The sequence below is a fragment of the Tenericutes bacterium MZ-XQ genome, from assembly GCA_002838205.1.
Classification (GTDB): Bacteria; Bacillota_I; Bacilli_A; order Acholeplasmatales; family Acholeplasmataceae; genus Mariniplasma.
The window spans coordinates 1,441,783-1,499,453 of sequence record CP017950.1 but is presented as its reverse complement, the minus strand read 5'-3'; the positions used below and the strand labels follow the sequence as shown (position 1 = coordinate 1,499,453).

The following is a 57,671-nucleotide window of genomic DNA, read 5'->3' as shown; positions in this document are numbered from 1 at the left end:
ATTATTAGTATATGCTGGTGATGATGCAACTAAGAAAACTGGCGATGTTACATTAACTAGTGCATTATCAGATACACCTGCTTTAGGTGACACTGGCGTAGCTTATGTATTGAGTAAAGGTGATGCATATACAGCTGGAGATAATGTTTATTATAATGATCCTGCTACATTTGCTTTAGAAGCATTCTCATTTACTTTAATGGCTTATGATGCTGAAGATAAAGAAGGTACTTATGCTGTTGATCCAACGACGATCATCGTTAAGACAAGTGCATTAGTAACTAACCCTTATCCATTGGCAGCAAACGATGCTGAAAAAGAAGCTGCAATTGCAACTGTTGAAAGTTGGTTTACTGTACGTGAAATCACAGGTACAGAAACATATGGCGATCCATTAAGTATTGAACGAGTTGACTTTGCGGTTAATAATGCTACGATTAATTCATTTGTTATTATTTTAGCTGAAGAGTTAGATAACACTAAAGATTATGAAGTATTCTTCAACTTAAATTTACCAGAAGAAACATTAGCTGTTGCTAAAGATGTTGCTGTAACTTTAAATCTTACAGTACCGGCAAATACACCTGTTGATGCAGTGATGAGTGTTGCTGGATCATTTAATGGATGGACTCCTGGTACAGTTGATTATGTTGCAACTCAAGTTGGTGATACTTTAGAATATACGCTAATGTTTAATGTAAGTGTTACTGAACCATATACTACATTTGAATACAAATGGACTCGTGGTGAATGGGCAAATGAAGAATTTATTGCAAACAATCGTAAATTAGTAGTACCTAATAATGTTGATTCAATTTCATTTGATGATGAAGTATTAGCTTGGGCTGATATCGATGCTCCAGCTGAAAAATATGCTGAGCCAACAAGAGAAGCAAAAGAAAATCTTAAAGCTTCTATCGTATTAGATTTAGATAGAGAAGCTCCTGTTATCGTATTTATTTCTCCATCAAGTGTTGTTGGAGTTGATCCACAAGATAGAATCATTGAAGTTGCTTGGGGACAACCGTTTAATCAAAACTTATTCCCAAGATTTAGAGCTACTGATGACCGTGATGGTGACTTAACACCATTCATATTCGTTCCAAAAGGTGATTACTCAGTATTAGATACTAGAACTGAAGGCGATTATGAAATTATGTTACGTGTTGTTGATGAATGGGGTAATGTTACAGAAGAAACATTCATCTTCAGAGTAGTTAAAGGGTAAGGGAGGCTATATCATGAAAAAAATTCTATTAATTTTATTTGTTTTATTAGGGGGCTTAACTCTTGCTGCATGTAATAATGACGATCCAGATGATCCAGTAGATCCAACAGATCCTGAGAATAATGGTGAGTTAATCGATTTTGCTGACAGATTCACTCAAAAATCTAAAATCCGTGTATGGATTGATGATGAAAATGGTGAATATATGGAAGCAGTAATTGCTGAGTTTAACAAATTATATCCAAATATCGTTGTTGAACATGAACATATGGGTAGCGTTGACGCTCGTGAATTATTAAAGACATTTGGTCCTTCAGGAAATGGTGCTGACGTATTCCAATTCCCACATGACCACTTAGCACAAGCTGTTTTAGAAGATTTGGTTTATCCACTTCCAGAAGCAACTCGTACTGCACTTGAAGCACGTTCAGCAGAACTAGGTCTTCAAATTGCGACTTTAACTTATGACGAATCAGCAAACTCATTTGATCCATCAAGTCCAAATGCTGTTGAAAGATTATATGCAGTACCAATGTCATTAGAATCAATTGGTTTATATTACAACACTGATTTAATTGATACACCTGCTACTACATTTGAAGAGATCTTTGCTGCAGCTGACATTTGGAATGCTGCACCATCAGCTGGTGATGCAACAAGAACTAATGCTGAAGCTGGTTTATATTATTTAGGAACATCAAACCACTGGGCTGATAGTTACTTCAATCAAGCGATTTATTCAGCATTTGGATTCTATCCATTTGGTGCAAACTTAGATGACCCATCTGCTGTAGGATTTGCTAATGCAGTTCCTGCATTGACATGGATGAAATCTGAACTTCAACCTCGTACAACTGGTACAGGTGGTTCTCATAACTCAATTAGTGCTGGCGGTAACTTTGAATTAGGTAAGATTCCTTATATTATTGCAGGTCCATGGAATATTGAAGCATATAATAAAGCGGGCGTGAATTTTGCAATTGCTCCAATGCCAACAATTGAAGTTAATGGCGTTGACAAAGCAACTCAAACATTTGCTGGCGCACAAATGGCTGCAGTTTATAAATATTCAGAAAATAGAGAAGATGCAATTAAATTTGTAGAATTCTTAGCTTCTGATATCGCTATGGAATTAATGTATGAATATAAAGGTAAATTACCAGCACTTAAGACTGAACTCTTAGGAGACATCGAAGGTGTAAGTACTGATACATTATTATTAGCTATGGCTGATCAATTACAAACTTCAGTTCCAATGCCAACAATCCCACAAGTAACTTATTACTGGGGACCAGGTGAAACTATGGTTATTGAAGTATGGAATAACGGAGTTGCTCCTGCAACAGCAGCTGCTACAGCTGAACAATCATATAGAACTCGTGTAGGTCTAGCTGGTTAATAATTTCAAAATAATTTATTTAAAAACTATGATGAGGCGGCATAATCTTGCCGTCCTCATTTAGTTTATATAACGGAGGGCTCAATGAAAATATTAAGCATAATTAAAGCGATTGCTTCTGGGATTATTTGGGGCCTAGGACAATTACTCAATGGGCAATTTTTTAAGTTTCTATTCTTTTTTGTCGTTTTTGCATTATTTGTTGGTATTGAATTTGGAACAAGTCATTATCAAGATGATATTAATGCGTATGATAAAGTTGCAGGCAACAATTTAGGTGATGAGTGGTACATCAATGGGTTTATGGCGGAGTATAATTATAATAAACTTGTAGATGGTGCATCTTATGAAGACTTCGAACTATTTTTAGAAGAAATAGGCGGAGAAGAAAATCTAACTGAAGAGTTGTTTATAGAATTTTTTGCTCAAGATCTCAAAAAAAATAGTCCGATCAAATACACAAATTTAGTATCAAGTGAAGATATTTTACTTGACGATTTTAAAGAGAATTATAACGAAGAAAATTTAGTACATTTGATTAGAAAGCAAACTTTATATAAAGATGTTGATGGCAAATACTACGTTGAAAGAAATGTAGAACAAGAAGACGGAAGCAACAAAAAAGAATTTGTAGAAACTAGTATACTAACGGGAGAATTAGTAGAAAGTAATGTAAAAACAAATCTCGATGATTTAACTTTATTTGTTAAGTCAGGAGACATTTTTCGTGCAAATAATAAGTTTTATGTTAAAGCTACAGATGATGTAGCTACAGTTTATATTGATTTACAAACAAGTGAAGTCGTAAGTTTAACTAATCCAACTGAGATTTCAGTTGAAGGACCTATTTATTTACTTGATGGAAATATCTTTGAATATTACGAGCCTAATTTGATATATAACTCACGACGCATTCAGTACAAAGAAACTTCTTTTTCAGTCACATTTAGACAAGCAATGTCATATACATTCTCATATGCTTGGAACGAGTATACAGGTGTAGATATTACTAAACTTATGATTAAAGTTTATCATGAACTTAATCCTGAACTAAAAGATAGTTTTGAAGAACAGTTTAATAATTTCTTTTATGATCGAGGCGGATTATTCGTTCGAGGTTATTGGGCTGTAGTTACATTAGGGACTGCACAAAAAGTTAATATTAGCGGTCACATGGGATTAATGGATGCAATGGTTGGAAATAGCGATAGTGACTTTTCACTATTAACATCGTTTAATGTTTCTGAAACAGTGCCAGTAAGAGGCCATGTTTCAACCATGTTATTACTTGAAGGACTTATTGGTGTTATATTATCGTTCTTTTTCTTCATCTTTATGGGTTGGAGTATTAGAGATGCTTATGTAACAAGTGAAAAGAAGAGAAAAAAAGAAAAAGTGTTAAAAGATGGAGCTTACTTCAAAAATGTATATGAAGAAAGTTTTGAATATATCGTTTTATCACCAGCTATATTTGTTTTAGGTTTCATTTCTATTATGCCAATTGCATTTGGTTTTGTCATTGCCTTTACAAACATTGCAGGTAATGAATCAATGCTGGATACATTTAACTGGGTTGGACTTACGAATTTCATAGCGTTATTTAATTTCACAAGTGGATTAGGTGCATCATTTGGTGTAGCATTCTGGAGAGTTTTATCTTGGACAGTCGTTTGGGCTGTGCTTTCAACGGCTACAGTTTTCTTTGGTGGATTTTTCCAAGCACTTATTTTAAATAGTGAAAAAGTCGTATTTAGAAAATTTTGGAGAACTGTGTTAATTCTTCCATGGGCGATACCAGCATTATTATCACAAATGGTATTCTCAGTTATGTTTAATGAAGTTGGTTTCATTAATACATTCATGCAAGATATTGGTATCTATGAGGTTTTAAGAAATTTAAATATGTTAGGTGTAAGTTATGATAGCTTAACAGGGTTCTCTAAGTTACTTTATTTAGGTGAATCTAATATTCAATGGTTTAGTAATCCATTTAATCCAACGTTCGTACGGGCAACACTTATTCTTGTAAATATTTGGTTAGGATTCCCTTACTTTATGGCACTTATGACTGGTGTTATGACAGCCATTGATAAAACATTATATGAAGCAGCAGATATTGATGGTGCATCTGGCATACAAAAAATTACAAAGATCACTATGCCACTTGTTTTATACTCTACAGCACCTATCCTAATCATGACTTTCTCAGGGAACTTTAATAACTTCGGGGTCATCTACTTTATTACAGGTGGTGGTCCGAACTCTGGTATAGCCAGCAGGGGATTTGCTGGAGACACGGATATTCTGATCTCATGGATGTATACGTTAACGGTTGATTACTCAATCTTTAATATGGCATCTGTGTTCTCAGTACTCATCTTCTTGTTTGTTGGTTCACTAACTGCATGGAACTTATCAAAAACAAGAGCATTCCAGGAGGACTAAATCATGACATTTATATATATAATTTTAATTTATCTTATGTTCGTTTTTGTTGGTGTCAGTTTTGGAACTGCTTATGATCATGCAGTTAAAAAAGGATATGAAGGTAGAAAATATCTTTTAATGAGCTTGATTCCAATTTTTGGATATTATTATGCAAAAAAACTACCAGCAAAGACTAATGTAGATGACATTGAACTTAACCATTTATTAAGTTTTGAAGTGTTATTTAAACGCACTCTAGTTACCATGCTTATTGTTTTTATTGGACTGCTTATTATTATACCTGCAGCAGTACTCATTTATTTATCACTACAAAACAACTTATTACAAACCTTATTCTCGATATTCATAGTTATCTTGATTCTGTTCATTCATCAAGGTACAGTTGTGGATTATGCACGTAAAAAGGGATATGAAGGTACACAAGTTGGATTAATTGGTTTGATTCCCGTATATGGTTTTTATTACTATTATGCGAAGGAAAAGCGAAGAAATGTATCTAGACAAGGATTGAAGGAAGTCTTTAGTCTATCTAATTTCATTCAGCGTATATTGATATATGGTGAAATCACTTTGGTTGCGATCATTGTTATTGTTCCAGTAGTTTACATATTCGGTATGGCATTTTCAAATCTTAGAACAGATATACCTAGTGCTATTTGGCCAGAAAATCCAACATTTGCTGCCTTCCAGTATTTATTTGAAGAAACAAATTTCACAAGATGGTATTGGAATACATTAAAGATAGCGCTCATCAACATGCTAGTTGGTACATTATTAATTACAGGCGCATCTTATGTATTTGCTAGATTCAGCTTTAAAGGTAAAAAAGCAGGACTTCTTACCATATTAGTACTTCAAGCATTTCCTTCATTTATGGGTCTTATTGCGATGTATGTACTATTCTGGAAGTTTGGTTTATTAGGTAAGCCAACTGCACTATCAATATTATATATAGGTGGTAGTATTCCAGGTAACTTATGGCTAATTAAAGGATTTTTATCACAAATACCAAAAGACTTAGATGAATCGGCAATGATTGATGGGGCAAACAAATTGCAAATCTTTATTCGAATCATCTTACCACTTGCAGTACCGATTCTAACGTTTGTTGCGGTATCTATGTTTATGGGACCATGGATGGATTATATGCTTCCAGGATATCTTCTTAGATTTAAGCCCGAAGGTGCTGGTCCAGATTATGATATTACACAGCAATGGACACTTGCTGTTGGTTTATTTAGATTTATTAACGATCTTAATTATCAACATTATAGTGCGTTTGCTGCTGGTGCAATCTTCGTTGGTGTACCAATTACAGCTCTTTATATGGCTTTCCAAAAATATCTTATCGAAGGTATTATGGCTGGTGCTACAAAGGGATAAAAAAAGTATCTATTTTAAGGGTGATCATTTCACCCTTTTTTTGTATTCATTTACATTTGTGTAAACGGTACCAATGAGCACATTGATAGCATTCGTGGTAAAATATAATTGATAAACTATGTAAGGAGACATAATAATATGAATAAAGTATTTAGTACCAAAGATGATTTTAAGAATGCATTTTTATCAAAATTAAATGATACATACAAAGTTGAGTTAAAAGAATCGACTGTATACCAAAGATATAGCGTACTTGCTCATCTTTTGAATGAGAGTTTAGAAGAAGCATTTAACAAAGCAAATACATACGTTAAAGAAAACCAATTAAAGAAAACCATTTATTTTTCAATGGAATTTTTAATGGGAAGACTCATAACAAACAATCTTCAAAATAGTGGTTATTATGACATCGTTAAAGAAGGTTTTGATGAGTTGGGCATCGATTTAAATGAAGTTGAACATGCAGAAGTTGATGCAGGTTTAGGTAATGGAGGACTTGGACGTTTAGCAGCATGTTTCTTGGATTCTGCTGCATCTTTAGCGCTTCCTTTATATGGGAATAGTTTAAGATACAAGCATGGATTTTTTGTCCAAGAGATCAAAGATCATAAGCAAGTTGAACATAAGGATCCATGGTTAGATCATGAGTTTGTGTGGGAATCAAAAGATGAAGAGAATGCAATTGAAATTCCACTTTTTGGTTATGTTGAACATACAAAACTAATCAACCCTATGTGGATTAAAGCCGTTCCTTATGATGTCAAAGTTGTTGGTGACCAAAATGGTGTCGTGACTTCACTTCGATTATGGTCAACTGAACCATCAGATAAACAAGAGCATCAAGATGAAGAATATATGAGAATTGTTGATGGTGTTGATGATCAATTATATCCTGACGATTCAACTGAAGAAGGCAAAACAATAAGATTACTACAATCCTATGTTTTTAGTGCTGCTGGAGTCAAACATGCAATTAAAGAGCACAAAGCACTTGGACGCAGCATGCATGATTTTCATAAATATTATACTTTCCAAATCAATGACACACATCCAACACTAGTCATTCCTGAACTTATGAGAATATTTATGGATGAAGAAGGCATTGGATATGATGAAGCATGGAACATAACAACAAATACTTGTGCATTCACAAATCATACAATATTAGCAGAAGCATTAGAAAAATGGGACAAAGGTATTTTTAGAAACTTACTACCAAGAATCTATGAAATCTTACAAGAAATGAATCGTAGATTTAAAAAAGTACTTGAAGATGATGGTAGATTCAATCATGAACAAATCTATTTAATGTCTTTGATTGGAAATAATCATGTGCGTATGGCTCATATTTGTATCTACGGTTCATTTAGTGTTAATGGGGTTGCAGCGCTTCACACGGATATTTTGAAAAATATTGAAATGAAAAACTTTTACACATTATACCCAAATAAATTTAATAATAAAACCAATGGTATTACACATCGTCGATGGTTAATTCATACAAATAAAGAATTAGTGCAAATTTTAGATGAAAAAATTGGTACATCATGGAGAGAAGACTTAACTAAGTTAGAGTTGTTAGATCCATTTAAAGACGATGAGCACACACAAAAGCAAATTGATGATATGAAACGTGCGAAAAAGCAAGCTTTAGCTGACCGCATCTTAGAACTAGAAGGCGTGAAGTTAGATGTAAATTCGATTTTTGATATTCAAGTGAAACGTCTACACGAATATAAAAGACAACTTATGAATATTCTTCATATCATTTATGTGTATCAAAGATTGAAATCTGATGAAGCTTTCAAGAAAAACTATCATCCACATTCGTTTATCTTTGGAGCAAAGGCTGCACCAAGCTATCATATGGCAAAAGCTGTGATCGAGCTTATTGATACAGTTTCTGAAGTGATAAATAATGATGAAGATACAAATCATTTATTAAAAGTGGTATTTGTTGAAAATTACAACGTCACTTATGCAGAATACATCATGCCTGCAGCTGATTTATCAGAACAAATATCTACTGCGACCAAAGAAGCTAGTGGTACAGGAAATATGAAGTTCATGATGAATGGGGCAATCACGATTGGAACGATGGATGGTGCAAACGTTGAAATTGTAAAAGAAGCAGGTATAGAGAATAATATTATTTTCGGACTATCTGCTGAAGAAGTATCTAAGATTTATGAAAAAAATGGCTACAAGCCAAGAGAAATCTATGACAAAGATGTAAGATTACAAAATGTATTTAAATATATCCGCACACTTCACAAAAATCCATCACATTTTGATTATATTTTAAATAACTTATTAAATAGCGATTATTTCCTAGTCATGAAAGATTTTGATGGTTATGTAAAAGCTCACGAAATAGCAAATGAAGCATATAAAGATCGCAAAGGTTGGTTACACAAATCAATCATGAATATCGCGCATTCAGGATTCTTCACTTCAGATCGCACGATTGCAAACTACAATAAAGATATTTGGCATTTAGAAACAATGAACTTAAACAAATAAAAGGAATGATACATATGGCAAAGCAAACAAACTTAAATTTAAGAAGTGCTACTATATATCAAGTTTTTCCTAGACAACATTCGAAAAAGCAAAATTTCGAAGGTGTCATCGATGATTTAGACAGAATTCATAATATGGGAGTAGATATCATCTATTTACTCCCTTTTCATCCAATTGGTGAAAAAGCTAGAAAAGGGGCTCAAGGAAGCCCTTATTCTATTGTTGATTTCTATCAAATTCATCCAGATTTAGGCACTTTAGATGATCTAAGAAAACTTGTTGATGAAGCACATAAAAGAGATATGAAAGTCATGATGGATATTGTTATTAATCATACCTCCAGAGATTCTATTTTGACTCAAGAACATCCAGAGTGGTTTTATAAAAAAGCCGATGGAACTTTTGCGAATCGTGTTGGTGATTGGAGTGACATCACTGATTTAGATTACAGCAATAAAGAGGTCTGGAACTACTTTATAGAGGTGTTAAAGTATTGGGCACATATCGTTGATGGATATCGCTGTGATGTGGCACCACTTCTACCTATTGATTTTTGGATAGAAGCTAGAAAACAAGTGGATAAAATCAATCCAGAACTTATTTGGCTTACAGAATCTGTTCATCCTGGATTCATCAAATATATTAGAGATTTAGGGTATGACTGTTCATCAGATAGTCAAATGTATGAAGCGTTTGATATTTGTTACGATTACGATATTTTTGATCATATGGATGATTACTTGCTCAAAGATAAAAAGCACTTATCAAGATGGTTGGAAGAAATTTATCATCAAGAGATGATCTATCCAAAAAACTATATCAAGCTTAGAAACTTTGAGAATCATGATCAAAAAAGACTAAGATCAAAAGTCAGGGATCATCATCATTTTATGCAAATGTTAACGATGATGTTTTTTATCAAAGGAACAGCATTTGTTTATGCCGGAATGGAACATGAAATTGATCATTACCCTGATTTGTTTGAAAATGATTTAGTTCCATGGAATAAAGAAAACTCACTTGAAGGATACATTAAGCGATTAACTCATATGAAAAAAGATCCTATTTTTATAGAGGGTAACTTCCATCTAGAAAATAATGAAGATATAGCTGTCTTCTCTTATGATTATAAAGATACTTACTTGTTAGGTATCTTCAATTTAGAAAACAAAAACGAGGTTGCAGTCGCTTTAATGGATGGTATCTATAAAAACGAACTTAGCAATGAAGATATTATCGTTAAACATGGTAAAATAAAGTTGAATCAAGAACCAATAATCATTAGAACACACAGAGGTCAAAAACGATGAATGTTTTTATTGATGATTTTAGATTATTACGTGTAGAAAGTAATGAGTATATTCATGAGATTCATTTAGAAGGTTACGAAGTCAAATGGCTAAGAAATGGATCTCATCAATATTTTAGTACAGATAAAGATATGGAACTTCATAAAGTTGATCATATCACAATCAATGGTGGAAATTATCCGCTTCAAATCGGTTTAGTAACGCTAACACCTGCATTTGAAAAACAATTTAGATATGATGGTCCATTAGGATGTGTTTACTCGAAAGAAGAGACATCTTTTTATCTTTTTTCACCGGTTGCTAAAGAAGTCAATTTGGTCCTTGATAACCAAAGATATCAGATGACATATGAAGAACCCATTTGGAAAATCACTGTAAGTGGTGATCATCATCTTAAACCATATCATTATGATATTCGTTTGGTAGATACATTTAAGTCAGTTAAAGATCCATATACAACAGCTGCATCTGCTAAATATGCCCATGTTGTTGATTTTGATCAAACATTAAAACTTGAAAAAACACCAATTAAGTTAAAAAATCACGTGGATGCTGTGATTTATGAAGGTCATGTTAGGGACATGTCTATTAATTTGGATGTTGAGCATAAAGGTCTTTATGAAGGTCTTGTTGAACACAGCAAGTTTTTAGGTGGAAATGTTTTAAATTATATCAAGAAACTTGGGATAACACACTTACAACTACTACCAGTATTTGATTTTGATGATGTTTTTGATGAAGATAAAAAACTCAAATATAACTGGGGATATAATCCAAGTTTATTTTTTGCAGTTGAGGGATGGTATTCAAAAGAACCAAGTAATCCACTTGATCGCATTAACGGCTTAAAGAAGGTAGTAAAAACTGCACATGATATGAAATTAGGTATAAATATGGATGTTGTTTATAATCATGTGTTTAACCATAAAACATTCCCATATGATGATATTGTACCCGGCTATTTTTATAGACACGATCACAACTTTAAGATGACTGATGGATCATACTGTGGTAATGATGTTGAGTCAAGAAACTATATGGTTCGTAGACTCATTGTTGATAGTTTGATTCATTTCGTAAAAACCTATCAAATTGATGGTTTCAGATTTGATCTCATGGGACTTTTAGACCTTGAGACCATGCTAACCATTGAAAAAGAGCTTAAGAAGATAAATCCTCATATCATGTTATATGGTGAAGGATGGAATATGCAAACAGAAGTTAAACCAAAGGATCGTTCAAATATGCATAATCATGCATCATTTCCGAACTATGCCCACTTTAATGACTTTTATCGTAACACGATGAAAGGAGAACTTCACGGTGATGGCTTAGGTTTTACTATGGGTAATCACCATCTAACACAAAAAGCAATGAAAGCAATCATTGGTTCACCAGATATGTTTTTAACACCTAATCAGTCAATCAATTATGTTGAGTGTCATGACAATTTAACTTTTTATGACAAAATGGTTTTAGCTCATGGTGTCGCACTCCCTGATTTTAAAATTGCTCAAGATTTTGCAAATCATTTGATTGCAATTTCACAAGGGATACCTTTTTATCATGCTGGACAAGAGTTTTATCGTTCTAAAAAAGGTGTAGAAAATTCTTATAATCATCCAGATGAAATTAACCAAATCCACTGGAGAATTAAAGAAGAATCTGTTAAAAAGCTAAGAGCTTTATTAAAGCTTAGAAAAAAATATAAACTATATAGACAAACAAGCTATAACAACCAAGTTACAATCGTTAAAGATAAGAAATTGATTATTTATAGACTTGAAGATGATAAAAACATACTGATTCATTATATTAAAAATTATTATGACTTAGAAAAATTACCATTAAGTGATGGAGAATTAATTTTCCCTTCACAAAAAGCAATTTCAGAAGATGATGCAATCTATGTTGATCAACCAGGTATATATATTGTTCATATCAAAAAATAAAGGAGACTTTTATGCGCCTTATTTCAGATCATGATGTAAACTTGTTTTTAAATGGATTACATGACCAAGCTTATAAAATCTTTGGATCTCACCTGTTAAGAAATGATAAGGGTGAGATTTTCGCAACTGAGTACACTGTTTATGCACCGAACGCAAAAGAAGTACGCTTGATTGCAAGTTTTAACAACTATGAAGGTTGGCAACATGTACTAACAAAAATCCATTACCAAGGCATTTATCGGATTGAAATCCCTGGAAATTATGAATGGGAGATTTATAAATATGAGATTCATACGCATGATGGCCGTATCTTACACAAAACTGATCCTTTTGGTTATTTTACAGAAGTAAGACCACAAACAGGATCCAAAGTATATGATATCGATCATTATGAGTGGCATGATCAAAAATGGATGTATGAGAAAAAGAAACCTTATCAAGAACCTGTACTCATCTATGAAGTACATCTAGGTTCTTGGCAAAGAAAATTTGGAGCTTTTAAGCAATATAACGAAGTTGTCGATGATTTAATCAACTATGTCAAAGAGTATGGGTATACACATATAGAATTTTTACCTTTATATGAACACCCTCTAGATGATTCATGGGGTTATCAGGGAACTGGATATTTTGCTGCTACATCAAGATATGGTTCACCAAAAGATTACATGTATTTAATCGATAGACTTCATCAAGAAGGCATTGGCGTAATTATGGACTGGGTTCTAGGTCATATTTGCAAAGATGCACATGGGTTGAGCTTTTTTGATGGCACACCATTATTTGAGTTCGATGACAAACATCGCAGAGAAAACGTCACATGGGGCACAGACAACTTAGATTTTTCTAAAGGTATTACTAGAAGTTTTATGCTATCAGCACTTACTTTTTGGATGGATTACTTTCATATTGATGGATATAGAATTGATGCAGTCTCTAATCTTATATATTATTTAGGCGATAAGAATGTAGGAGTTAATCAAGATGCGATCAACTTCTTAAGGCAACTTTCTTACCATCTATTTGGTAAAGATGACCGATTCTTATTTATGGCAGAAGATTCCACCGATTATCCACAAGTAACTCATCCTGTGGATGTAGGTGGTATTGGGTTTAACTATAAATGGAATATGGGATTTATGAACGATGTCTTAAGATATTTTAAACAAGATCCTATTCATAGAAAATATCATCATGATAAAATAACATTTGGCTTAGTATACGCATTTAATGAACAATTTGTCTTACCTTTTTCACACGATGAAGTTGTTCATATGAAAGGCAGTTTATCCAATAAAATGCCTGGTGATATGTGGCAAAAACTTGCGAATTGGCGTTTATTACTAACACTTTGGATAACACACCCAGGAAAAAAATTATTATTTATGGGGCAAGAGTTTGCAGGGTTTAGTGAGTGGGATGTGCATAAAGAACTCGATTGGCATATTTTAAGTCAAGCACCCTTTCAAAAACAACATCGATTCTTTAAGGATCTAGCGCAAGTTTATCGTCATCATCCTGCACTTTTTCAGTATGACCATCACCCGAAAGGATTTAAATGGTCCGTTGTGGATGATCAAGATCAGTCTGTTTTTTCTTACATTAGATATAGTGATGATGAGATGCTTGTTGTGGTGTTAAATATGACACCTAATGTACATCAAACATATCATATTGGAGTTCCAAGAGCTGGTAGATATCAAGAGATTTTGAATAGTGATAAAGATATTTATGATGGATCAAATCAATATAATGGTACACAGCTTTATACGGTTAAAGGTGACTTAAACGGATTTAAATACTTTATAAAACCTAAGCTTGGACCTTTAGCAGGTATGATCTTTCAATTTAAAAAATAAAAAAAGGGAAAATCGTTGATTTTCCTTTTTCTTATGGTCTATTTGGTTGATTGACGTTCAATCAATTTTACATCGATAATTTCATGTAAACTCTCAAGTTCTACACCTCTAATTAACCTTGTTAGGTTTATGAAAGATTGCTTACCCATAAAGTTTACGGATTGATGTATGGTTGATATGGATGGTGTACTCCATTTACTATAAGGTGTATCATCGTAACCAATTAATGCAACATCTTCAGGTACCTTCTTGCCAATTTTTTGTAAAATATTTAAAGTTGCTATCGCAAGTGTATCACTAAATGTAAATATACCATCTACATGTGGATTATTTTTGATGATTTCTTCTATTAACTTAATATCTGGACTGACTAGGTCAAAATCAAAGATATCTGCATAAATCTTTGTTGGTTTTAGTTCATTTAAAAAACCTATTGTACGTTCCATAGTGGTCAATAAGAATGATGGTCCTCTAAAAACCAAAATATTTTTTGCTTCCATCTCAATCAACTTCTTAGCAGCTAAAGCACCGCCTTTAACATTATCAGAAGTAATAGATGGAATGTTTTCATCTAAAATATGGTCAACTGTAACTACAGGTATTTTTAACTCAGCTAATTTATCTTTATTAGAAAAGTTTGCGGCAATAATTAAACCTTCGATATTATATTGTTCAAAGAACTTCAAATACTCAAGTTCACGATCTGGATCATCTTGTGTATTACAAAACATAATTTTATATCCATAAGCAGACGCTTGAGATTCAATACCCTCTAGAAGCTCTCCATAAAAACTCGGACCAATATGAGGAACAATGACACCAATAATTTTTGAACTTCTTGATGTTAGAGATCGAGCGAGCTGATTGGGAATAAATCCTAATTCCTCAATAGTTTTTTCAACAATAATTTTTGTGTCTTCGTGAACATAACCCTTTTGGTTAATGACTCTGGATACAGTTGATACACTAACATTCGCTTTTTTTGCGACATCTCTAATGGTAGGTTTCATCATTACACTTCCTTTGAAAGAATTAAAAACTCATAAGTTTCTAAAACCATTTTATCATGAATATCAATAGTTTTAGAAGTTAAAAGATTTTTATACGCTCCTTTATATATAGATGGAAGTGAAACTTCTGTTTTTTCTCCATTGTTGATTAGGACTAAAATCTCGTCATTAGAAGTAGATTTAGTAAATGCTAAAATATTTGAATCGATGAAATGATAATCGTATGTTTTAAATGATTCGTGTGTATGTCTTAAGGCAATGAGTTTTTTTGTGAATGCCTTAAAATCAAGATCTTGGTCTTGTTCATCCCATAGCATACAACGTCTATTATCTGGATCATGCTCACCAGTCATCCCAACTTCATCACCATAATAAATATTAGGAGCGCCGCATGACACGAACATAAACACATATGCTAGTTTCATGCGTCTAGCGTCATCAGCAAGACGTCTTTTAACTCTAACTGTATCATGACTACCCACTAAATTAAACATGTTTTCCATCACATTTTTTGGTGTTTGTGCCAAATATTTTGTAACAAGTTCTTTAAATGTGGATAGGTCCATTTTATGTTCTAGATATTTCCATAAGGGATAACTTAAATCATAGTTCATCACTGAATCCAGTTGATCACCTTGTAGCCAAGGCATAGAAGAATCCCAGTTTTCGCCTAAAATAAATGTATCAGCTTTAGCTTTTCTACTGACCTCTTTAATTTTTCTAAGAAAATCATGACTAACTTCATTTGATACATCAAGTCTCCAACCATCGATGTCATGTTCTTCAATCCAGTATCTAATGCAGTCTAGTAAATGTTTTTCTACTATAGGATGTGAAGTGTTCCATTTTGGCATAAATGGAGTGAAAGCAAATGTTTTAAAATTAAGTTTTGTTTTGTGATAATTGATTGGTTTACCATGCTTATCTAAAGGGAAATTAACAATCGGGAAATCATCGATGAAAAAGCAATCTTTATACATGCTTTTTTCACCATGTTCTACCACATCCTGGAAAAATTCATGATCAAAACCTGTGTGATTGAAAACACCATCAAGCATGACTTTAATATCTAATGAATGTGCCTTTTTGACAAGTTCATGAAAATCTTCATTTGTACCGAATTGTGGATCTATTTTAAAGTAATTTGTTGTGTCATATTTATGAGCTGAAGGTGATTCAAAAATTGGTGTAAAATATATACCTGTGACACCTAAGTCTTTTAAATAAGGTAGTTTATCAATCACACCTTGTAAATCTCCTCCATAAAGTTCATGATTACTTACTGGTAGTTTACCCCAAGGCAGTTTAGAACGCTTTTCTTTAGAAAAAAAGCGATCAGGAAATATTTGATACCATACAGTATCTTTAACCCAACTTGGTGTACCATGCAAATCTTCATGATTAACAAATGGGAAATTAAAATACTCACTCAAATCATAGGTTTCAAAATAAGCATTTTCATGTGTGAGTTTTCTCGTTTGTCTTGCGCCAAAGATGAATTTTTCACCTTGTGTCTCCAACAAAAATGCATATTTCGTACGCAAGAATTCTGGTTTAATTTCAATAAAATAAAAATCAAAGTCCTCAGTTTGATATCTAACATACATCTCATCAATGTGATGAACCCAAGTAGGATTTCCATCTTTATCACCGACCCAATGAAAAGGATCACCGTGGATGATTTTTACGCTTTCTATATCATTTTTTGCAGTTCGTAATGTTATGTGTAATGTCTGTTTGTCGTATGCATAAGCGTATTCTGATTTCGCTTGATGCCATAAAGCTAAAGTATTCATATTTATCACCAAAATAATTATATCACAGCAAAAAAAATTAAAAATGTGAAACCGCTAACATTATATCTTAAAGCATCTTAATATGATACAATTAGTATATGGAAAAAGGAGTTTTTAGCATGCAAAAAAAATGGTGGATGGAAAGCGTAGGATACCAAATATATCCAAAGACATTTTATGATTCAAATCATGATGGTATTGGTGATTTAAATGGTATTTATGAAAAATTGGACTATTTAAACAACCTTGGTGTAAATCTCATTTGGATATGCCCTTTTTATGATTCACCTATGGATGATAATGGGTATGATGTTAGAGATTTCTTTAAAGTAAGTGAGTTATTTGGAAGTATTGAAGATTTTAGAAAGCTTGTTGATAAAGCCCATGCGTTGGGTATTAAGATTGTTATGGACTTTGTTTTAAACCATACATCTGATGAACATCCTTGGTTCTTAGAATCTAAGGAATCAAAAGATAATCCATATCGTGATTACTATATATGGCATGAAGGCAAAATCAAAGATGATAAAAAAGTAGAACCTACCAACTGGGGGTCGTTTTTTGGAGGTAGTTGCTGGAACTATGATGAACAAACAGATAGCTACTACATGAAGATTTTTTCTAATAAAATGCCAGATTTAAATTGGAAAAATCCAAAAGTTCAAGATGAGATGATTAAAGTAGGTAAATGGTGGTTAGATTTTGGTGTTGATGGCTTTAGAATTGATGCTGTTTCACATCTAGATCGTGATGAGTTTATTGATGTAGAAGGATCGACCGATAAGTACCCACTTGATTGGCATAAGTTCTCTAACTTGCCTAAGGTTCATGACTATCTAAAAAAAATGAATCAAGAGTTATTTCGACCATATGATGCACTAACGATTGGGGAAGTTGGTGGATCTGCAAGTATCGATCAAGCAAAAAAATATGCTGGCTTTGATCGTGATGAACTATCCATGGTCTTTAATTTTGACCACAATTGGTGTAATAACTTATTTGAGATCACAAACCCAAAAAAATTGATTACAAATGTGAAATCCTTAAAAGAAGCATTTAACAGATGGCAAGAAGCATTTAAAGAAAATGGATGGTTACCACTTAACTGGTTAAACCACGATCAGCCAAGACTTATGAGTCAATATGGTGATTACAAATATCCTGAAAAATCAGGGAAGATGCTTGCTACTGCACTGCATATGATGAGAGGAACGCCTTTTATATACCAAGGGGAAGAAATTGGAATGACCAATTACCCTTTTGAAGATGTTAATGATTTTAACGATATATCTTCAAAGGCCACTTATACATATGAGTTAGAAAAAACACCTGATGATCCTGTAAGAGCATTGAAGATTGCTTCGCTTAGATCTAGAGATAACGCTAGAACAATCATGCAATGGGAAAACAAAGAGTTTGCAGGTTTTTCTCAAGTGAAGCCCCTAGCTTTGCTCAATGAAAATTATAAGAAAGTAAATGTTGCTGATCAATTATTAAACCGAGACTCTTTGTGGCATCACTACAAAAAGTTAATTGATCTAAGAAGACATAGTCAATATCATGATGTGATCACTTTTGGAACTTATGTTCAAATTGATCTTGAACATAATGACTTATATATTTACGAAAGAAAACTTAATAATCAAAGGCTTTTAGTCATTAATTCTTTCAGCAGAAAAAAAGTAATGTATGATTTAAGTCATTATGAAATCATAGATGTAGTCATATCAAATTATAGCAATCAAAAATATAAAAATCAAAATATAGTGTTAAGACCATACGAATCGATCGTATTGGTAGTTAAGGAGTAGTTATGAGAAGAAGTGGAATATTATGTCATATTTCGAGTTTACCAAGTCCATATGGTATTGGTTCATTTGGTAAGCAAGCATATGATTTTGTCGACTTTTTAGTAGAATCAAAACAGTCTTATTGGCAAATATTACCTTTAGGGCCGACATCATATGGTGATTCACCATATCAAACATTTTCAGCATTTGCAAATAATCCATATTTTATTGACCTAGATATTTTGGTCAAAGAGAAGCTCATCAAAAAGTCTGATATTAAAGCGACTTTTGATTCAGAGCAATATGTGGATTATGACAAACTATATGAAGAAAGGTTTGAAATTTTAAGAGTTGCTTTCAAACGATTTGATCGCAATCATCAAGATTTTCAGCAATTTCTTTTAAAAGAAAGTCATTGGATTTATGACTATGCTTTATTTATGGCTCTAAAAGATCATCATCACGGAGATTCTTGGTTGTACTGGGATGATAAAATTAGACTTAGAGACGAACAAACATTAGATCATTTTAAAACAGTATTAAAAGATAACATCGAATTCTATCAATTTTTACAATTTAAAGCATATGAGCAATGGTATAACCTTAAAAAATACGCTAATGATAGACATGTTGAAATCATCGGTGACATGCCTATATATGTTTCTTATGATAGTAGTGATGTTTGGGCGAATCCAGAAATGTTTGATTTGAATCAAGAACGTCTACCTTATCATGTCGCAGGAGTCCCACCAGATAATTTTTCTGCAGATGGACAACTTTGGGGAAATCCTTTATACAATTGGTCATATTTAGATCAACATGAGTATAGCTGGTGGGTTGAACGCGTTAAGTCATCTATGGAGTTATACGACATGATTCGTATTGATCATTTTATTGGCTTTGTTAATTATTTCAGTATTAAATATGGTGAAAAAACAGCTGTTAACGGTGAATGGAAAAAAGGGCCAGGCAAAAAACTATTTGATGTCATCAAAGAAAAATTAGGTTTTGTAAATATTATTGCAGAAGACTTAGGCGTTGTTACAGATGATGTTAGAGCACTTTTAAAAGAAACGGGTTTTCCAGGTATGAAACTATTACAATTTGCCTTTGATTCAAGAGAAGAAAGTGATTATATACCACATTTATATACAAGAAATGTGATTGCTTATACCGGAACACATGATAACCCAACAACAGCAACTTGGTTTGATATGCTTCCTGAACATGACTTGAAATATTGTATTGAATATATTAATCATAAAGGTTCTGGTTCAAGAGTGGATAGCCTAATAAAGACCACTTTAGGATGTATCGCAGATACTGCAATCATTCCAATTCAAGATTATCTACATTTAAAAACAGAAGGCAGAATGAATATCCCATCAACACTTGGCAATAATTGGAGATGGAGATTAACAAAAAAAGACTTATCCAAGAAGTTGCAAAATAAAATTAAACACTTTACAGAATTGTATGGAAGAGTATATGAAAAAGAGGATTAAAAAATCCTCTTTTTTGTTGGTCTATATAACATTAACTCTCTTTAAAAATGCTTTTGTTCTCTCTTCTTTTGGTCTTGAAAAAATGTCTTCTGGCTTTCCTTCTTCAACAATTAATCCTTCAGCCATGAAAACGACACGATCAGAAACTTCTTTAGCAAAACTCATTTCATGTGTAACGATTACCATCGTCATACCTTGATTAGCTAAGTTTCTCATAACATTTAGAACCTCTCCAACCATTTCTGGATCCAAAGCAGAAGTGGGTTCATCAAATAGCATCACATCAGGATTCATTGCAAGTGCACGAGCGATTGCAACTCTTTGTTTTTGACCACCTGATAACTGATTTGGATAGCTATCTATTTTTTCACTTAAACCAACTTTTTGTAAAAGTGATTCAGCTAATATTTTCGCAGCTTGTTCAGATGTGTTTAACACTAATTTTGGAGATAATGTTATGTTTTCTAAAACACTTAAATGTGGAAACAAATTAAATGATTGAAAGACCATACCCATTTTTTCTCTTAACTTATTAATGTTTTTATCTTTGATGTTTAATTGATGACCTTCAAATATAACTTCACCTGATGTTGGGACTTCCATCAAGTTCATGCATCTTAGTAAAGTTGATTTACCTGATCCAGATGGCCCTATGATAGTTACAACTTCACCTTTTTTGATGGATAAATGAACGCCATTTAGTGCATGGGTATCTGCGTTAAATGATTTTTTTAAATCACGAATAACGATGATTTCATTATCTTTGATCTGCATAGCGTAATCTCCTTTCAACACGGTTCATCACCTTAGATAAAGGGAAAGTTAGTGCTAAGTATAATAGTCCTGCAACGATATATAGTTCTGTAACAGCAGGAGAGCTTGATTTAATAATACCAACTTGGTACATCAGTTCAGCGACACCTAAATACATAAAGATCGATGTTTCTTTAATGATGGTTACAAACTCATTTCCTAAAGCAGGGAATATATTTTTGATTGCTTGAGGCAACACAATTTTAAACATGGTCTGTTTACTGTTTAAACCTAAAGAACGTGCAGCTTCTGTTTGACCCTTATCAACAGCTAAAATACCACCTCTAATGATTTCTGAGATATATGCTGAACTGTTAATTAATAATGCGACAAGACCTGGAATGAAACTACCCATGTCCATGCCACCAATCAAAAATAGAGGTATGTTTAATAGTTGATAAATAAGTAAAACCTGAACAAGCATCGGTGTTCCACGGATAATTTCAACATAAAATGTTGCTGGCATACTTAATGCTTTATTAGAAGATAGTCGCATAAATGCTGGTATAAGTGCTAATATAGACCCTAATACTACTGCTAAAAAAGCGAGAATTAAGGTCATCATCAAACCTTGGAATAATAATCCTACACTATACCAGTCTAATAAAAATGAAAAGTTTAACTGAATATTCATGCTGAATACTCATCTAACCACTCTGTAATACTTCCATTAGCTAATAATTCATCAATGACTTCATTAATAATCGTTAATAATTCTGTATTGCCTTTTTGAACGCCGACAGCATTACCTTCATAGCCCTCTAATTCAGGTAAAGTTAGTTTTACAAAGTTTTCGTATCCGTTATTCATATGCGTATTTGCGACTTCTTCCTCAGTAAATAACGCATCAATTTGATTGTTTTCTAGATTATTTAGTAATTCTTTTAAATCTTGTACAATTTTTGCTGTTGCAAGTGGTGTAAATGTTTCAGCAAATTCTGCTTGAATAGACCCTGTTTGAGCACCTACTCTAATTGTTGCTTTATTCAAATCCTCGATGGTTTGATATAAAGCTGCATCATCTTTGTGAATAAGTACAACTTGAACAACACTATCTTCTGTATAATATGATTTCGAAAAATCAATGATCTCTGATCTTGAAGGTGTAGGTGTCATCCCAGCGATAATAAAATCTACTTTTCCTGATCTGACATCTTCAACTAAAAAATCAAAACCTTTATGTACAACTCTTAAATTCTTGTTTAAGCGATGAGCGATTGCCTTAGCAATTTCAATGTCAACACCTTCCACTGTGTTTTTACCATTTTCATCTTGAACAATGTTCTCATATGGTGGATAATCAGCAGAAGTTGCCATCGTAACAAACCCATCGTAGTTCTCATCTAAAATGAAGTCAAAAACGTTTGAACTATTTTGACACCCATAAGCAAGTATAGTGATTAGACTTAAAACAATCACCAAAAAAATTTTTTTCATTTATCATTCTCCTTTTTATTTTCATCATAAAAAAAAGCCACTGGTGGCTTCGTCCTTATATGCTCAAGAGTATCAAAACTCCATCTTGGGAAATAGCCATGCTTTTTTTCGATGAGATAATTTTAACACTTTTAAAAAAATATGCAATACAAATTATTAAAAAAGATTAAGTAAACGTTATCATAACAAAAAATCACATAATACTTTGAACATCAAAAAAATATAATCTTTGGATTGACAAAAAAGTAAAAATAACTTATAATAACACTGCTATATAAAGGAGGATTTATAGATGGTATTCGAACGCGTAAAAGAAATGATCGTAGAAGAATTAAGTGTTGAAGCAGAAAAAGTTACTCTTGAATCAAGATTAGCTGAAGATTTAGGTGCAGATTCAATTGATGCAGTTGAACTTATCATGAACATCGAAGATGAATTTGAGATTCAAGTAAGTGATGAAGAAGCACAAAATATCAAAACAGTAGGGGATCTTGTAAAGTATATTGAAGCTTCTAAATAAAAAATAAGGGTTATATGAAAATATACCCTTTTTTTATTGGAAAAAAAGGGTTTTTTTAATATAATAGATATATGGCGAAAGAAGGTATAGACATATGTATTATAATTTTAAAGACATAGAAAAAAAATGGCAAACCTATTGGCATGAACATAAGCTATTTAAAACGCAAAATGACCGTTTTAAAGAGAAATATTATGTTTTAGATATGTTTCCCTATCCTAGCGCAAACGGGCTTCATGTTGGACACATAGAAGGATATACAGCAACTGATATTATCAGTCGTTTTAAACGTATGCAAGGTTATAACGTATTGCATCCAATGGGATGGGATGCTTTTGGTTTACCTGCTGAACAATATGCATTATCCACAGGTAAAGATCCAAGAGAATTTACGTATCAAAATATTGAAAATTTTAAACGTCAAATCATTGAGTCAGGAAAAGGGATTGATTGGGATCGAGAATTTGCGACTGCAGATCCGGGATATTTCAAATGGACACAATGGATTTTTAAGAAAATGTATGAACACGGATTAGCGGTTTTAAAGGATGTTGAAGTTAATTGGTGTGAAGGATTAGGTACAGTACTTGCAAACGATGAAATAGAAATTAAAGATGGTAAGATGACATCTGAACGTGGTGGATATCCTGTTGTTAAGAAAGCGATGCGTCAATGGGTGCTTAGAATCACAGAATATGCTGATCGTTTATTAGATGATTTAGACTTATTAGATTGGCCAGAGCACTTAAAAGAAATGCAACGCAATTGGATTGGAAAATCTGAAGGTGCAATGATGACTTTCAAAGTCGATCAATCTGAGCATGAATTTGAAATTTTCACCACAAGACCTGATACCATTTATGGAGCGACTTATTGTGTCTTAGCACCAGAACATCCCTTAGTTTTACATATTACGACTGATGATGAAATGAGTGATGTTAAGGCGTATATTGAAAAAACAAAACAAAAAACAGATATCGATCGTCAAATGGATAAATCGAAAACTGGTGTGTTTACGGGAGCTTATGCAATTAATCCTGTAAATCACAAAAAAGTACCGATTTGGATTTCTGATTATGTGCTTGTTCAATATGGAACTGGAGCTGTTATGGCAGTACCTGCACACGATGAAAGGGATTATGAGTTTGCTCAAACATTTGGACTAGATATGGTAGAAGTCATCAGAGGTGAAGCAGAAGGAGCTTATACTGGTGATGGTATTCATTATAATAGTGGTATCATCGATGGGCTTTATAATGATGAAGCAAAACAAAAAATCATTGAATATTTAGAAAAAACAAAACTAGGATATAAACATAATACATATAGACTTAGAGATTGGGTATTTTCTAGACAAAGATATTGGGGAGAACCATTTCCTGTCATATTTGATGATCAAGATAATATATTGATCCTTGAAGATGATGATCTTCCACTTGAACTTCCAATTTTAAAAAATATTAGACCAAGTGGTACTGGTGAATCACCGCTAGCAAATGCTCATGACTGGCTCAATGTAACGTATAAAGGTATTAAAGGTAGAAGAGATACAAATACCATGCCACAACTCGCAGGTAGTTCTTGGTACTTTATGGGGTATGTCTTAAAAAACCATTTAGCAATGGTTCCACTTGATTCAGATGAAGCAAAACAACTATTAGATAAGTGGCTTCCTGTTGATTTATATATTGGTGGAACTGAACATGCTGTAGGTCATCTTTTATATGCAAGATTTTGGACGAAATTCTTATATGATTTAGGTTTGATTTCACATAAAGAACCGTTTAAAAAATTATTTAATCAAGGTATGATTTTAGGTGATGATCATTCTAAGATGAGCAAGTCTAAAGGTAATGTAGTTAATCCAGATGAAGTGATTGAGTCTCATGGTGCAGATGCACTTAGGTTATATGAGATGTTCATGGGACCTTTAGAAGCTGAAAAGCCTTGGTCAACTGAAAGTTTAAATGGTGCTAAAAAATTCTTAGACCGTGTATGGCGTATGTTCGACTTTGAAATCATAACAGATGAAGTTAAAGAACTTAGAACGATTTATCATCAAACCATTAAAAAGGTTACAGATGATTATGAAAAGCTTGCTTTTAATACCGCAATCAGTCAAATGATGATTTTTGTTAACGATGTTTACAAAGTCCAAAAAATATCCAAAGATCAAGCAAGAGGATTCTTAAAATTATTAAATCCAATTGCACCACATATGACTGAAGAAATCAATCAAGAAATATTAAAACAAAACGAGCAACTCATTTATTCTGAGTGGCCAACATATAATCCGTCATTTTTAATTGTTGATGAAATTGAATATGTTATTCAAGTTAATGGTAAGTTAAGAGCGAAATTTGTAGATAGTAGAACCATATCACAAGATGAACTTAAAGAAAAAGCACTTTCTCAAGAAAATGTAGTTAAACATTTAGAAGGATTGACAATTAGAAAAGTCATCGTTATTAAAGAAAAACTAGTCAATATAGTAGCTAACTAAACGAAAAGGTTAATGGACATTCATTAACCTTTTTCTTTACAAAGTGATAAAATAATAGTTGAATACCAATAAAAATCGGTTTTAAATTGTATACATTATGTAAGGGGTATATTATGGACGCTAAAATGAATGATATCATCAAGGAGTTTAAGACTAGAAATTATCGTCATTTTGATGACTTTTATGAAATGACAAACAGACAAGTATATTATGCAATTATTGCTATTGTCAAAGACGATGATGTCGCAAAAGACTTGATGCAGGACACGTATATGAATTTTATCAATAAAATAGAACAGTTCAAATTAGGTGGTAATGTTTATGCTTATCTTTCAATGATTGGAAGAAACTTAAGCATTAACTACTACAACAGAAATAAAAAGGAAGTTCATTCAGATGAACTCTTTGAAACTATCCCTTCAAATGAAAAAGTCATAGAAAAAGATGATCGTGACATACTAGAATTACTTAATCTTTTAAATAAGGATCAAAGAGAAGTTGTGGTACTTCATACCATTAATGGACTCAAATTTAAAGAAGTTGCAAAAATTATGGACAAACCTCTAGGTACAGTCTTATGGTTGCATAAAGCAGCTATTGATATATTAAAAACGAAAGTAGGTGAGATATATGAAAGATAAAACAATTATAGAAATGATTAAAAGCAAAGCACAAGAAAAGCATGTGCCTAATGTTTTGGATCAACTCAAAGAAAAGCTTAATATCGAAGTCATCAAAGAGCCAGAAATCATTCATGAACCCAAACGCACATTTAATTTTAAAGGTTTATATGCTTCACTGACATTCGTTTTAGCATTATCTATCGTGCTTGTGATATCTTTATTCTATCAATCACCAACGATCAACTTACTGGAAGATTCTGATTTTAGCGATCATGTCATGCTTTCAGCTATTTCAACAACAGAAATCATCAGTACAAACGAGGAGTTAAGTCTTGAAGGCACTATGATTTTAGTTGAAGAAAATGAAGAAGATGATTATGTTGAAAATCAAATCGATGACGTTTTAAAATATTCTGAAATCGTTGAGACTTTACTCATGAATCAAGTGAACTTTGGGAAAACTTATTTAGATTCTGACATCGATGATTATAAGTATATGATGAACTTTTCATTCTTAGATCTAAATGATGAAGATATCACATATAAACTCTATTATAATCAAACGATTAATCATGAAAATCAAACGTATGTCTTAGACGTCATACTTGTCACGCAAAATGAATCATATCCACTTATCATAGAAGGAGAACTAGATCAAAAAGCTTTTGTGATGACATATCAACTGAATAGTCAAGAACAAATTAAAACTGCATATGATGTCGTAGGTAGAGTTAATCAATTCACCGTAAGAAAGATGTTTCAAAACGAAATTATCCAAGAATCATTGATTAGTTATGAACATAGAAATCAAGTTCAGTTATCATTCATTAGAGGTGGGGCTAAAGGTCGATATGATTTTACATTGGATGATTCAGTGCCTAATCAAAAAGGGATGAATATCAGATATCAAATAAATGATACTGATGAAGGGTCAATAACAATAAGAATTGATAACAATAATCGAGAACAATTTATTATTGAAATTAGACCTGATCACAGACCACCATCCGTGATTGAAAAAGAAAGACCATATGGCCCACCAAGAAGAGATCACCCAGGAAACCCTAACATGCCAAACAGATAAAAACAAAGAAAAATTAAAAAAATCCCAATAAAGTATTAATCCCAGTTGTATATAGAGTGAATAGGAGGAATGATTTATGAAAAAATTCAAATTCGTTTTAAGTTTTATTGCAATATTTGCCTTAGTAGGAATTATCGTGGGATGCACTACATCTGCTCAGGCAGAAGATAGTTATGTGACACTAGATATTAATCCTAGTGTAGAACTTATTGTCTCACCTAGAGATAAAGTGATTTATGCGAATCCACTCAATGAAGATGCAGAAATTTTACTTGTAGACCTAGATTTAATAGGCATGGATTTAGAAGATGCAATTGACCTCATTATCGAAACATCTATAGAATTAGGTTACATTTCAGCTGATGAAGACACTGAAACTTATGTATCTGTATCAGCAATCAATCAAGATGCTGAACTACAAGAACGTATCAAAAATAGAGTTAAAGAACATGTGAACAACGCATTTCAAAACAAAGGTTTAATGGGTAGAGCACAAGATAAAGGTTATCAACCTGAGTTCATTGAAGAAGCAGAAGGTTACGGCGTCACTCCAGGATTCTTATTCTTAGCAAAAGAAGCTGTAGAATTAAGTGATGGCCTATTATTAGAAGATGCTTTATTAATGACAAGAGATGAACTTATTGAAATCGTTAAAGCAGCTAGAGAAGCAATGAAAGATGTTGCCTTTGAACTAAGAGATCAATTTCATGCAGATCGTGATGCATTAATTGCTGAGTATGTACCTCAAATTGAAGCATTAGAAGTGCAAATTGCAGAAGTTGTCGCACAAATTGAAGCTTTAGAAGAAGGCGCAGATGCTACTGAATTAGAAGCAACACTTGCTGATTTAAATGCACAACTAGAAGCGTTAAGAACAGAGTTCCATGATGAAATGGCTGCAGTTAGAGATGCTTTCCATACACAATCTGAAGCATTAAGAGAATCATTTAGACAAGCGAAAATTCAAAAAAGACAACAACATCAAAACGAAGTTAATCGTTTTAGACAAGACATGGAAGAAAGACGCGAGCAAATGAGAGATCGTATTAGAGATTATCAAAACGAAGAAGACGAAACAGAAGAAACAGAATAGCATTACCCATAATCCCCTTATGGGCTTAAAAAAAGAACTTAATCATTGGTTAAGTTCTTTTTTGTATATCATCACAAGATAAGGTGGATTTAAATGTTGATAGGGTAGATTTGTTTTCACAACCTTAAAGTATCTATGATCAACTGTTTTAAAAAATTTTTCCAAATCAGCACTTTCAATTTTTCCTTCTTCATGACCTGGATATATTACCATGAAGATGATCCCACCTTCGAGTAAATCTTCCATAACGATTTTTAATGAGTTTATGGTAGAAGATGATGAAGTTGTAATGGTTTTATCTGCATTTGGTAAATAACCTAAGTTATAAACAACATATTTGTACTGACTCGCATAGTTTTTGATACACTCGTGTGAATCCAATATTAATTTTACATTCTGTATTTCATTATCTTTTAATCTTTTTTGGGTGATTTCTAAAGCTTGTCCCTGAATATCAAAAGCATAAACAAATTTAGAAATTTGAGCTAAAAATAATGTGTCATATCCATTACCCATCGTCATATCAACAACAATATCATCTTTTGTGATATATGCATGCATCAAATGATGTGCAATATCAATGATGTGCGTGTTTTTCATAGTAATCTCCTTGAAATAAATTTAAAGCTCTAAGCCTTTTATCAATTTCATTTGTAACAACAAATTTTTTCTTTGTCCATGTAGGTGCAATCAACATTTTAGAAGGTGCATCGCCTGTTAATCTATGAATAATAATATCTTTTCTAAGCCACAAAATTTGCTCAACGGTGATATCTACATAATCTTCTAGTGTTAATAGAGGCCATGGATTTTTTTTGTAGTCATAGCCCATCTTTGTTTTTTCCATTAAGTGAAGCATATGGATTTTAATCCCTTGAACATCAAGTTTATTGACATGTTTAATGGTTTCAATCATCATGTCTTTTGTCTCATAAGGTAAGCCATTAATAACATGTACAACCACTTCAATATTTCTTTTTCTTAAAGCTTTAACAGCGTCATCAAAGCATTTTAAGTCGTGAGCTCTATTGATCAAATCCGATGTTTTTTCATGAATTGTTTGTAAACCTAACTCAATTTGTAAAGGCATACGCTTATTTAAATCTTCTAAATAATCTAAAACATCAAGAGGTAGGCTGTCTGGTCTTGTACCTATGGATAACATGACAATGTTTGGGTCTAATGTAATTGCTTCTTCGTAAAGCGCTTTTAATCGCTCTAATGGTGCGTGTGTATTGGTGTTTGCCTGAAAGTATGCGATATAATATCCATCATTCCATTTCATTTGCATCATTTCTTTGATATTTTCAAATTGTGTTTTTAAAGATTCTCTTTTATTACCAGCAAAGTCACCACTGCCCATAAAAGAACAAAAAGTACAGCCACCAGTTGCAACTGTTCCATCTATGTTTGGGCATGTAAAACCACCATTAAGTGGTATTTTATATACCTTTTTTTGATACTTATGTCGATAATAATGATTGAGGGTATTATAATGTTTTTCGTGATTCATTAAGTTCATATTTTTCACCAAATTCATTTTATCATAAATGTCTAAATATGATATAATAATATGAAAAGGAGTTGAAGGTATGTTCAAGAAATTTACAACAAGTTTATCCAAGCCCCCTTTAACAATTTTTTTTATGAAGGATTCATGGTTTAAGGTCATTTTATATGTCATTTTTGTGACTTTTTTAATTGTGATTCCTAATTTCATAAAAACTGCAATTGATCCCTCTATGGATTATCACATGTATGAAGAAATGAAAGATGTGATTGCTAAAGATTTTAGATACGAGCAAGCATCTATTGTTGATGGAAAACTGATTTATGAGTCATATCAAGTTGTTGATGTTGACTATTTTAAAATATATTTAGGAAATCAAAATCTAAACCCTAATACGATCAGTTTTGTTTTTGAAGAACAATCGATTGCTGTTTATGCGATGGATATAGAACTTGATCGAGTTTCATATCAAAGTTTGAATCTAGAAACTTATGATTTTGGTTCAACTGAGCAAAGCGAAATCACAAGGTTGAGTGTGGCATTAAAAACAGTATATGAAAGACAAACGATGTTATTATATGCAGAAACAATAGCGCTTTATTTGTTTTCTCTCGTTGATTATTTAGTCATCGCATTATTAATGGCTGTGCTCATGGCAATGTTTGTCCAAAGAGTACCCATGGCATTTTCTATGCGTTTAAAACTGTCATTATATTTAACTACGGTTTATGCAGTTGTTCAGCTTATTTTAGTGCTGTTTAATGCATCTTATTTAAATGTATTAGGCATGATTGCTGCATATATTTATCATAACCTTGCATATCGATCAATCACAATTATACCGAAAGGAGTTATTTAAGTGGAAAAGAATAAATTTCAATTATTTCTAGAGCAGTCAAAATTCAAGTCACCCATTTTAAATAATGCCTATTTGGAACATGTTTTAGTCGATGAAAAATCTAAAAAATGGACATTTAAATTAACCTTAGATGCTATGCTTGATCCTGAGGTTCTTTTACCTTTTATAGAGCAATTAAAAAGTTACTTTCGAGTGCCAAAGGTTGTATCAAAAGTTGAAGTTGAATTAGACTATAAAGATAAAAATGGATTAAAGGATTTAGCTTGTAAATATTTTGATTATGCTGTGATTGAGTTATCTAAAGATAAGGCGAGTTTACTCGTTTTAAAAAACTTTAAAACTATGTATGAAGATCATCAAATCAAAGTTTTGATTGACAAAGATAGCACATATATCAAACAACATTTTAAAACCATTCAAAAATTGCTATTGCCATTAGGGGTTGATCTTGAGGTTAATTATGTCATTTCGGAAGATTTAGAACCAACATCAAAAATGATATCGAAATCGATCAAAGCCCAAGAAAAAGTATTAGAACAGCGTGGCGAATATGCAAAACAAGCAAAACAGGAAGTCACAAAAAAAGTATTTACCAAAAAGAGTAGTCCAAAAGCGATTGCGATTAAAGAAATACCACTTGATCAATATCGCCTAGATCAATATAAAAATCAAAAAGGTGATACGAACTTCTTAATTGAAGGTACCATCTCTAAACTTGAAATCAGAGAGTTAACCAATACTAAACTTTTAAGTTTTGTATTATACGATGATGATGACGCCATTCATGTCAAAAATTTCTTAAGAGGTAAAAAGGATTTAGATTTAGCATCATCACTAAACGAAAATGATGTTGTTCAAGTTGAAGGTAGAGCGCAATTTGATACATATCAAAAAGATGTCGTTATTTTTGCGAATGCCATCAATTTTTTAGAAAAATCAAAGAAGCTTGAAAGACAAGATAAAGCTAAAGAAAAACGCATTGAGTTTCATGTTCACACGAAAATGAGTAACATGGATGGCATAGGAGAAGTATCAGAGTATGTCAATCAAGCGATTAAGTGGGGACATGAAGCAATTGCATTTACTGATCATAATGCACTTTATGCATACCCTGAAATATATAAAGCAACTAAAAATAAAGCAATCAAGCCTATATATGGTGTTGAACTAGATTTTGTAGATGAAAATGCATTTAAAATTACAACAGATTCAGAACAAGATTTAGCACTTAAAGATCAGACATATGTTGTTTTTGATATTGAAACAACAGGATTGTCATCAACAAGAGATAAAATCATTGAGATTGGGGCTGTTAAAGTGACAGCTTCTAATACTATAGAAAAATATCAAACATTTGTAAATCCAAATGAGTCATTATCAGAGTTTACAACTCGATTAACAAGCATCACGGATGAAATGGTAAAAGATGCTCCACAAATCGATGAAGTTCTCCCTTCATTTCTTAAGTTTTGTGAAGGTAGTATCTTAGTTGCACATAATGCACATTTCGATGTTGGACATATTAAAGAAAACGCAAAGCATCTAAACTTGATTTTTGATGATTCGTTGGTTATTGATACATTAAGCTTAGCTAGATATTTTTATTCTGATCAGTTAAAAAGATTTAATTTGAAGGCTGTTGCAAAATTATTTAAAGTTAAACAAGAACAGCATCATAGAGCTGATGATGATGCATTTGTAACAGCGCAAATATGGCAGCAAATGCTTCAGGATTTGATTTCTAAAGATATTAGAAGCTATCAAGAAATCAATCAAGCAATTGATTTAAAAGAAGCTTGGAAACACCAAATGCCTTATCACATCAATGTGTTAACCCAAACTCAAGAAGGGTATAAAAATTTGTTCAAAGTGATCAGTGATGCACTCACAGATCATTTTTACAATGGACCAAGAACATTAAAATCAGTTCTAGATAAGCATCGAGATGGTTTACTCATCGGCAGCGGATGTGCAAATGGAGATGTTTTTGAAATTGCCTTAAATAGGGATGATCAATCTTTAAAGAAAGCCATTGCATACTATGACTATATTGAAGTTCAACCACCGCAAGCATACAAACACTTAAAACAAGACCTAGGACAGTTTGCTGATGAAGTCATTGAAGCAATCATCACTAAAATTATTCGTTATGCAAAAGAAATGAATAAGTTAGTGATTGCTACAGGTGATGTGCACTATTTAGAGAAAAAAGATGTTTTATATAGAGAAATTTATATTAGAACTCCACTTGTTGGTGGAGGGATTCATCAACTGAATAAATATGAAGAAATGCCAGAACAATATTTTTTAACAACCGATGAAATGCTAAAATCGTTTAGTTTCTTAGATCAAGAATTAGCCTATGAAATTGTTGTTAAAAACACACATATATTAAATGATAAAATTGAACGTATTCAAGCATTTACAAGTGAACTTTATGCACTGCCTGATGATGCATTCTTAGAACAGTTAGGCATTGAATCGATAGCAGGAGAAGTGAAACGACTTGTCTATGATAAGATGCAATTTTTGTATGGAGAACATCCACATCAAATTGTATCAGAGCGTGTAAAAAAGGAATTAAATAGCATTATAGGAAATGGGTTTGCAGCAAACTATTATATTTCACATCTTTTAGTTAAAAAATCATTAGAAGATGGATATTTGGTTGGTTCACGTGGATCTGTAGGTTCATCTTTAGTTGCAACTCTACTTGATGTGACAGAAGTGAATCCGCTTAAGCCACATTATCGTTGTCCAAATGGTGATTTTACAGTCTTTCATCTAACTGATGAAGAAAAAATCGCATATGGTTTAACACCGGAACAAAAAGACTTCCAACCATATTTTGATAATGTACAATGTGGATATGACTTACCAACTCATCAGTGTCCTATTTGTGGTGAAAAACTCGTTAAAGATGGACACGATATCCCATTCGAGACATTCTTAGGTTTTGAAGGAGAAAAAGTTCCAGATATTGATCTTAACTTTTCTGGAGATTATCAATCAAAAGCGCATCAATATGTTAGAGAACTCATTGGTGCTGATCATACGTTTAGAGCAGGAACCATTCAAACGGTTGCAGAAAGAAATGCTTTTGGTTATGTCAAAGGCTATTTGGAAGATAAACATCTTGAAAAAAGATCTGCTCAAATTGAAAGATTAGCTAAAAAAATAGAAGGTGTCAAACGTTCAACAGGACAGCATCCTGGTGGTATTGTTGTCGTGCCTAAGTCAAAGACAATCTTTGATGTGACACCGATTCAATATCCAGCAGATGATACCTCAAGTGAATGGAAGACCACTCATTTTGATTATCATTCATTTGAAGATAATCTACTCAAACTTGATATTCTAGGACACGATGATCCAACACTCATTAAATTTTTAATGGACTATGTTTTCGAACATCCAAAAGAATTTCCATTTCATAAAGCTCAAGATATTCCACTTGATGATCCAAAGGTCTATGAACTCTTTTCAGGAACTAAAGTCATTGGTGTTGAGTCACATGAAATCATGAGTGAAGTCGCATCTTACGCAATACCTGAGTTTGGGACAAACTTTACAAGACAGATGCTAGTAGATACAAAACCGAATACGTTTGCGGGACTTGTTAAGATTTCAGGGTTATCTCATGGAACAGATGTTTGGCTCAAAAACGCACAATCTTTAGTGAATAATAAAACAGATTTTGGTAAGATTCCATTTAATGATATTATTGGTTGCCGTGATGATATCATGGTTCAACTTACTGAATTTGGATTGTTGCCAATTAAAGCGTTTGAGATTATGGAGTTTGTTCGTAAAGGTAAACCATCAAAAGATCCAGCAAAATGGCTCATTTATGAACAAGAAATGAGAAAACACAATGTACCTGAATGGTATATATGGTCTGCAAGCCAAATTAAGTATATGTTCCCGAAAGCACATGCTGCGGCATATGTTATTATGGCCATGAGAATCGCTTGGTTTAAAGTTTATAAACCACTCTTATTCTATAGTGGGTTTTTCTCGAAACGGGCAACTCAGTTCGACTATGAAATCATGGTAGCTGGCTCTAATGCGATTCGAAATAAACTCAATGAACTCCAAGCACAATATAATCTAAAAGCGAAAGATGAATCTTTACTTGTGACACTTGGCGTAGCATTAGAGATGACAAAACGAGGATTCAACTTTTTACCAGTCGATATTCATACATCTGAAGCAACTACGTTTATCATGGAAGATAAAGGATTAAGAATGCCTTTTAACTCAATTGATGGCTTAGGTGAGCAAGTTGCTATTGATATTGTGGCAAAAAGAGAACAAAAACCTTTTACATCAAAAGATGATGTGAAAAATCGAACGAAGATAAACAAAACAGTATTTGAAAAAATGGAATCTTATGGTGCATTTAAAGACCTAAATTCGGAAAATCATGTGATAGAATCGGGATTGTTTGCACTTTAAGAAATAAAGAGATATAATATGTGTTGATAAAGGAGTGATTGTGATGAGAAGTTCTAACCCAGTTTTTAGCAGAATACAAAGAGATACAACATATACAGGTGTCGCAGAAGCAACCTATAGTGGTATTATCTTAAAGACAGTTTTATTGTTAGTTTTAGCAGTAGTTAGTGGTGGGACAGTAATTGGCTTGGCTTTTGCTGGTAGATTACCAGCTGAATCACTATATGGTTTACTTATAGGATCTGCAATTGTAGCATTTATTTCGGTTTTAGTTGCATCAATCAGTCCTAGACTGGCAAGATATTTTGCGATTATATATGCACTTGCAGAAGGGGTTGTATTGGGCTTTATCACTGCAGTTTTTGAAGAAGTCTTAGGCTACGGCGGCATCGCTGTTACAGCAGTTATTGCAACTGCAACTATTTTCGCTGTGATGCTATTCTTATATTCTAGTAGAACGATTCGAGTAACTTCAAGATTTAGAAAAATCATGTATACAGCCTTATTTTCAATTTTGATTTTATCAATTATTTTTGGATTGTTATCCATAGGAGGAAGTCCAATTATCAGCAGTATCACAGGAAATTTAACGATAGTTCTTGTTATGTCTGGAGCACTTATTGTATTTGGTGCATTGATGTTAACATTAGACTTTGATCGTGCTGAAATGATTGTAGAAAGTGGTGCAGATAAATCTTATGAATGGGTAGTATCTGTAGGTCTTATGGTTACAATCGTTTGGATTTATTTACAATTGTTAAGATTTTTAGCAATTTTAGCTTCTAGAAGAGATTAGCACAAAAGTTGAAAAATATAAATTGTTGATAGAAAGTAGTAGTATATATAAAGGTTTATAAGAGAGCGTAGGCTGGTGGAATCTACGTAAATACTATATATATGAATTCATTCTTGAAAGATGCCAATCACATCCGTATGTCTGCGTTAAAGACTAAGAGGGCTAGAGTCATTCTAGAACTAAGGTGGTACCGCGAAATTTTCGTCCTTAGACTTTTTGTCTGAGGACTTTTTATTTATAAAGGAGAAGAAGAAAAATGAATGAAACATTAAAAAAACTAAAAGATGATGCAATTGAAAAACTTAGTCAAGTCGATACTTTAAATGACTTAGAAACAGTTAGAGTCGAATACTTAAGTAAAAAAGGACATATTTCTTTGATGATGGGTAAATTAAGAGACTTACCTAACGAAGAACGACCAGCTTTTGGACAAATGGTCAATCAAGTGAAACAAGAAGTCGAGCAAGCTTTATACCAAAAAAAGCAGGTGTTAGAAGAAGAAGCTTTACTTGAAACTCTACAAAAAGAACATATTGATGTAACACTACCGGGATATCAATTTTATCAAGGGTCTACACATCCGTTGAACCAAGTGATTGAAGATATTGAAGATTTATTTATGGGCATGGGATATACTGTTGAAGAAGGACCTGAGCTTGAAAACGATCATTATAACTTCGAGATGATGAATTTAGATAAAGATCATCCAGCGAGAGATATGCAAGATACTTTTTATGTTGATGAGCAAATGTTACTTAGAACACATACATCACCAGTTCAAGCGAGAACCATGCTTAAGATGAAAGGACAACCTTTAAAAATCATTTGTCCTGGTAAGGTGTATCGCCGTGATGATGATGATCCAACACATTCTCATCAATTTACCCAAATCGAAGGATTAGTGATTGATAAAAATATAACTTTTGCACATTTAAAAGATGCGCTTTTAACGATGGTAAGACATTTATTTGGACCTGAGAGAAATATTAGACTTAGACCTTCGTATTTTCCTTTTACAGAGCCTAGTGTAGAAGTGGATGTATCTTATATTAAAAAAGATGGGAGTATCGGATATATCGAAATTTTAGGTGCTGGCTTAGTTCATCCAAATGTTTTAAAAATGGGTGGATATGATCCAGAAATCTATAAAGGATTCGCGTTTGGTGTTGGTGTTGAGCGTATTGCGATATTAAAATATAACATTGATGACATTAGACATTTTTACACCAATGACATGAGATTTTTAAATCAATTCAAAGGAGTGAGCAAGATATGATTATCACACAAAATATGCTCAAAAAATGGGTAAACATTCCAGATGATATCTTAGAAGTTACAAATCAAAAAATTATAGAGGTTGAAAGTTTTGAACCTTTAAATACAGCTACAAATTTAGTTATAGGTAAAGTATTAACTTGCGTACCTCATCCGAATTCTGATCATTTAAACTTAACTACAGTTGATTTAGGTGATCGCGTTGAACAAATTGTATGTGGTGCACCGAATGTTCGTAAAGATCAATATGTTGTTGTTGCGCAAGTCGGTACGGTTTTACCTGGGAATTTTGAAATTAAGAAATCTAAGATTAGAGGTGAAGAATCATCAGGTATGATTTGTTCACTTCAAGAATTAGGGATTGATGAAGAATTGATTCCAGATGATTTTAAAGAGGGTATTTATCATTTTGCTGAACCAAAAGAAATTGGATCTCCAGCTTTAGAAGCACTTTCTTTAGAAGGATGGAAGATGACTTTAGGACTGACACCGAATCGATCTGATTTATTATCGATTTTAGGGTTTGCTTATGATTTAGCATCGCTGACTCATCAAAAAGTAGTGATACCTGAGATAAAGATCAAAGAAGAAAAAACCGAAAATCCAGTAAAAGTTGAAATTAAGACAGAAGGATGTCTAAGATATTACGCTAGACATATGAGTGAAGTCACAATAAAAGAATCTCCATGGTGGCTAAAAAGTGCACTTTTAGCACACGATATTAAACCAATCAATAATGTTGTTGATATTTCAAATTATGTATTATTAGAATATGGTACACCACTGCATATGTTTGATGCTAAAAAAGTAAAATCAAATCACATTGTTGTTAGAGATGCTAATGAAGATGAAGAAGTCATCTCTTTAGATGGATTAAAAAGAATTCTAAAAAAAGATGATGTTGTCATTACTGATGGAGAAAAACCGATTGCGATTGGTGGTGTCATGGGCTTAGAAAACACAATGATTGATGAGAACTCTACATCTGTGATTTTGGAAGCTGCTTATTTTGATTCAAAACGTATTCAAAAAACATCAAAACGTCTAAACTTAAAAAGCGACTCATCTCTACGTTTTGAAAGAGGAATTGATGATAGACGTGTTCTTTTAGGTCTTGAAAGAGCAACTGAACTTTTAATTGAACTTGCAGATGCAAAAGTATCTCAAGGCATTAGTGAAGTTGTTACAACAGAAAGAAAGATTCCAACGATTGAAGTGCCTAAAACATTCTTTAGTGATCGTTTAGGTGTTGAAATTGAAGAAGAGGCATTACTTGATTATTTTGATAGATATCAATATCAAGTGGTAACAAAAGAAAATCACTATTTAATAACACCTCCAAGTTATAGAATTGACTTAGAAATTCCTGCAGATATTTTAGAAGAAATCGCACGTATGCATGGGCTAAATCAAATTCCAATGACAAAACACTTAAACCAAACACATGGATATTTAACACAAAAACAAAAGCGCCTAAGAAATCTGCGTCATGAACTTGCTCACTTAGGTCTTCATGAAGTCATTACTTATTCACTAACTGATGAAGAAAACTATAATAAATATAAAATTATTGGCGAAAAAGTTGAAATCTTAATGCCACTATCTTCTGATAAAAAAGTCCTTAGACAAAGCTTATTAAACGGCTTGTTGCAAACAGTTAGTTATAATCAAAATCGACAAACTGATGACGTTCATTTGTTTGAAATCGGACATGTGTTTGCTAAAGGTGTTGAATATTCGACATTAGCCATTGCAATGAGTGGTAAGTGGCATCAATCAAAATGGCAAAAACAAAGTATAGATGTTGATTTTTATGTACTTAAAGGTGTTTTAGACCAAGTCATGAAAGCACTAGATATTGATTTGACCTATGAAACAACAAAAGAACATGCATTCTTACATCCTTATCGTCAAGCAAATATTAAGTATGGTGATGATGTTATTGGATTGATTGGTGAAATTCACCCAAGCGAGCAAAAAGCTTTAGATATTAATTTAACTTATGTACTTGAACTTAAATTAGATAAACTTCTTAAACATAAAGTTGTATTTACCTTTGAAACTATTTCTAAATATCCAAATATCGAAAGAGATTTAGCTATCGTTGTTGATGAAGATATTGAAGCAAAAGCTTTAATTGCTATGATCAAACAAACATTAAGACAAAATCTAGTTGAACTTAGTGTATTTGATGTATATCAAGGAAGTCACATAGAGACTGGAAAGAAATCTATTGCGTTTAATTTAGTTTTTAATGACTCAAGTAAAACTTTAGAGACACAAGATGTGGATAAACTCATGAAAAAAATTGTTTCAAGACTTGCTTATGAATATAAAGCGGAAGTTAGAAAATAAAGTTTGCAAAAGTTAAGCACTTTTTTATAAGAGTGCTTTTCTTTTTTCAGTACTTATGTATATGCATTTATCAGTAGTTTCTTTCAATATATATAGATTATCGTGTATAATATAATGTAGGTGACTAACTATTAAAGTCAAGAGGTTTATTTCATATAAAACGAAAAGACCTCTATATTTAAAAATGAAGAGGCTTAAACAAGTTATTTCAAATGAATTAGCACTAAGCCGCCACAGTTTTGAAGCTAATTATTTTAATTTATTTGAGTCAAAGAAAGTTTGTGTTTTTTCTAAATGAAAAATAATCCGAATAAGTTTTTTAGCTAAATGCGTCATCACTACACGATGGTGTTTGCCTTCAGCTTTCTTCTTTAAGTAATACTTATAGAGCGTAGGGTTATAAATCATTAGTGTCAGACAAGCATTGATTAAAGTTGTTCTTAGATAAGAACTACCGCGTTTAACTAATTTACCAACTGATTCTGATGTTCCAGATTGTGAAATACTAGAATCTAGACCAGCATAAGCAGTCATTTGATTGGGGTTATCAAATAATGATATATCACCAAACTCAGCTAGTATAATTGCAGTAGACATTACACCTAAACCTTTAATACTTTCAAAGTATGTAGGATATTGTTTTATGAATGATTTAATTTTGCTCTCTAAGTTATTAATATCCTTAGCTAGAACTTCAACATAATGGATTGAAAGTTTAAGTTTATATACTTCAGCTTCACTAGGTACACCAATCGTATGAGATGCTAATTTGATTAGTTTTGTAAACTTTACATAACTAAATTTACCCATCGAAAGCTTTCTAATAGGATCATAGTGTTTATCATTTAAATGTTTGATTTTATCAGGCGTAGTATACTTCTTTAAAAGATATAAAGAAGTCATAGAATAGCCTTGTTCTTGCATGAAGGGCTTGAATTCAGGAAATATGATGTCTAAAGATTTTGTCATTGTATTGTACTGAGCAGTTCTAAGAGAAACTAACTTAGATCTAAGCCTTGTATATATTTTTAAGGCCTGAATATGGTAAGATTGATGATGATAGGCTTTGTAGTCTACAGACATCATATATTCGGATATTAGTTTTGCATCTTTCTTATCGGTTTTAAGCTTTCTTAGTGATTTTGAGTCGCTAAACTTCTTCACTAGAAAAGGATTGATTTCCATGAATTTATAGCCATGGGATGTAAGAAAAGATTTTAAATTATCTCCGTAATGACCTGTAGCCTCAAGGCCTATGATCATATCTTGTTTCTTAAATGGTTTAAAGTATTGAAGAAGTTGTTTAAACCCAGTTGAATTATTCTCGAATGAGAATGATAGACCTGCTTCAGTGGCGATGAAGCAGTCATGTTTGTACTTTGATATATCAAAACCGATATAAATCATCGTACACACCTCCCAAAAAGTTATTTGTACTCGTGTTTTGCCCACTAAGTCTTTACCTCATAATCATGTAATAAACGTCTAGCGTTATCTAACTATTGCTGATTAAAATAAAGACTGTGGTAAGTGTCACCTAGAAACAGTCAATGCTGTAATAAAATGAAACAAATCCACAGTACAATAGTATTATATTAAATTAGAAGTAAAGGAGTAAATAATTAAGTCGTATATCTAACTTAATACAACTTAATTATTACATGATGAAATGTTAATTTATGATATTACAAAAGAAGAACTCATAGAGTTTTTAGAAACAAACGGACACAAAAAATATAGAGCAGATCAAATCTGGCAATGGGTTTATAAGCAAAAAATTTCAGATTTTTCAGAAATGCATAACATGCCAAATGATCTTATTGAACTATTGACCCAAAATTTCACGTTAAAAGCACTAGAACTTGTGCTTCAACATAGAAGTCAAGATGGCACATTGAAATGTTTATATAGCCTTCATGATGGCCATTTAATTGAATCTGTACTGATGAAACAACATTATGGTAATAGCATTTGTGTAACGACACAAGTTGGATGCAATATTGGTTGTTCTTTTTGTGCCTCTGGGCAATTAAAAAAGAAAAGAGATTTAACTGCTGGTGAGATTATCTCACAAATTATAGAAACAGAAAAAATATTAAAAGAAAGAATCAATTATGTCGTTGTGATGGGTATTGGAGAACCTTTTGATAATTATGAAAACTTACTTAAATTTTTAACCATCATCAATGATCCAAAAGGATTATCTATTGGTGCACGACATATTACAGTATCGACAAGTGGTATTGTTCCAAAAATTAAAGAATATGCGCACATGGGCATGCAAGTTAACTTAGCAATCAGCTTACATGCGCCAAACAATGATATTCGTTCTAAATTGATGAAAATCAATCAAGCGTATCCAGTAGAAGAAGTGATTGATGCAATTAGATATTATTTAAAAGTTGCAAACAGAAGAGTAACGATTGAATATATCTTAATTGATGAAGTGAATGACATGGATGAAGTTGCTCATGAGCTTGTAAAGGTTCTTAGAGGGCTTAATGTATATGTAAACTTAATTCCTTATAACGAGGTCTTAGAAGCTCCTTATAAACGCTCTAAGATTGAACAGCAATTAAGGTTTTATGATATATTGAAGAAAAATAGAATTCAAGTGACACTAAGAAAAGAACAAGGACATGACATTAATGCGGCTTGTGGCCAATTAAGAAGTCAACATCTATAGGAGGGTTTTTTTGAAAAAAGGATTTATTAAAAAATTGATTGCAAATCAGTATACTGTCGTCGATGAAACAACACATGAAGATGTGATTTGTCAAGCACGCGGAAAATTCAGATATATGAAGGTTGATGAAGATAGTGCATACAATAAACAACTCACTAAAAGGACAAAAAAAGAAACTAAGTTTATTCAAGTAAGTCCTAAAGTAGGTGATAATGTTTTATATGATGATTCTGAAGATCAAGCCTTAATTACTGAAATCTTACCAAGAAAAAACGATTTAGTAAGACCAGACGTTGCTAATATCGACCAAGCTTTACTTGTTTTTTCTGCAGTAAATCCTGATTTTAGTTTTAATTTACTTGATAAATTTTTAATTATTATGACGCAAGAAAACCTTGATCCAGTCATCGTGATTTCTAAAATAGACCTCATAGGAAAAGATGCACTTGATCAATTAAAAAAAGACTTAAAGTACTATGAAGACATTGGGTATGAAGTTTACTATGTCAATAGCAAACAACGCATCGGTATTGATGTTTTAACACATATTTTTAAACATAAAATTACTGTGTTGGCAGGCCAAACTGGTGTTGGTAAATCAACACTACTAAATGCTTTAATGCCTGAGCTGGGACTTAAAACACAAGAGATTTCAAAAGCTTTAGGTAGAGGTAAACATACAACAAGACACACTGAATTATATAACTATAATGAAGGCTACATAGTAGATACCCCAGGATTTTCAAAAATCGAGTATAAGATTTTTTATCCTGAAGATTTAAAACAGTACTATCCAGACTTTGTTAAATATCAATCAGATTGCAAATTTTCAAATAAGTGCAATCATGTTTATGAGCCTGGTTGTGCTGTCAAAGAAGCTTATGAAGAGCATAGGATTTTAGCATCAAGATATGAAAATTACAAACAGTTTTTTGAAGAAATCAAAGCTCAAAAAGATAAATATTAAGGAAGTGATATTATGTTAGTTGCACCATCAATATTAACAGCGAATTTCGCAAAATTAAACGATGAAATCGAAAAAATCCAAACTGCTGATTATATCCATCTCGATGTGATGGATGGTCATTTTGTGCCCAATATTTCATTTGGTCCTCATATTACACGAAGTATCAATCACATCACTCAGATTCCATTAGATATTCATCTGATGGTCACTGATCCTCTTTTTTGGATAGACCAGTTTGCACTTGATCAAACAGAATATATAACAGTTCATATAGAAGCAAACGATACAGAAGAAACCCTAAAGAAAATCAAAGAAAAAGGGATAAAAACGGGAATATCTATCAAACCTAAAACAAAGGTTTATGATATAGTACCATTTTTAAACGATATAGATTTGGTTTTAGTTATGACTGTAGAACCTGGATTTGGTGGACAATCATTTATGGAAGATATGATGGATAAAGTCAAAGAGTTGGTAGAACTTAGAAAACAAAAGAATCTCCATTTTATCATTGAAGTTGATGGTGGTATCAGTGACCAAACCATTGATATATGCAAAGATAGCGGTGTAGATATGGTTGTTGCTGGTAGTTATGTGTTTAACCATAAAAACCCAAAAGAAGCGATTGAGAGTTTAAAATGAGAGTTTTAATTGTTGTCCATCCTGTCCCTAAAGATATAAAAAAAATCATCACATTAAAAGATGATGATTATGTGATTGCTGTTGATCAAGCAGTGCTTGATCTTTATAAGCAAAGAATTAAGATTGATTTAGCTGTCGGTGATTTTGATTCATTAAAAAATGAAGGTATTTTGACACAATTAAATGTTGTTAGATTAAAACCAGAAAAAGATGTTACTGACACTTATCAAGCACTGATTGAAAGTCATAATTTAAATCCTGATGAACTCTTGATGATTGGTGGCATTGGTGGAGATCGTATTGAGCATTTTGTGGTTCATTTAATGCATTTTAATGAGTTTAAAAACTTAAGGATTTTAAACGAACATTCAGAAATTTTCATGTTAGAAGAAGGCATTAAAGAGATTGCATTTGAAGGGTATGTATCAGTGTTTGCATATCCACATGCAAAAATTACTCTTGAAGGCTTTAAATATCCATTAAACGAGTATCAGTTAGGTCAGTTTGATCCGCTTGGTATCAGTAATGAAAAGACAAAAGAAAAAGCACAAATCCATGTACATCAAGGATGTGTGCTAGTTATATTATCTCAAAAAGATAGATAAAAAAATAAAAGGCGATTGCCTTTTTATTTTTTTTAAACGCGTTCTAAATTGTTCTTTTTTAAAGCTCTAGCAGAAACCTTAACTTTAACGATTTTGCCATTTTCATCTTTAATACGAACTGTTTGTAAATTACTCTTCCAAGTACGGCGAGTAGCATTTAATGCATGACTGCGTTTATTGCCAAATACTGTCTTTTTTCCTGTTACGTAGCATGTAGCCATATCTCTCACTCCTAACTGCACAATTCAATTTAACATAATTTACCAAAAATTGCAATATATAAAGATATAAAAATGTGATTTTATCGTAAAACGTTGATTTACAGCCAAATATGATATAATGTAAATGAATTAATATGTATATAAAAGTTATTGCATTTTAATTTATTAAATGCTATACTGTTAAAGTGTTAATTTGAATTACGAAATAATTTTGAAAAACAATGACCTTAAAAGGAATTATATATGAACATTTTTTACAAATATGAGGAGGATCAAAATGGCAAATAAATCAGTCAGTGGATCTCTATTTAAGAAAATGGTAACAAACGGAGCTATAAATTTAAAAAACAATCACAAAGAAATTGATCATTTAAATGTCTTTCCTGTACCAGATGGTGATACTGGAACAAACATGCAAATGACAATGATGGCCGGTATTAAAGAAGTAAACAATTTAGAAAGTCAATCGATTATAGATATTTCAAAAATTTTATCACGTGGACTACTCATGGGAGCAAGAGGAAACTCAGGTGTTATTCTTTCCCAATTTTTCCGCGGCGTTTATTCAGAAATCGCTAAAATTGATAATGGATCAGCTACAGTACAAGAATTTATTCAAGCACTTGTAGGTGGTTACCAAATGGCTTACCGTGCCGTAATGGATCCAGTTGAAGGAACAATTTTAACAGTTGTTCGTGAATCAGCTGAAAAAGTACTCCGTGAACAACCTAATTTAAATAGTGTAGAAGAAGTATTAAACATGTATTTAGACCAAGCTAAAGAAACATTAATCAAAACACCAGAATTATTACCAGTGTTAAAAGAAGCAGGTGTTGTTGATAGTGGTGGTGCTGGTTTCATTAAAATTATAGAAGGTTGGATGATGGCGCTTAACGGACAAATGTTAAGTGAAGCAGAAGCTCAACCTGTTCAACAAAACGTAGAACATTATCATGGTGCTGAAAATCTTGGTAGTGTAGATATTAAATTTGGATATTGTACAGAGTTTATCGTTAAGTTACATAATCCAGAAAAATTCACAGAAGATTTCATGAAAAATCCATTAACACAAATGGGTGATTCATTAGTTGTTGTAACTGATGATGATTTACTAAAAGTTCATGTACATACCAATCAACCAGGTGTTGCATTAACACTTGCACAAAAATATGGTGATTTACAAACCATTAAGATTGAAAACATGAGATTACAACACTCAAACATTATGGGTACTGAAAATCATAAAGCTGTTGCTAAAACAGAAAAACCTAAAGCTAAGTATGGCATTATTGCTGTTGCTTCAGGTGAAGGTATTCATGAAGCATTCAAAGAATTAGGTGTTGATATGATTATTGATGGTGGTCAAACGATGAACCCATCAACTGAAGCATTTGTTAAAGCAGTTGAAGAAATGAATGCTGAAAATATCATCATCTTACCAAATAATAAAAATATTATCTTATCAGCAGAACAAACTTTAGATTTATGTCCTGATCGTTCTATTAGAGTTTTAAAGACAAAGAGTATAGCTCAAGGATATTCATCTATGATGGCTTTTGATCCAACTCAAGAGTTAGATCAAAATATCGAAGATATGACTGATATCGTATCAAATATGAGATCAGCTGAGATTACTTATGCTGTAAGAGATACTGAAATTAATGGTGTTAAGATCAAAAATGGTGATTTCATTGGAATCACTAAAGGTGAAATCTTAGTATCAACACCAACAAGAATTGAGACTGCACATAAACTACTTGATGACATGATTGATGAAGATAGAGAAATTATTACGATTTTCCATGGTGTAGACGCAACTGAAGAAGAAATTTTAGCTGTTGTTGAATATGCGAAGAAATTAAATCCTGATATTGAAGTAGATTTAATTAATGGTAAGCAAGAAATTTATTCGTTTATCATTGCGGTAGAATAAAAAATTACATATAAAAAAGGCCATGTGCCTTTTTTTAAAGCGGATGTGGTGGAATGGTAGACACGCAAGTTTGAGGGGCTTGTGGGCAAGTAATCGCCCGTGTGAGTTCAAGTCTCATCGTCCGCACCATATAAGAAGCATAGGTTTGATACAATAAGTATCAGGCCTTTTTTTGCTTTAGTAAGGGCTTTTTCTTGATTTGAAGAGTTGATTTAGATATGAGAAATAGCCAAAAATATGATTAAAAATAACTGACCAATAATTTGCTTACACGATTTGAATGATTTTTACACGATTACAAGTCATTTTACACGATTTGAATGATTTTTACACGATTACATTTTTTAAAATTGATAAAGTTATTGTAAATTCACTTTTATATTTAGATTCACTTATCTTTTTCTATCAAAAGTGTGCACTGCCACGAAAAAGTGGGACACATTCCCCCTCCCTTTCTAAGAATAATGTAGTATAATAACACGAAGGAGTTGATAATGTGGTAAATCAGTACAGTTTAGACTTTAAACTTAAAATAGTAAAGATGATATTGAATGAAAATATATCGAAACATCAAATAGAACGAACATATAGTGTAGCTAGGAAAACACAAAGAGAGTGGGTACGTAAGTATCAAGCAGAAGGTATTAGTGGACTAGTAAGTAAACGTAAAATAAAAGATCAAATACCATCCAATCAAGAACCCGAATCAGTAGAATCACTAAAGCATGAAATCTTAATGCTTAAAGTTGAAATTGAAAGACTAAAAAGAGGGTATTCAAGTGAAGAAGCAAAATATGTAAAAAAAAACAGATCTTGAATTATGAGTATACTTTAGTTCATAAATTTAGAATCAAGTATTACATAAAAGATCTATGTGAATACATGGGAATCACAAGAAGCGGATATTATAGATGGCTAAGAAGAAAAGAGAATAAAACAGAGCGACAAGAAACAAAGGAAACACTAAAAATGTTAGTTAAGAATTATCATTCAATCCATCCAGAATGCGGATATAGAGCAATTAGGAAAATGATACTTAATGAAACTGGATGGATTGTATCATTCTATTCAGCATATCAAGCATTTAGAGAAATGGGAATTTACTCTAGAGCGCGTAGAAAAGCATTTAGAAGACCAAAAGGAGTATCGGATAAGTTTCCTAATATAATCAATGGTGATTGGAGTACTACAAGACCATTTGAGAAAGTGTGTAGTGACACAACAATGCTTAAACATGATGGAAAGAAATACGATTTAAACTTGCATATTGATGTATTCAACAATGAGATAGTTGGATATGATTTAGCAAACTATCATCACGGAAATGGCGTGATGAATCACTTAAGAAGTTTGTATAAATTCTTGCGTATCAAAGAGGAACGAGGATACGGTGAAGAACATACTATCTTACATAGTGATCAAGGAAGAGTTTATTCTTCAGTTAAGTTCGAAAAAGCACATAAAGACTATCCGATTACTCGTTCTATGTCACGTGCAGGAACACCTACAGATAATCCAGTAATTGAATCACTAATAGGTTGGATTAAAGGGGACTTAAAACAATACATGAAACTTCATGATTTCTCAGATATACATACAGCTATAGAATTATATGTTCATTACTTTAATAATCATCGATTAGCATATCGTCTTGATTACATAACACCAGTTGAATATAGAATGATTAATGGATTTACTTAAACACTAAATAATGATAAAATAATAGCAACAAAGGAAAGTTGCATGTCGCTATTTTTATATCTAGGTAGGTACCTATGTGTCCTAGAAAATCATAGCAGTGCATAAAACCAAGATATATTAAAATAGAAAACGATAAGACAGTATCCGAGAAAAGCGGAAGGCTGTCTTTTCTTTTGAAGCATAAACCCAACGATATCATGACGCCATATGATTTCATCTATAAGGTTATTACGACATTACTACTTAATGATAATACATTCATTTATCCTAGGTTTGATAAATATACAGGACACCTTATAGGTCTTTATCCTCTTAAACCCATTACGGTGGAAATAGTAATAGATCAGAGTGATCAATACTTTATAAAATTCTTATTTGAAAATGGTGACACCTATACATTACCGTATGAGAATATCATTCATTTAAGAAAACACTACGGACAAAATGATATCTTTGGTGGAAATGGATCAAGTGGTGATCATGAAGCAATCCTAAAAACCATCTCAATTAATGATAGTTTATTACAAGGGATTGATAATGCGATTAAGTCATCCATGCAGATTAAAGGTATTGTTAAGATGAACGGTATGTTATCAGAAACCGATAAGAAAAAACAAAGAGAACTATTTGATAGTGCACTTTCTGATTCAGTCAACACAAAAGGAAGTTCTATCATTCCGATTGATTTAAAGAGTGAATACATCCCCTTAGATGTAGATCCTAAATTGATTGATAAAGATACTCTAGAATTCTTGCAATCAAAAATACTCGATTACTTTGGTGTATCAGTACCAATCTTTACAAGTAAATATACAGAAGAAGAATTCAATTCATTTTATGAGTCAACGATCGAGCCTTTAGCTATTCAACTTAGCGAGGCTTTTTCTATAGGCTTACTTACCAACAATCAATTGGAACGTGGTGAAGAAATTATCTTTTATAGTGAAAGATTGCAGTACGCTTCATGGAACACCAAAGTTACAGCCATTGAAAAATTGATGAGTCTAGGAATTATGTCACTCAATGAATCAAGAGCACTATTAGGATTAGAGCCTATCGAAGGTGGAAACAAACGACTTCAATCATTAAACTTTGTCGATGCAGATAAAGCAAATCAATATCAAGTTGGAACGGAGGAACCTAAAGATGAAAATAACAGTTAATGGAAAAATATCAAATGAAGCTTTAAAAAGTATTTTAGAAACGCAAAAAGAAAAAACTAAAACGATCACTGATTTTTGTAAGAAAGAAAAACTAGAAACATTCTCATATAAAGACTCAGAGCTTGAGTTTGACTATGAACATGAAGTAAAACCTAAACAAGCCAAAAAAGTAGAGGTAAGATCCAATGATAAAAGAAACTAGACTCGCAGAAGTCAGTCTTCATGAAGATGAAGGTAAGATGATTTTAGAAGGCTATGCATTAGTCTTTAATCAAGAAACTTTAATCGGTGATGAGACCTATGGGTTCATTGAAGAAATATCACCTACTGCTTTAGGGGAAACTAAAATGAAGGATGTTCCTATGAAATACAATCATATGGACTCCTTTTTAATTATTGCGAGAACCAAGAATAAATCACTTGAACTTACTGTTGATCATATTGGCCTCAAGGTAAGAGCTGAACTCTTAGATACAAGTCATAACCAGGATATCTATAAAATGGTTAGAAGTGGCCTATTAGATAAAATGAGTTTTGCTTTTACCGTTGATGAACAGGTATGGAACCGTGAAGGTGACATTCCCAAAAGAACCATTACAAGGATAGAAAGATTGTATGATGTGTCGGTTGTGGATACACCTGCATATGATGCAACCTCGATATATGCTCGTTCTTTAGAGTCCATGGAATTGGAACTAAAGACTATGGAGTTAGAAGAGCAAAAAGAAAAATCAGATTTAATCAAAAAACGTATCAAAATTAAATCAAAAATCTAAGGAGAGAAAAAAATCATGAATTTAGAATTAAGAAGAAAAGAAATTGAATCACGATTAAAAGAAATTAGAAGTCTAGTAGATACAGAAGCTGATCTAGAAAAACTAGAAGCACTAGACACAGAAACAACAACCCTTCAAGAAGAAAGAGCATCGATTGATAAGAAGATGGCGATTGCTTCTAAAACAGAATTTAAACCCATTCAAGTCGATAATCGTCAAATGGTCGATAAAGAAAAACTAGAAACAAGAGGACAAAGCTTAAAAGAAAGTAGAGTCATTCAAGTATCAAGTTCTGAGATCTTACTTCCTGATCACACGTCAACGAATCTTGCGCCAGTTCCATTTGCTCAAGTGTCAAGTCTAGTTGATCGTGTCAATGTGATTAATTTAAATGGCGGTGAGACTTATAAGAAATCATTTGTTAAATCAAATGGCATCGCTGGAACGACTGCAGAAGGCGGAGCTTATTCAGAGACAGAACCTGCATTTGGTTACTTAACCATTTCAAAAGTTAAAATCACTGCTTATACAGAGATTACAGAAGAGTTAGAAAAACTGCCTTCAATTCCTTACCAAGCAGAAGTCTTAAGAAACATCAATATTTCACTTAAAAAGAAAATTAGTGAACAAATCTTACGAGGTGCAGGAACAACGAATACATTTACTGGTATTTTCAGTGAAGCTGCAGTGGCACTTGCGGATAAGACAGCACTTGAAGTTGAAGCAATCACAGATTCAACCCTTGATGACATTGTCTTTGCTTATGGAGGCGATGAAGAAGTCGAAGGTGGTGCAGTTCTTATCTTGAATAAGAATGATTTACGTGCGTTTGCTGGACTAAAGACACAAGAAGGTCGTAAGGTTCACTCGATTGATTATGTCAATAAAACGATTGATGGTATTCCTTATATCATTAACTCACATTGTAAAGCAATCTCTGATAGTAACACAGTTGCTGGTGAATATGGTATCGCTTATGGTGCGCTTAAGAACTATGAAGTGCCAGTGTTCTCACCAGTAGAAATTGGTAAATCAACAGATTACAAATTTAAAGACGGTATTATCAGTTATAAAGCTTCAGTCTTTACTGGTGGTAATGTTGTTGGTTATAACGGCTTCTTACGCATTAAGAAGAAAGCTGCACCTGCAGGATAATTTTAGTTAAGAAAGGATCGATTTCATGGCAATTTTAGATATTGTAAAAAAGGCTTTACTCATCCCCCAAGTAGAGACTTATGCAGATGATGAGTTAAACACGCACATCAATAGCTGTAAACATTACTTAGAAAGTTGTGGGGTTGATCCTTCTTATATAAATGATGAATCAAATCCAATGGTTAGTACAGTCATTATTATTTATGTGAAGACATTTTATGGCTTTAAAAACGATGGAAGCGCAAAAGAACTACCCAAGTCATTTGATATGCTGGTAGGTCAACTCGCATTAACAAAAGGGAGCTAAAAAAAATGTATCCAAATTCCCCCAATATAAGAATGCACTTACTAACCTTGGAGATGGTTCCTAACACCATGGGTGTAATGAGTTATCAATTTAAGTCGAAAAAAGAAGTGATTGGTATTAATTTTTCGATTACTTCAAGAGAGTACTATGAAAGTAAACGTTCAGATATCAGAATTGATATCGCGGTTAAAGTACAAGGAATCGTCTATGATAGTTCTAAGTATGTGGATATAGGTAGTGTTATCTATAAGATAGAAAGAACCTATCAAGCAGGACAATTTATTGAACTTTATTTAAAAAGAACATCCATCAAGTTAGGTGATATCATTGATTACACTGAATGATTTAGGACAAGCGATTGAAGATGAAATAGAAAATTATGTAGAAGGCATAATCCCAAAGCTTGAAAAAAGATTAAATGATACTGCTAAAGATATATTAATTTACATGAAACGTAATGCACCAAGAAGTGGCTATAAAAATGCATTTGCGGATTCATTTGTCGCAACTTCAAATGGAAGTGGATTGAACACATCTATATCTATTTACTCTGAAGGCAAAGGTGGACTCACACATTTACTTGAGTTTGGCTATACACACCGAAGTGGAAAATATGTCGGGCCAAGACCTTTTATGAGGCCGGCTTACGATATGTTTACACCAAAGATGTTAGAAGACATCAAAGAAATCATTTCTAAAGGAAACTGATATGAAAGAAATTTTAGAATCACTTTACACGACATTAAGTTCTGTTTTACCAGGACAAGTTTCATATGGTAAAAAAGATAGTATAGATGAAAGTGATGAGTATATCATTTATCAAGAAGTATCAAATAAGGGATCGATGTATGCAGACGATAAAGTAACCATGCGAATACTAACGATTCAACTTAATCTAATAACAAAACATAAAAACCTCGAGTTAGAAGAAAAGCTCGAGGTATCTTTATATTATGGTGGTTATGAATTTCAAATGATCACTGAATATCAAAATGAAGACGGTTCAATAAACCGTGTATATGAAATCAAATTGGAGGTTTTATAACAATGAGTAATAAAGTAACTTTTGGTTTAACCAATGTGCACTATGCACTAGCAACACAAACAGAAGATGGTAGTTGGACTTTTGGTGTACCTAAACGATTAGAAGGCGCACAAGAAATTAGTACTGAGGTCATTGGTAGTAGTGCACAAGTTTATGCAGATGATAAAGTCATTAAGACACTCGTATCTAATTCAGGATCTAACGTGACATTAAAGTTCACAGAAATTGATGAAGCATTTAAAAAGGATATCTTTGGGTTCTTAGAAGATACCAATGGGAACTTAATAGAAATTGTGAATGCTGAGACAAAAACATTCGCATTAGGCTATGAAATACAAGGTGACATGAAAGCAAGACGTATATGGTATTTCTTATGTACAGCATCGCCTTCAGGAGACTCGAGTAAAACAAAATCAGATTCTATTGAAGCAAACTCAATTGAACTTAATATTACAGCAAGACCAATTGAAGCAGGAAACAATCTGATCTTAAGGGCAATCGCAGGCGCACAAGATACAAACTACGCAACATTTCTAACCACTGCACCGACATTGCCAACATTTTTATAAGGAGTAGCACATGGAAAAAACACTTAATCTAGGTGATAAAGACTATCGCCTGCATTCATCACTATTTACAATTATTGATTACCGTAATGTATTTTCAACTGAACTATTTAGTGATATTAAAAAGCTAGAAAAGACGGGTAAAAAAGAAGAAGATTTATCGACAGTGATTGATACGATCTTTAGAATCATCTATGTGCTTCATCGACCTTTTAGCAAGCAATCATATAATGACTTTTTAATGTCACTTGATTTTGGTTTATTAAGTAACCAGGATGAGTTACAAAATCTAACGAATACGATAGGTGAAATGCTCGGGACATTTCAGAAAAGCACACCCCAACCCAGCAAATCAAAGTAGTGCAGAAGAAAAAGATATTACCGCTAACATCATCTTCAATCTTGCGCACTTAGGATTATCGATTGAAGATACCAAGTCATTTGATCTAGAAACATACTTTTCAATCGTAGAACTAGAGAAAAATGTGATTAGTGGACCTAAATCCAGTAAAAGAGCAAGACAACATGATATCGATAACTTTCTCATATAGTATGTTATAATAGCAGTAAGAGGTGACTATTATGTTTAGACTAAAAGAGGTAAAATATAAAGACATTTTAAACATCGATGATTTAACCATTAAACAAGGGAAAATCACATGTATTGTTGGGGAGAGTGGCGCGGGTAAGTCTACCCTTTTAAAACTGCTAAATAAAATGATTTCACCTGATGAAGGTGAGATTGTGTATAAAGATAAAAAGTTAAAAGATTATGATGCGGTTGCATTAAGAAAAAGCGTTATTTACTTATCACAAAAACCTTATATCTATAAAAAAACAATTAAGGATAATTTAATGAAAGCAGCTTCTTTTCATCGCTTGAATGTTACTGATGAAACGATGGAAAAGATGCTTAAACAAGTGAAATTAACCCAATCTTTAGGCCATGATGCAAGCAAACTATCAGGTGGAGAAGCGCAACGTCTTGCGCTTGCAAGAGTGATGTTGCTTAAAGGTGAGGTTTATATAATGGATGAACCATCAAGTGCATTAGATGATGAAACTGAAGATTTAGTGATTTCAATGGTTGTTGATTTTGTTAAAAAAAACCAGTTGAGTTTGGTGATGATTACACACTCTAAAGCGGTTGCTAAAAAATATGGTGATATTTTGATTGAAATTGCCAAGGGTGAAGTGAAAGGGGTTGAGTCGCTTGAATAATGATACAATCATTCAGCTTAGTGTTTGGCAAGTTTTATTTGGCTATGTCTTTGTTGTTTTTATTTTATGGATTTTAAATAGGCGTGGCATTAAAAGAGAAAAAACGTTGATACTTGCAACCCTTAGAATGACGGTGCAGCTTGTTGTAATGGGCCTTCTTTTAACAGCAATCTTTGATAACCCATCGCCCTTTGTGACATTTGGTGTTGTTTTATTAATGGTAGGGTTCAGTGTTTTAACAGTGTTTAGAAAGTTTAAGGATGATCTAACCCCATCTTTAAAAAAAGTTATTATGCTTAGTTTACCCACTGGTGGACTCATTGCGTTATTTTATTTTGTGTTTATTGTTGTACAAATTGAGCCGTATTATAACCCTCAATACCTTATTCCAATAACTGGGATGATTATTGGTAATAGCATGACAGGAATCACACTTGGTATTCATACGTTACTCAATAAATTTACGGATCAAAAAGATGAAGTGATTGAGTCGTTAGTATTAGGTGCAACACCAAAAGAAGCAAGCCATGATATCATTAATCAAGCATTCGATTCAGCTATCATGCCGACCCTTAATAATATGCTGGGGATGGGGATCATTTTCTTGCCTGGTATGATGACTGGACAGATTTTATCTGGTGTTGTACCAACGACTGCTATCATGTATCAAATTGGGGTTATGCTTGGAATCTTAGGTGGTGTATCATTAAGCACTTATATATTTTTAATTTTTGGATATAAAACATTTTTTAATCAGGATTCACAATTAATTGATGGATAATAGGTGACTATTATGCAAAAAACAAAACCATGTCCAAAATGTAATGTGAATGGCGAACTGGTAAGTAATGTTACAGTTAAAAGCTTAACTAGCATAGAATCCATTGAGGTTAATCAAGATTATTATTTATGCTTAAACCCAACATGTGATGTTGCTTATTTTTCTGGTGAAGAAAATATGATAATGCAAACTGATGTTAAAGTTCCGATTTGGTACAAGGAAGATGCTGATCCAAAATATATTTGCTATTGTAGTAAAGTAGAAAAAGCTGAAATTGTTGATGCGATAGTGAATAAAGAGTGTGATACAGTAGGAAAGGTTGTAAAAAATACAAACGCGATGAAAAACAGTGATTGTGTTCACAAAAGTCCTACTGGTAAATGTTGTAGTAGACAAATAAACGATTTAATAAATGATTATAATAATTAAAATGTTCTTTATAATAACACGTCAAATCTGATGTGTTTTTTTATGCATTGGAGGTGGAAACATCGCAGAAACAGTAAAAGGACTCAATATCAAACTTAGCCTTGATGGTAGAGATTTAGAAAATGAGCTTAAAGATATTAAAAAGGATCTTAAAGAACAAAATAAAGATTTAAAAGCTATTAATGCTAATCTAAGATATGATAGTTCTAATCTTGATTTATGGAAATCAAAACAAGATAAATTAAATAGTATTTTACAAACAACAAAGAAAAGATTAGATACACAAAATCTAGAACTTGAAAAAGCCAAAAAAGCAGTTCAGATTGGTGACATGAGTCAAGATGAGTTTAATAAGCTCAAACGTAATGTCCAATATACAGAAGCTGAACTCGGAAAACTGAATGGCCAACTAAGTAATACAAACAATAAAATTAAAGAATTAAGTAACGCCAAGTTTGATAAGATTGGAAAACTTGGTTCTACACTGACAAAATCTGTAACAGTTCCTATCTTAGGAGCCGTTTCTGCATTAACAGCGTTTTCGATTAAGACTGCTTATACTGCAGATGAGATTGGTGATACTGCAGAGAAGATTGGTTTATCAGCTGAAGCATTTCAAGAGTGGAATCATACCGCAACTATATTAGGGGTTTCCACAGAAAGAATGGAACGAGCGTTTGTTAAGGTTAATGGTATCTTAGGTGATATTGCGACTGGCAATGGTGATAAGTTTGCGGATAGTCTAGGCTTAATTGGACTAACTGTTGATGATTTAAAAGGTAAAAATGCGGATGAAGCATTCTTACTGATTAGAGATGCTTTAAGTAAAGTGGAAGATGAAGCAGTAAGACTAGGTGTGGCCAATGATTTATTAAGTGAAAGAGTCGCAGCTGATATTATTCCGGTTTTATCTAAAGAAGCAGAAGTTATAAATGACTTAAGACAAGAAGCAAGAGAACTTGGTATTGTGACAAATGAACAAGCTGCACAAGCTGGTGAGTTTACAGATGCCCTAGATAGAACCAAACAAGCCTTATCTAGTCTTGCAGTTGATATTGCTAGTACACTTATGCCTGTGATTCAAAACTTAATCATCAAAGTCAGAGATGAAATGATACCTGTCGTTAAAGACTGGATTGCAAAATGGAATAGTCTAGATTCAGATACAAAGAAAATGATCGCAACCCTTATAGGATTAGTTGCGGCTATTGGTCCAGTACTCGGGGTTGTTGGTAAGGTTGGACCACTCTTAAATATTGTGGCTATGACGCTTAAAGGTGTGGGTGCTGCTGGGCTTTTTGCAGGTGCAGGTATAAACTTTGCCACCCTTGGTATAGGCGCGCTCATCGCCATTTTAGCCCTTGCTTTATTTCAAAGTGAAGAGTTTAGAGCACTTCTTGATAGACTCATGGAAACATTTATGTTGTTGCTACCTCCGATCATGATGATCGTTGATGCACTCCTTACTGCACTAGAGCCTATTCTTGATGTGATTATTGATTTAGTTGTGATGCTTGTTGATTTATTAGTACCTATCTTAGATGTTTTACTCATGCCACTGATTATGCAAGTGACAATGTTTGCTGAGATATTAGAAGCACTGGCACCTTTGATTACTACTTTAGGTCAAGTCTTACAAGCCATATTAGTTCCAGCAATCAAAGTTTTAAAGACAGTTCTAGATCCAATTTTAAAAGTTGTGCAAAAGATCATCGAATTTATTCAGAAAATATTTGAATGGATTGGAGATTTGCCATCAAAAATAGGAGACTTTGGTGGAAAGATAAAGAATGTATTCGGAAGTGTAACCGATGGTATCAGCAACATTGCCTCTAAAGTTACGAATGGCGTTAGTGATTTTGCAGGAAAAGCTGCAGATAAAGTTGGTGGATTTTTCGGTAAGATTGGTGGATTTTTTAGTGACACATTTAATCTAAAAGGATC

The 57,671-nt window shown here is 32.7% G+C and carries 50 protein-coding genes and 1 tRNA gene (2 of these 51 only partly in view); 42 read left to right on the top strand and 9 right to left on the bottom strand.

Features of this window, described 5'->3' with window-relative positions:
• The 8 genes from BK011_07435 to BK011_07400 form a co-directional block, all read left to right on the top strand.
• A protein-coding gene (locus tag BK011_07435) for a hypothetical protein (protein ID AUD65532.1) crosses the window boundary here: on the top strand, positions 1-1,228 show its 3' portion. It extends 644 nt beyond the left edge of the window; only the last 1,228 of its 1,872 coding nucleotides appear in the window; its start codon lies off the left edge, out of view; it ends in the stop codon at positions 1,226-1,228.
• A 13-nt stretch (positions 1,229-1,241) separates the two neighbouring features.
• Positions 1,242-2,627, top strand: a complete 1,386-nt coding sequence (locus tag BK011_07430; protein AUD65531.1) for a hypothetical protein — start codon at positions 1,242-1,244, stop codon at positions 2,625-2,627.
• 84 nt (positions 2,628-2,711) lie between these two features.
• A complete protein-coding gene (locus BK011_07425) occupies positions 2,712-5,072 on the top strand; it encodes a hypothetical protein (protein AUD65530.1) in 2,361 nt (786 codons plus the stop codon).
• A gap of 540 nt (positions 5,073-5,612) precedes the next feature.
• On the top strand, positions 5,613-6,458 hold the full coding sequence (locus tag BK011_07420) for a hypothetical protein (GenBank protein ID AUD66165.1): 846 nt from the start codon (positions 5,613-5,615) through the stop codon (positions 6,456-6,458).
• Positions 6,459-6,596: 138 nt separating this feature from the next.
• Positions 6,597-8,981, top strand: a complete 2,385-nt coding sequence (locus tag BK011_07415; GenBank protein ID AUD65529.1) for a glycogen phosphorylase — start codon at positions 6,597-6,599, stop codon at positions 8,979-8,981.
• 14 nt (positions 8,982-8,995) lie between these two features.
• Positions 8,996-10,291, top strand: a complete 1,296-nt coding sequence (locus BK011_07410; protein AUD65528.1) for a hypothetical protein — start codon at positions 8,996-8,998, stop codon at positions 10,289-10,291.
• Positions 10,288-12,243, top strand: coding sequence for a type I pullulanase (locus BK011_07405; protein AUD65527.1), 1,956 nt, complete (start codon positions 10,288-10,290; stop codon positions 12,241-12,243). Before BK011_07410 ends, BK011_07405 begins: the two co-directional genes overlap by 4 nt.
• Positions 12,244-12,254: 11 nt before the next feature.
• The gene (locus BK011_07400; protein AUD65526.1) at positions 12,255-14,102 is read left to right on the top strand and encodes a 1,4-alpha-glucan branching enzyme; all 1,848 of its coding nucleotides are present in this window, start codon (positions 12,255-12,257) and stop codon (positions 14,100-14,102) included.
• Positions 14,103-14,140: 38 nt separating this feature from the next.
• Here BK011_07400 and BK011_07395 read toward each other — a convergent pair whose 3' ends face one another.
• Both BK011_07395 and BK011_07390 read right to left on the bottom strand, forming a co-directional pair.
• Entirely contained in the window at positions 14,141-15,112 is a 972-nt protein-coding gene (locus BK011_07395) for a hypothetical protein (GenBank protein ID AUD65525.1), read from the bottom strand.
• A 2-nt stretch (positions 15,113-15,114) separates the two neighbouring features.
• Positions 15,115-16,908: a hypothetical protein gene (locus BK011_07390; GenBank protein ID AUD65524.1), complete on the bottom strand. Its 1,794-nt coding sequence runs from the start codon at positions 16,906-16,908 to the stop codon at positions 15,115-15,117.
• Positions 16,909-17,027: 119 nt separating this feature from the next.
• Here BK011_07390 and BK011_07385 point away from each other — a divergent pair, with 119 nt between their 5' ends.
• Both BK011_07385 and BK011_07380 read left to right on the top strand, forming a co-directional pair.
• Positions 17,028-18,719, top strand: coding sequence for a glucohydrolase (locus BK011_07385; GenBank protein ID AUD65523.1), 1,692 nt, complete (start codon positions 17,028-17,030; stop codon positions 18,717-18,719).
• 2 nt (positions 18,720-18,721) lie between these two features.
• Positions 18,722-20,203 carry a 4-alpha-glucanotransferase gene (locus BK011_07380; GenBank protein ID AUD65522.1) on the top strand — a complete coding sequence of 494 codons (1,482 nt, stop codon included), beginning with the start codon at positions 18,722-18,724 and terminating at the stop codon, positions 20,201-20,203.
• Between the two features lie 21 nt (positions 20,204-20,224).
• Here the strand turns inward: BK011_07380 and glnQ are convergent, their stop codons facing one another.
• From glnQ to BK011_07365, 3 genes are read right to left on the bottom strand one after another with little or no spacing between them, the layout of a single operon-like run.
• Positions 20,225-20,956 carry a glutamine ABC transporter ATP-binding protein gene (gene glnQ, locus BK011_07375; GenBank protein AUD66164.1) on the bottom strand — a complete coding sequence of 244 codons (732 nt, stop codon included), beginning with the start codon at positions 20,954-20,956 and terminating at the stop codon, positions 20,225-20,227.
• 4 nt (positions 20,957-20,960) lie between these two features.
• Positions 20,961-21,650 carry a hypothetical protein gene (locus tag BK011_07370; GenBank protein AUD65521.1) on the bottom strand — a complete coding sequence of 230 codons (690 nt, stop codon included), beginning with the start codon at positions 21,648-21,650 and terminating at the stop codon, positions 20,961-20,963.
• A complete protein-coding gene (locus tag BK011_07365) occupies positions 21,647-22,453 on the bottom strand; it encodes a hypothetical protein (GenBank protein ID AUD65520.1) in 807 nt (268 codons plus the stop codon). Before BK011_07365 ends, BK011_07370 begins: the two co-directional genes overlap by 4 nt.
• A 292-nt stretch (positions 22,454-22,745) precedes the next feature.
• Between BK011_07365 and BK011_07360 the strand changes: the two genes are divergently transcribed.
• The 5 genes from BK011_07360 to BK011_07340 all read left to right on the top strand — a co-directional run bounded on the left by BK011_07360 (position 22,746) and on the right by BK011_07340 (position 28,276).
• Positions 22,746-22,973 (top strand): acyl carrier protein, encoded by a 228-nt coding sequence (locus tag BK011_07360; protein ID AUD65519.1) that lies wholly within the window; start codon positions 22,746-22,748, stop codon positions 22,971-22,973.
• 94 nt (positions 22,974-23,067) lie between these two features.
• A complete protein-coding gene (locus tag BK011_07355) occupies positions 23,068-25,476 on the top strand; it encodes a leucine--tRNA ligase (protein ID AUD65518.1) in 2,409 nt (802 codons plus the stop codon).
• A gap of 113 nt (positions 25,477-25,589) precedes the next feature.
• Positions 25,590-26,117 carry a hypothetical protein gene (locus tag BK011_07350; GenBank protein ID AUD65517.1) on the top strand — a complete coding sequence of 176 codons (528 nt, stop codon included), beginning with the start codon at positions 25,590-25,592 and terminating at the stop codon, positions 26,115-26,117.
• Positions 26,107-27,183: a hypothetical protein gene (locus BK011_07345; protein AUD65516.1), complete on the top strand. Its 1,077-nt coding sequence runs from the start codon at positions 26,107-26,109 to the stop codon at positions 27,181-27,183. The genes BK011_07350 and BK011_07345 overlap by 11 nt, the downstream gene beginning before the upstream one ends.
• 76 nt (positions 27,184-27,259) lie before the next feature.
• Entirely contained in the window at positions 27,260-28,276 is a 1,017-nt protein-coding gene (locus BK011_07340) for a hypothetical protein (GenBank protein AUD65515.1), read from the top strand.
• Positions 28,277-28,318: 42 nt separating this feature from the next.
• Here the strand turns inward: BK011_07340 and BK011_07335 are convergent, their stop codons facing one another.
• Together BK011_07335 and BK011_07330 are read right to left on the bottom strand one after the other, a co-directional pair.
• Positions 28,319-28,876 carry a hypothetical protein gene (locus BK011_07335; protein AUD65514.1) on the bottom strand — a complete coding sequence of 186 codons (558 nt, stop codon included), beginning with the start codon at positions 28,874-28,876 and terminating at the stop codon, positions 28,319-28,321.
• A complete protein-coding gene (locus tag BK011_07330) occupies positions 28,854-29,798 on the bottom strand; it encodes a TIGR01212 family radical SAM protein (protein AUD66163.1) in 945 nt (314 codons plus the stop codon). The genes BK011_07335 and BK011_07330 overlap by 23 nt, the downstream gene beginning before the upstream one ends.
• A gap of 70 nt (positions 29,799-29,868) precedes the next feature.
• On the opposite strand from BK011_07330, the gene BK011_07325 reads away from it, so the two are divergent.
• From BK011_07325 to BK011_07305, 5 genes are all read left to right on the top strand, one after another.
• Positions 29,869-30,645, top strand: coding sequence for a hypothetical protein (locus BK011_07325; GenBank protein ID AUD65513.1), 777 nt, complete (start codon positions 29,869-29,871; stop codon positions 30,643-30,645).
• Complete coding sequence (locus tag BK011_07320) at positions 30,646-35,103, top strand: hypothetical protein (protein ID AUD65512.1); 4,458 nt, start codon at positions 30,646-30,648, stop codon at positions 35,101-35,103.
• Between the two features lie 43 nt (positions 35,104-35,146).
• Positions 35,147-35,899, top strand: a complete 753-nt coding sequence (locus BK011_07315; GenBank protein AUD65511.1) for a hypothetical protein — start codon at positions 35,147-35,149, stop codon at positions 35,897-35,899.
• Positions 35,900-36,155: 256 nt separating this feature from the next.
• On the top strand, positions 36,156-37,175 hold the full coding sequence (locus BK011_07310) for a phenylalanine--tRNA ligase subunit alpha (GenBank protein AUD65510.1): 1,020 nt from the start codon (positions 36,156-36,158) through the stop codon (positions 37,173-37,175).
• A complete protein-coding gene (locus BK011_07305; protein ID AUD65509.1) occupies positions 37,172-39,529 on the top strand; it encodes a phenylalanine--tRNA ligase subunit beta in 2,358 nt (785 codons plus the stop codon). The genes BK011_07310 and BK011_07305 overlap by 4 nt, the downstream gene beginning before the upstream one ends.
• A gap of 249 nt (positions 39,530-39,778) precedes the next feature.
• Here BK011_07305 and BK011_07300 read toward each other — a convergent pair whose 3' ends face one another.
• The gene (locus tag BK011_07300) at positions 39,779-40,936 is read right to left on the bottom strand and encodes a hypothetical protein (GenBank protein ID AUD65508.1); all 1,158 of its coding nucleotides are present in this window, start codon (positions 40,934-40,936) and stop codon (positions 39,779-39,781) included.
• A gap of 262 nt (positions 40,937-41,198) precedes the next feature.
• On the opposite strand from BK011_07300, the gene BK011_07295 reads away from it, so the two are divergent.
• The 4 genes from BK011_07295 to BK011_07280 are packed head-to-tail and all read left to right on the top strand — an operon-like array spanning position 41,199 to position 44,429.
• Entirely contained in the window at positions 41,199-42,215 is a 1,017-nt protein-coding gene (locus tag BK011_07295) for a 23S rRNA (adenine(2503)-C(2))-methyltransferase (GenBank protein ID AUD65507.1), read from the top strand.
• A gap of 10 nt (positions 42,216-42,225) precedes the next feature.
• Positions 42,226-43,182 carry a ribosome small subunit-dependent GTPase A gene (locus BK011_07290; protein AUD65506.1) on the top strand — a complete coding sequence of 319 codons (957 nt, stop codon included), beginning with the start codon at positions 42,226-42,228 and terminating at the stop codon, positions 43,180-43,182.
• A gap of 12 nt (positions 43,183-43,194) precedes the next feature.
• The gene (locus BK011_07285; protein AUD65505.1) at positions 43,195-43,824 is read left to right on the top strand and encodes a ribulose-phosphate 3-epimerase; all 630 of its coding nucleotides are present in this window, start codon (positions 43,195-43,197) and stop codon (positions 43,822-43,824) included.
• Complete coding sequence (locus tag BK011_07280) at positions 43,821-44,429, top strand: thiamine diphosphokinase (protein ID AUD65504.1); 609 nt, start codon at positions 43,821-43,823, stop codon at positions 44,427-44,429. The genes BK011_07285 and BK011_07280 overlap by 4 nt, the downstream gene beginning before the upstream one ends.
• Positions 44,430-44,461: 32 nt before the next feature.
• Here BK011_07280 and BK011_07275 read toward each other — a convergent pair whose 3' ends face one another.
• Positions 44,462-44,650, bottom strand: a complete 189-nt coding sequence (locus tag BK011_07275; protein AUD65503.1) for a 50S ribosomal protein L28 — start codon at positions 44,648-44,650, stop codon at positions 44,462-44,464.
• Positions 44,651-44,927: 277 nt separating this feature from the next.
• Here BK011_07275 and BK011_07270 point away from each other — a divergent pair, with 277 nt between their 5' ends.
• From BK011_07270 to BK011_07185, 18 genes are all read left to right on the top strand, one after another.
• Positions 44,928-46,583, top strand: coding sequence for a hypothetical protein (locus BK011_07270; protein AUD65502.1), 1,656 nt, complete (start codon positions 44,928-44,930; stop codon positions 46,581-46,583).
• Positions 46,584-46,622: 39 nt separating this feature from the next.
• Positions 46,623-46,712 (top strand) — tRNA-Leu (locus BK011_07265).
• 367 nt (positions 46,713-47,079) lie between these two features.
• Positions 47,080-47,400 (top strand): hypothetical protein, encoded by a 321-nt coding sequence (locus BK011_07260; GenBank protein AUD65501.1) that lies wholly within the window; start codon positions 47,080-47,082, stop codon positions 47,398-47,400.
• 65 nt (positions 47,401-47,465) lie between these two features.
• Positions 47,466-48,284, top strand: coding sequence for a hypothetical protein (locus BK011_07255; protein ID AUD65500.1), 819 nt, complete (start codon positions 47,466-47,468; stop codon positions 48,282-48,284).
• A 197-nt stretch (positions 48,285-48,481) separates the two neighbouring features.
• On the top strand, positions 48,482-49,447 hold the full coding sequence (locus tag BK011_07250) for a hypothetical protein (protein AUD65499.1): 966 nt from the start codon (positions 48,482-48,484) through the stop codon (positions 49,445-49,447).
• Positions 49,431-49,649: a hypothetical protein gene (locus BK011_07245; GenBank protein ID AUD65498.1), complete on the top strand. Its 219-nt coding sequence runs from the start codon at positions 49,431-49,433 to the stop codon at positions 49,647-49,649. Before BK011_07250 ends, BK011_07245 begins: the two co-directional genes overlap by 17 nt.
• Positions 49,633-50,223 carry a hypothetical protein gene (locus tag BK011_07240; GenBank protein ID AUD65497.1) on the top strand — a complete coding sequence of 197 codons (591 nt, stop codon included), beginning with the start codon at positions 49,633-49,635 and terminating at the stop codon, positions 50,221-50,223. Before BK011_07245 ends, BK011_07240 begins: the two co-directional genes overlap by 17 nt.
• Before the next feature lie 15 nt (positions 50,224-50,238).
• Complete coding sequence (locus tag BK011_07235) at positions 50,239-51,378, top strand: hypothetical protein (protein ID AUD65496.1); 1,140 nt, start codon at positions 50,239-50,241, stop codon at positions 51,376-51,378.
• Between the two features lie 25 nt (positions 51,379-51,403).
• Positions 51,404-51,685, top strand: coding sequence for a hypothetical protein (locus tag BK011_07230; protein ID AUD65495.1), 282 nt, complete (start codon positions 51,404-51,406; stop codon positions 51,683-51,685).
• 68 nt (positions 51,686-51,753) lie between these two features.
• Complete coding sequence (locus BK011_07225; GenBank protein ID AUD65494.1) at positions 51,754-52,029, top strand: hypothetical protein; 276 nt, start codon at positions 51,754-51,756, stop codon at positions 52,027-52,029.
• A complete protein-coding gene (locus tag BK011_07220) occupies positions 52,013-52,393 on the top strand; it encodes a hypothetical protein (GenBank protein ID AUD65493.1) in 381 nt (126 codons plus the stop codon). Before BK011_07225 ends, BK011_07220 begins: the two co-directional genes overlap by 17 nt.
• A gap of 1 nt (position 52,394) precedes the next feature.
• On the top strand, positions 52,395-52,730 hold the full coding sequence (locus tag BK011_07215; protein AUD65492.1) for a hypothetical protein: 336 nt from the start codon (positions 52,395-52,397) through the stop codon (positions 52,728-52,730).
• A gap of 2 nt (positions 52,731-52,732) precedes the next feature.
• Positions 52,733-53,299, top strand: a complete 567-nt coding sequence (locus tag BK011_07210; GenBank protein AUD65491.1) for a hypothetical protein — start codon at positions 52,733-52,735, stop codon at positions 53,297-53,299.
• A gap of 10 nt (positions 53,300-53,309) precedes the next feature.
• On the top strand, positions 53,310-53,657 hold the full coding sequence (locus BK011_07205; protein ID AUD65490.1) for a hypothetical protein: 348 nt from the start codon (positions 53,310-53,312) through the stop codon (positions 53,655-53,657).
• A gap of 221 nt (positions 53,658-53,878) precedes the next feature.
• The gene (locus BK011_07200) at positions 53,879-54,517 is read left to right on the top strand and encodes an ABC transporter ATP-binding protein (GenBank protein AUD65489.1); all 639 of its coding nucleotides are present in this window, start codon (positions 53,879-53,881) and stop codon (positions 54,515-54,517) included.
• Complete coding sequence (locus tag BK011_07195; GenBank protein ID AUD65488.1) at positions 54,510-55,298, top strand: iron export ABC transporter permease subunit FetB; 789 nt, start codon at positions 54,510-54,512, stop codon at positions 55,296-55,298. The genes BK011_07200 and BK011_07195 overlap by 8 nt, the downstream gene beginning before the upstream one ends.
• Positions 55,299-55,310: 12 nt before the next feature.
• Positions 55,311-55,727, top strand: coding sequence for a hypothetical protein (locus tag BK011_07190; protein ID AUD65487.1), 417 nt, complete (start codon positions 55,311-55,313; stop codon positions 55,725-55,727).
• A gap of 331 nt (positions 55,728-56,058) precedes the next feature.
• Positions 56,059-57,671, top strand: partial view of a hypothetical protein gene (locus tag BK011_07185; protein ID AUD65486.1) — the 5' portion only. The gene runs 127 nt beyond the window's last position; 1,613 of the gene's 1,740 nt are visible here — the first part of the coding sequence; it begins with the start codon at positions 56,059-56,061; its stop codon lies beyond the right edge, outside the window.

Coding starts and splice junctions, on each gene's coding strand:
- BK011_07430 (AUD65531.1), top strand. CDS start 1,242: ATGAAAAAAATTCTATTAATTTTATTTGTTTTATTAGGGGGCTTAACT.
- BK011_07425 (AUD65530.1), top strand. CDS start 2,712: ATGAAAATATTAAGCATAATTAAAGCGATTGCTTCTGGGATTATTTGG.
- BK011_07415 (AUD65529.1), top strand. CDS start 6,597: ATGAATAAAGTATTTAGTACCAAAGATGATTTTAAGAATGCATTTTTA.
- BK011_07410 (AUD65528.1), top strand. CDS start 8,996: ATGGCAAAGCAAACAAACTTAAATTTAAGAAGTGCTACTATATATCAA.
- BK011_07405 (AUD65527.1), top strand. CDS start 10,288: ATGAATGTTTTTATTGATGATTTTAGATTATTACGTGTAGAAAGTAAT.
- BK011_07400 (AUD65526.1), top strand. CDS start 12,255: ATGCGCCTTATTTCAGATCATGATGTAAACTTGTTTTTAAATGGATTA.
- BK011_07395 (AUD65525.1), bottom strand. CDS start 15,112: ATGAAACCTACCATTAGAGATGTCGCAAAAAAAGCGAATGTTAGTGTA.
- BK011_07390 (AUD65524.1), bottom strand. CDS start 16,908: ATGAATACTTTAGCTTTATGGCATCAAGCGAAATCAGAATACGCTTAT.
- BK011_07385 (AUD65523.1), top strand. CDS start 17,028: ATGCAAAAAAAATGGTGGATGGAAAGCGTAGGATACCAAATATATCCA.
- BK011_07380 (AUD65522.1), top strand. CDS start 18,722: ATGAGAAGAAGTGGAATATTATGTCATATTTCGAGTTTACCAAGTCCA.
- BK011_07370 (AUD65521.1), bottom strand. CDS start 21,650: ATGAATATTCAGTTAAACTTTTCATTTTTATTAGACTGGTATAGTGTA.
- BK011_07365 (AUD65520.1), bottom strand. CDS start 22,453: ATGAAAAAAATTTTTTTGGTGATTGTTTTAAGTCTAATCACTATACTT.
- BK011_07360 (AUD65519.1), top strand. CDS start 22,746: ATGGTATTCGAACGCGTAAAAGAAATGATCGTAGAAGAATTAAGTGTT.
- BK011_07355 (AUD65518.1), top strand. CDS start 23,068: ATGTATTATAATTTTAAAGACATAGAAAAAAAATGGCAAACCTATTGG.
- BK011_07350 (AUD65517.1), top strand. CDS start 25,590: ATGGACGCTAAAATGAATGATATCATCAAGGAGTTTAAGACTAGAAAT.
- BK011_07345 (AUD65516.1), top strand. CDS start 26,107: ATGAAAGATAAAACAATTATAGAAATGATTAAAAGCAAAGCACAAGAA.
- BK011_07340 (AUD65515.1), top strand. CDS start 27,260: ATGAAAAAATTCAAATTCGTTTTAAGTTTTATTGCAATATTTGCCTTA.
- BK011_07335 (AUD65514.1), bottom strand. CDS start 28,876: ATGAAAAACACGCACATCATTGATATTGCACATCATTTGATGCATGCA.
- BK011_07330 (AUD66163.1), bottom strand. CDS start 29,798: ATGAACTTAATGAATCACGAAAAACATTATAATACCCTCAATCATTAT.
- BK011_07325 (AUD65513.1), top strand. CDS start 29,869: ATGTTCAAGAAATTTACAACAAGTTTATCCAAGCCCCCTTTAACAATT.
- BK011_07315 (AUD65511.1), top strand. CDS start 35,147: ATGAGAAGTTCTAACCCAGTTTTTAGCAGAATACAAAGAGATACAACA.
- BK011_07310 (AUD65510.1), top strand. CDS start 36,156: ATGAATGAAACATTAAAAAAACTAAAAGATGATGCAATTGAAAAACTT.
- BK011_07305 (AUD65509.1), top strand. CDS start 37,172: ATGATTATCACACAAAATATGCTCAAAAAATGGGTAAACATTCCAGAT.
- BK011_07300 (AUD65508.1), bottom strand. CDS start 40,936: ATGATTTATATCGGTTTTGATATATCAAAGTACAAACATGACTGCTTC.
- BK011_07295 (AUD65507.1), top strand. CDS start 41,199: ATGTTAATTTATGATATTACAAAAGAAGAACTCATAGAGTTTTTAGAA.
- BK011_07285 (AUD65505.1), top strand. CDS start 43,195: ATGTTAGTTGCACCATCAATATTAACAGCGAATTTCGCAAAATTAAAC.
- BK011_07280 (AUD65504.1), top strand. CDS start 43,821: ATGAGAGTTTTAATTGTTGTCCATCCTGTCCCTAAAGATATAAAAAAA.
- BK011_07275 (AUD65503.1), bottom strand. CDS start 44,650: ATGGCTACATGCTACGTAACAGGAAAAAAGACAGTATTTGGCAATAAA.
- BK011_07270 (AUD65502.1), top strand. CDS start 44,928: ATGGCAAATAAATCAGTCAGTGGATCTCTATTTAAGAAAATGGTAACA.
- BK011_07255 (AUD65500.1), top strand. CDS start 47,466: ATGGGAATCACAAGAAGCGGATATTATAGATGGCTAAGAAGAAAAGAG.
- BK011_07250 (AUD65499.1), top strand. CDS start 48,482: ATGACGCCATATGATTTCATCTATAAGGTTATTACGACATTACTACTT.
- BK011_07245 (AUD65498.1), top strand. CDS start 49,431: ATGAAAATAACAGTTAATGGAAAAATATCAAATGAAGCTTTAAAAAGT.
- BK011_07240 (AUD65497.1), top strand. CDS start 49,633: ATGATAAAAGAAACTAGACTCGCAGAAGTCAGTCTTCATGAAGATGAA.
- BK011_07235 (AUD65496.1), top strand. CDS start 50,239: ATGAATTTAGAATTAAGAAGAAAAGAAATTGAATCACGATTAAAAGAA.
- BK011_07230 (AUD65495.1), top strand. CDS start 51,404: ATGGCAATTTTAGATATTGTAAAAAAGGCTTTACTCATCCCCCAAGTA.
- BK011_07225 (AUD65494.1), top strand. CDS start 51,754: ATGGGTGTAATGAGTTATCAATTTAAGTCGAAAAAAGAAGTGATTGGT.
- BK011_07215 (AUD65492.1), top strand. CDS start 52,395: ATGAAAGAAATTTTAGAATCACTTTACACGACATTAAGTTCTGTTTTA.
- BK011_07210 (AUD65491.1), top strand. CDS start 52,733: ATGAGTAATAAAGTAACTTTTGGTTTAACCAATGTGCACTATGCACTA.
- BK011_07205 (AUD65490.1), top strand. CDS start 53,310: ATGGAAAAAACACTTAATCTAGGTGATAAAGACTATCGCCTGCATTCA.
- BK011_07200 (AUD65489.1), top strand. CDS start 53,879: ATGTTTAGACTAAAAGAGGTAAAATATAAAGACATTTTAAACATCGAT.
- BK011_07190 (AUD65487.1), top strand. CDS start 55,311: ATGCAAAAAACAAAACCATGTCCAAAATGTAATGTGAATGGCGAACTG.